Origin of the sequence: Nitrosomonas sp. Nm51, assembly GCF_900111165.1 — a bacterium.
Taxonomy (GTDB): domain Bacteria; phylum Pseudomonadota; class Gammaproteobacteria; order Burkholderiales; family Nitrosomonadaceae; genus Nitrosomonas.
Window position 1 is genome coordinate 1 of the sequence record NZ_FOGH01000014.1, and the last position, 57,671, is coordinate 57,671.

Annotated in this window: 43 protein-coding genes and 2 pseudogenes (1 of these 45 running past the window's edge); 24 read left to right on the top strand and 21 right to left on the bottom strand. The window is 46.9% G+C overall.

Annotated features, from left to right (window positions below):
- Window positions 1–322: pseudogene (locus BMY60_RS16205) on the top strand (transposase); the annotation flags it as partial.
- Between the two features lie 216 nt (window positions 323–538).
- On the opposite strand, the gene glnA reads toward BMY60_RS16205, so the two are convergent.
- A complete protein-coding gene (gene glnA, locus BMY60_RS06825; RefSeq protein ID WP_090332400.1) occupies window positions 539–1,948 on the bottom strand; it encodes a type I glutamate--ammonia ligase in 1,410 nt (469 codons plus the stop codon).
- Window positions 1,949–2,159: 211 nt separating this feature from the next.
- Here glnA and BMY60_RS06830 point away from each other — a divergent pair, with 211 nt between their 5' ends.
- The 7 genes from BMY60_RS06830 to argB all read left to right on the top strand — a co-directional run bounded on the left by BMY60_RS06830 (window position 2,160) and on the right by argB (window position 10,270).
- Entirely contained in the window at window positions 2,160–3,620 is a 1,461-nt protein-coding gene (locus BMY60_RS06830; RefSeq protein ID WP_090332402.1) for an SLC13 family permease, read from the top strand.
- A gap of 70 nt (window positions 3,621–3,690) precedes the next feature.
- The gene (gene recQ / locus BMY60_RS06835; protein WP_090332403.1) at window positions 3,691–5,490 is read left to right on the top strand and encodes a DNA helicase RecQ; all 1,800 of its coding nucleotides are present in this window, start codon (window positions 3,691–3,693) and stop codon (window positions 5,488–5,490) included.
- 354 nt (window positions 5,491–5,844) lie between these two features.
- The gene (locus tag BMY60_RS06840; protein ID WP_090332405.1) at window positions 5,845–7,074 is read left to right on the top strand and encodes a porin; all 1,230 of its coding nucleotides are present in this window, start codon (window positions 5,845–5,847) and stop codon (window positions 7,072–7,074) included.
- A gap of 181 nt (window positions 7,075–7,255) precedes the next feature.
- Window positions 7,256–8,368 (top strand): acetyltransferase domain-containing protein, encoded by a 1,113-nt coding sequence (locus BMY60_RS06845; protein ID WP_090332407.1) that lies wholly within the window; start codon window positions 7,256–7,258, stop codon window positions 8,366–8,368.
- A gap of 50 nt (window positions 8,369–8,418) precedes the next feature.
- Window positions 8,419–8,784 (top strand): response regulator, encoded by a 366-nt coding sequence (locus BMY60_RS06850; protein ID WP_090332408.1) that lies wholly within the window; start codon window positions 8,419–8,421, stop codon window positions 8,782–8,784.
- A gap of 8 nt (window positions 8,785–8,792) precedes the next feature.
- The gene (locus tag BMY60_RS06855) at window positions 8,793–9,293 is read left to right on the top strand and encodes a chemotaxis protein CheW (protein ID WP_090332410.1); all 501 of its coding nucleotides are present in this window, start codon (window positions 8,793–8,795) and stop codon (window positions 9,291–9,293) included.
- An 86-nt stretch (window positions 9,294–9,379) separates the two neighbouring features.
- On the top strand, window positions 9,380–10,270 hold the full coding sequence (gene argB, locus BMY60_RS06860) for an acetylglutamate kinase (RefSeq protein ID WP_090332412.1): 891 nt from the start codon (window positions 9,380–9,382) through the stop codon (window positions 10,268–10,270).
- 45 nt (window positions 10,271–10,315) lie between these two features.
- Here the strand turns inward: argB and BMY60_RS06865 are convergent, their stop codons facing one another.
- Complete coding sequence (locus tag BMY60_RS06865; RefSeq protein ID WP_090332414.1) at window positions 10,316–11,050, bottom strand: RNA methyltransferase; 735 nt, start codon at window positions 11,048–11,050, stop codon at window positions 10,316–10,318.
- Window positions 11,051–11,326: 276 nt separating this feature from the next.
- Between BMY60_RS06865 and BMY60_RS06870 the strand changes: the two genes are divergently transcribed.
- Window positions 11,327–13,540, top strand: coding sequence for a RelA/SpoT family protein (locus BMY60_RS06870; protein WP_090332415.1), 2,214 nt, complete (start codon window positions 11,327–11,329; stop codon window positions 13,538–13,540).
- A 405-nt stretch (window positions 13,541–13,945) separates the two neighbouring features.
- Here BMY60_RS06870 and BMY60_RS06875 read toward each other — a convergent pair whose 3' ends face one another.
- The 4 genes from BMY60_RS06875 to BMY60_RS06890 all read right to left on the bottom strand — a co-directional run bounded on the left by BMY60_RS06875 (window position 13,946) and on the right by BMY60_RS06890 (window position 17,280).
- Window positions 13,946–14,950, bottom strand: a complete 1,005-nt coding sequence (locus tag BMY60_RS06875; protein WP_090332417.1) for a BPSS1780 family membrane protein — start codon at window positions 14,948–14,950, stop codon at window positions 13,946–13,948.
- Between the two features lie 80 nt (window positions 14,951–15,030).
- Window positions 15,031–15,981 carry a homoserine kinase gene (locus BMY60_RS06880; RefSeq protein ID WP_090332419.1) on the bottom strand — a complete coding sequence of 317 codons (951 nt, stop codon included), beginning with the start codon at window positions 15,979–15,981 and terminating at the stop codon, window positions 15,031–15,033.
- Window positions 15,982–16,076: 95 nt separating this feature from the next.
- A complete protein-coding gene (locus BMY60_RS06885; RefSeq protein WP_090332420.1) occupies window positions 16,077–16,466 on the bottom strand; it encodes a DUF2782 domain-containing protein in 390 nt (129 codons plus the stop codon).
- A 94-nt stretch (window positions 16,467–16,560) separates the two neighbouring features.
- Window positions 16,561–17,280, bottom strand: coding sequence for an LOG family protein (locus BMY60_RS06890; RefSeq protein ID WP_090332422.1), 720 nt, complete (start codon window positions 17,278–17,280; stop codon window positions 16,561–16,563).
- 16 nt (window positions 17,281–17,296) lie between these two features.
- Between BMY60_RS06890 and polA the strand changes: the two genes are divergently transcribed.
- A complete protein-coding gene (gene polA, locus BMY60_RS06895) occupies window positions 17,297–19,987 on the top strand; it encodes a DNA polymerase I (RefSeq protein WP_090332424.1) in 2,691 nt (896 codons plus the stop codon).
- A gap of 89 nt (window positions 19,988–20,076) precedes the next feature.
- Here polA and BMY60_RS06900 read toward each other — a convergent pair whose 3' ends face one another.
- Complete coding sequence (locus tag BMY60_RS06900; protein WP_090332425.1) at window positions 20,077–22,677, bottom strand: Rne/Rng family ribonuclease; 2,601 nt, start codon at window positions 22,675–22,677, stop codon at window positions 20,077–20,079.
- Window positions 22,678–23,204: 527 nt separating this feature from the next.
- Here BMY60_RS06900 and BMY60_RS06905 point away from each other — a divergent pair.
- Window positions 23,205–24,194 carry an RluA family pseudouridine synthase gene (locus BMY60_RS06905; RefSeq protein WP_090332426.1) on the top strand — a complete coding sequence of 330 codons (990 nt, stop codon included), beginning with the start codon at window positions 23,205–23,207 and terminating at the stop codon, window positions 24,192–24,194.
- Window positions 24,195–24,270: 76 nt separating this feature from the next.
- Here BMY60_RS06905 and BMY60_RS06910 read toward each other — a convergent pair whose 3' ends face one another.
- Window positions 24,271–24,915: an arylesterase gene (locus BMY60_RS06910; RefSeq protein ID WP_090332428.1), complete on the bottom strand. Its 645-nt coding sequence runs from the start codon at window positions 24,913–24,915 to the stop codon at window positions 24,271–24,273.
- On the opposite strand from BMY60_RS06910, the gene BMY60_RS06915 reads away from it, so the two are divergent.
- Entirely contained in the window at window positions 24,914–25,600 is a 687-nt protein-coding gene (locus tag BMY60_RS06915) for an ABC transporter ATP-binding protein (protein ID WP_090332430.1), read from the top strand. The two genes, BMY60_RS06910 and BMY60_RS06915, sit on opposite strands and share 2 nt — an antisense overlap.
- Before the next feature lie 37 nt (window positions 25,601–25,637).
- Here BMY60_RS06915 and BMY60_RS06920 read toward each other — a convergent pair whose 3' ends face one another.
- The 9 genes from BMY60_RS06920 to BMY60_RS16495 form a co-directional block, all read right to left on the bottom strand.
- Window positions 25,638–32,699: a DUF4347 domain-containing protein gene (locus BMY60_RS06920; protein WP_256250739.1), complete on the bottom strand. Its 7,062-nt coding sequence runs from the start codon at window positions 32,697–32,699 to the stop codon at window positions 25,638–25,640.
- A gap of 116 nt (window positions 32,700–32,815) precedes the next feature.
- Entirely contained in the window at window positions 32,816–33,595 is a 780-nt protein-coding gene (locus BMY60_RS06925; RefSeq protein ID WP_090332432.1) for a flagellar brake protein, read from the bottom strand.
- Window positions 33,596–33,655: 60 nt separating this feature from the next.
- Complete coding sequence (locus tag BMY60_RS06930; protein ID WP_090332433.1) at window positions 33,656–33,919, bottom strand: EscU/YscU/HrcU family type III secretion system export apparatus switch protein; 264 nt, start codon at window positions 33,917–33,919, stop codon at window positions 33,656–33,658.
- Entirely contained in the window at window positions 33,906–34,979 is a 1,074-nt protein-coding gene (locus BMY60_RS06935) for a flagellar hook-length control protein FliK (protein ID WP_090332435.1), read from the bottom strand. The genes BMY60_RS06930 and BMY60_RS06935 overlap by 14 nt, the downstream gene beginning before the upstream one ends.
- A gap of 6 nt (window positions 34,980–34,985) precedes the next feature.
- Complete coding sequence (locus tag BMY60_RS06940) at window positions 34,986–35,321, bottom strand: flagellar protein FliT (RefSeq protein WP_090332436.1); 336 nt, start codon at window positions 35,319–35,321, stop codon at window positions 34,986–34,988.
- Window positions 35,322–35,367: 46 nt separating this feature from the next.
- A complete protein-coding gene (gene fliS / locus BMY60_RS06945) occupies window positions 35,368–35,772 on the bottom strand; it encodes a flagellar export chaperone FliS (RefSeq protein ID WP_090332438.1) in 405 nt (134 codons plus the stop codon).
- Between the two features lie 58 nt (window positions 35,773–35,830).
- On the bottom strand, window positions 35,831–37,807 hold the full coding sequence (fliD, locus tag BMY60_RS06950) for a flagellar filament capping protein FliD (RefSeq protein WP_090332441.1): 1,977 nt from the start codon (window positions 37,805–37,807) through the stop codon (window positions 35,831–35,833).
- Window positions 37,808–37,844: 37 nt separating this feature from the next.
- Window positions 37,845–38,213 carry a flagellar protein FlaG gene (locus tag BMY60_RS06955; RefSeq protein ID WP_090332442.1) on the bottom strand — a complete coding sequence of 123 codons (369 nt, stop codon included), beginning with the start codon at window positions 38,211–38,213 and terminating at the stop codon, window positions 37,845–37,847.
- 85 nt (window positions 38,214–38,298) lie between these two features.
- Entirely contained in the window at window positions 38,299–39,762 is a 1,464-nt protein-coding gene (locus BMY60_RS16495; RefSeq protein ID WP_090332444.1) for a flagellin, read from the bottom strand.
- A gap of 322 nt (window positions 39,763–40,084) precedes the next feature.
- On the opposite strand from BMY60_RS16495, the gene BMY60_RS06965 reads away from it, so the two are divergent.
- From BMY60_RS06965 to BMY60_RS07000, 8 genes and pseudogenes are all read left to right on the top strand, one after another.
- Window positions 40,085–41,635, top strand: a complete 1,551-nt coding sequence (locus BMY60_RS06965; protein ID WP_256250740.1) for a hybrid sensor histidine kinase/response regulator — start codon at window positions 40,085–40,087, stop codon at window positions 41,633–41,635.
- Entirely contained in the window at window positions 41,632–42,264 is a 633-nt protein-coding gene (locus BMY60_RS06970; RefSeq protein WP_090332447.1) for a response regulator, read from the top strand. Before BMY60_RS06965 ends, BMY60_RS06970 begins: the two co-directional genes overlap by 4 nt.
- Before the next feature lie 127 nt (window positions 42,265–42,391).
- On the top strand, window positions 42,392–42,625 hold the full coding sequence (locus BMY60_RS06975; protein WP_090332449.1) for a sulfurtransferase TusA family protein: 234 nt from the start codon (window positions 42,392–42,394) through the stop codon (window positions 42,623–42,625).
- A gap of 232 nt (window positions 42,626–42,857) precedes the next feature.
- A complete protein-coding gene (locus tag BMY60_RS06980; protein WP_090332451.1) occupies window positions 42,858–43,163 on the top strand; it encodes a bacterioferritin-associated ferredoxin in 306 nt (101 codons plus the stop codon).
- Entirely contained in the window at window positions 43,111–43,575 is a 465-nt protein-coding gene (bfr, locus tag BMY60_RS06985) for a bacterioferritin (RefSeq protein WP_090332453.1), read from the top strand. Before BMY60_RS06980 ends, bfr begins: the two co-directional genes overlap by 53 nt.
- Before the next feature lie 674 nt (window positions 43,576–44,249).
- Complete coding sequence (locus tag BMY60_RS06990) at window positions 44,250–46,640, top strand: TonB-dependent receptor (protein WP_090332455.1); 2,391 nt, start codon at window positions 44,250–44,252, stop codon at window positions 46,638–46,640.
- A 117-nt stretch (window positions 46,641–46,757) separates the two neighbouring features.
- On the top strand, window positions 46,758–49,025 hold the full coding sequence (locus BMY60_RS06995; RefSeq protein ID WP_090332457.1) for a hypothetical protein: 2,268 nt from the start codon (window positions 46,758–46,760) through the stop codon (window positions 49,023–49,025).
- 210 nt (window positions 49,026–49,235) lie between these two features.
- Window positions 49,236–50,129: pseudogene (locus tag BMY60_RS07000) on the top strand (IS1595 family transposase).
- Between the two features lie 72 nt (window positions 50,130–50,201).
- Here the strand turns inward: BMY60_RS07000 and BMY60_RS15685 are convergent.
- Window positions 50,202–50,357, bottom strand: coding sequence for a hypothetical protein (locus tag BMY60_RS15685; RefSeq protein ID WP_177166608.1), 156 nt, complete (start codon window positions 50,355–50,357; stop codon window positions 50,202–50,204).
- A gap of 685 nt (window positions 50,358–51,042) precedes the next feature.
- On the opposite strand from BMY60_RS15685, the gene BMY60_RS07005 reads away from it, so the two are divergent.
- The 3 genes from BMY60_RS07005 (at window position 51,043) to BMY60_RS15690 (ending at window position 53,970) form a co-directional block, all read left to right on the top strand.
- Window positions 51,043–51,465 carry a Fur family transcriptional regulator gene (locus tag BMY60_RS07005; protein WP_256250741.1) on the top strand — a complete coding sequence of 141 codons (423 nt, stop codon included), beginning with the start codon at window positions 51,043–51,045 and terminating at the stop codon, window positions 51,463–51,465.
- 268 nt (window positions 51,466–51,733) lie between these two features.
- On the top strand, window positions 51,734–53,794 hold the full coding sequence (locus tag BMY60_RS07010) for a TonB-dependent receptor (RefSeq protein WP_090332458.1): 2,061 nt from the start codon (window positions 51,734–51,736) through the stop codon (window positions 53,792–53,794).
- Window positions 53,794–53,970, top strand: a complete 177-nt coding sequence (locus tag BMY60_RS15690) for a hypothetical protein (RefSeq protein ID WP_177166609.1) — start codon at window positions 53,794–53,796, stop codon at window positions 53,968–53,970. The genes BMY60_RS07010 and BMY60_RS15690 overlap by 1 nt, the downstream gene beginning before the upstream one ends.
- 358 nt (window positions 53,971–54,328) lie before the next feature.
- Here the strand turns inward: BMY60_RS15690 and BMY60_RS07015 are convergent, their stop codons facing one another.
- Window positions 54,329–55,135, bottom strand: a complete 807-nt coding sequence (locus BMY60_RS07015; protein WP_090332460.1) for a PEP-CTERM sorting domain-containing protein — start codon at window positions 55,133–55,135, stop codon at window positions 54,329–54,331.
- Window positions 55,136–56,148: 1,013 nt separating this feature from the next.
- Here BMY60_RS07015 and BMY60_RS15695 point away from each other — a divergent pair.
- Window positions 56,149–56,286 carry a hypothetical protein gene (locus tag BMY60_RS15695; protein ID WP_177166610.1) on the top strand — a complete coding sequence of 46 codons (138 nt, stop codon included), beginning with the start codon at window positions 56,149–56,151 and terminating at the stop codon, window positions 56,284–56,286.
- A 437-nt stretch (window positions 56,287–56,723) separates the two neighbouring features.
- Here the strand turns inward: BMY60_RS15695 and BMY60_RS07020 are convergent, their stop codons facing one another.
- Window positions 56,724–57,038 carry a chaperone modulator CbpM gene (locus BMY60_RS07020; RefSeq protein WP_090332462.1) on the bottom strand — a complete coding sequence of 105 codons (315 nt, stop codon included), beginning with the start codon at window positions 57,036–57,038 and terminating at the stop codon, window positions 56,724–56,726.
- A 6-nt stretch (window positions 57,039–57,044) separates the two neighbouring features.
- Window positions 57,045–57,671 carry the 3' portion of a DnaJ C-terminal domain-containing protein gene (locus tag BMY60_RS07025; protein ID WP_090332464.1) on the bottom strand. The gene runs 327 nt beyond the window's last position, so 627 of the gene's 954 nt are visible here — the last part of the coding sequence; its start codon lies off the right edge, out of view; its stop codon occupies window positions 57,045–57,047.

Here is a 57,671-nt window from a genome sequence, read left to right on the forward strand (position 1 = left end):
TTCGTTTGGTAATGGATAATCTGAATACCCATACGGGGGCATCGTTATATAAAACCTTTGAACCTTCTGAGGCGCGTCGTATTTTAGACAAGCTGAAGTTTCACTATACGCCGAACATGGCAGCTGGTTGAATATGGCAGAGATTGAATTTAGTTTATTGTCCAGGCAGTGCATGAGTGATCGTATGGCGGACAGGCAATATTTGACTCAGGAAGTAGACGCATGGGTAAAGCAAAGAAACATGAAAAACAGTGAAATGAACTGGCGCTTTACGACGGAAGATGCCCGCATTAAATTAAAATATCTTTATCCGTCATTTTAAGGTGGACGATGTACTAGGGGGCTGGCACCTATTTTGGTCCTTTGCAGCGTTATCATTCGCTTATGTAGAGCGACTGCTCCACGCTCGCTTCGCCTTGCCGAGGCCCTAAATGGGTGCCAGCTTATAGAGGTTCGCTAGTTGAGTACAGCCCTTAAGCCAAGGCAAATTTTAATCGACTATTTTTGATGAATTGTGCCGACACGGCATGACCACCGGCTACAGGCTGTAGTACATATCGAATTCTACAGGATGGGTTGTTGTACGCAGCAACCTGACTTCTTCCATTTTAAGCTGAATATACGCATCAATCATATCGTGGGTAAATACACCGCCGCGAATAAGAAAATCACGATCCTGATCAAGATATGCCAGTGCTTCATCCAGTGCAGCACAGGTACTGGGTACTTTAGCCGCTTCCTCCGGTGGTAAATCATAGAGATTTTTGTCCATTGGATCGCCCGGATGAATTTTATTTTGAATACCATCCAGTCCAGCCATCATCAACGCAGTAAATGCCAGATACGGATTGGCAGTGGGGTCGGGAAAACGCACTTCAATTCGGCGGCCTTTGGGGCTGTTCGAGTGCGGTATGCGGATCGCCGCAGAGCGATTGCTGGCCGAATAGGCCATGTTGACGGGCGCCTCAAATCCGGCAATCAACCGCTTGTAGGAATTTGTTCCGGGGTTGGTAATAGCGTTAAGTGCTTTGGCATGCTTCAGAATTCCGCCGATATAAAATAATGCGGTTTCCGACAAGCCCGCGTAGCCGTTACCGGAAAACAGATTCTCGCCATCTTTCCAGATCGATTGATGTACATGCATACCGGAACCATTATCGCCCACGATCGGCTTGGGCATGAATGTTGCTGTCTTGCCATACGAATGCGCAACATTATGCACAACGTATTTGAGTATCTGATTCCAGTCCGCGCGTTTTACCAGACTGTTAAAGCGCGTGCCAATTTCGCACTGGCCTGCAGTTGCAACCTCATGATGGTGTACTTCTACCGGGATGCCGAGCTGCTCCAGTGTCATGCACATCGTCGAACGTATATTCTGCAGTGAGTCCACCGGAGGAACCGGAAAATATCCGCCCTTGATCGCGGGCCGGTGACCGATGTTGCCGCTATCGTATTTGATTACAGAACTCCATGCCGCTTCCTCGGATTCGATTTTAACCGAACAACCGGACATATCGGTATGCCAGTACACGGAATCAAAAATAAAAAATTCCGGTTCGGGCCCAAAAAAGGCAATATCACCAATACCGGTTGACTTGAGATAAATTTCGCCACGTTTTGCCAGCGAGCGGGGATCACGGCTGTAACCTTTGCCGTCGGCCGGTTCAACCACATCGCACGTCATTATCAGCGTGGTATCGTCCATAAACGGATCCATATTGGCTGTTTCGGGGTCCGGAACCAGAAGCATATCGGAGGCTTGTATGCTTTTCCATCCTGCAATCGATGAACCATCAAATGGATGACCATCTTCAAATTTATCTGCATCAAAACTATGGGATGGAATAGTGACATGTTGCTCTTTTCCATTGGTATCGGTAAAGCGCAAATCAACAAATTTAACTTTACTGTCTTGAATCAATTTCAAAACATCAGATACAGCCATTTTTCTCTCCAGACACGCGTGGTTATAAAATCAAATAATAAAATCATTGAACGGCATTATATCAAACCGGCTAATCAGTCCTTTGAAGCTGTTTAACGTACGGCAAGGATGTGCGGTATATTGAATGATATGTGTGAATATATTCTGAGATAATGCCATTATCTCATATTCATCCATAGCTTCGTTAATTCGATATTACACTGGAAAAAGAATGGTGCCTTTCACACAGCCAAAAAAAATCGGTCTGATCACGGGTGTTGGATTTTTAGTTTTTACCATCGTATCGCCGGCACCGGCAGCAATGTCGGAAGCGGCATGGCGCACTACTGGCGTGACCTTGTTACTGGCCATTTGGTGGGCCACCGAAGTTTTGCCAATACCGATAACTTCATTGTTGCCGATTCTTCTGTTCCCTGCACTGGGGATCATGTCTATTGAAGACAGTACCGCACCCTATGCAGCGCCGGCAATTTTTCTGTTGATGGGCGGTTTTATTATTGCAACAGGTCTGGCCAAGTGGAATTTGCATCGCCGCATCGCTTTGAATATTCTAATTCGTGTTGGTGACAGTCCGGCAGCGCTTATTGCCGGTTTTATGGGCGCCACTGCGCTATTGTCGATGTGGGTCAGCAATACAGCCAGTACATTAATGATGATACCGATCGCTTTATCGCTTGCCGGAGAAATGGTCAGGGACAAAATCGGGCAACATCATAAATTTATTCTTTGTCTGATTTTAGGTATAGCCTATTCCGCCAGTATCGGTGGATTGGGCACCATCATTGGCACCCCGCCCAATTTGTTTGTGGTCAGCTTTATGAAGCAGAATTACGCCATCGATATCAGTTTTGTTGACTGGATGTTATTCGGCATACCCGTTGTTATTATCATGACAACCGCGGCCTGGTGGGTATTGACTAAATGGGCCTTTGTTTTCGATCTGCAGGGTGAGCGCATTCCAGTGTCCGCTGTCAGTAACGCGCTAGAAAAGCTCGGCAAGCTGAGCCGGCCAGAGAAGCGTCTTACTTATGTTTTTGTGCTTGTCGCTTCAGCATGGATACTGCGTGTGCCGGTACAGGAACACTTTGAAATTATGCTGTGGCTGAACGATGCCATGATAGCGGTCGGTGGCGCGGTACTTTTATTCATTATTCCTTCCGGCCAGACAACTTTGTCGGCTCGAGAAAAACCAACAGCGCTTATGGACTGGGAAAATGCCAGTCAAATACCCTGGGGCGTGCTGCTATTATTTGGCGGTGGTTTAAGCCTCGCCGCAGCCATCAAGAATACCGGTCTTGCCGTCTGGATCGGCGATGGCTTGTCCGGGTTGCCGCATCTGGATCTGATACTAATGATGCTGATACTGGTAACACTGGTAATTTTTTTAACCGAACTGACCAGCAATACCGCTACAACCGCTACTTTGTTACCGATACTGGGGGTGTTGGCCGTATCCAGCGGTATCGATCCCATGCTGTTGTTTGCACCTACAGCGATGGCCGCGAGTTGCGCTTTTATGTTGCCGGTCGCGACTGCACCGAACGCAGTCGTGTATTCAACAGGTCAGGTTACAATTTCGCAAATGGCCCGGGCAGGTTTTAAACTCAACCTTACCGCAATTCTTGTAGTAACAGGATTGTCCTATGCATTGATTCCGTGGGTATTTGGATAACTTCCTTAAAACCATATAAGAATGGCGCGTTTGGAATCCAGAGCACACAGGTTATAAATCACACTAATTCATGTCGCATGCACTGAACATTCTGAAAGAAATTTTTGGATATCCGGCATTTCGGGGGCAGCAAGCGGATGTCATTACGCATCTTGCCAGTGGAAAAGACTGCCTGGTTTTGATGCCGACCGGCGGGGGCAAGTCGCTTTGCTATCAAATACCCGCATTAATGCGTAACGGTGTTGCAATTGTCGTTTCTCCCTTGATATCGCTGATGCAAAATCAGGTCGCAGCGCTCAACGAGGTTGGCGTCGATGCCGCCGTGCTGAATTCAGCGCTTCCGGCAGAAGAAGCACAGGCCGTCGAACAAAAGCTGCTGGCGTGTGATTACGATTTGCTTTATGTTGCGCCGGAACGCCTGCTGACCAGACGTTTTCTTGATCTGATCGCAAGAATTCCGCTGGCTTTATTCGCGATTGATGAAGCCCATTGTGTCTCGCAATGGGGGCACGATTTTCGTCCCGAATACCGCCAGCTAAACGTTCTTCACACACGTTTTCCTAACGTGCCGCGAATTGCCTTGACAGCTACGGCCGATGCCGTTACGCGTGAGGAAATTATCGAACGGTTGGTTTTGTATGATGCCAAAATTTTTCTGTCCAGCTTTGACCGGCCCAATATCCACTATCGGATAGTTGACAAAATAAACAGCAAGCAACAGCTGTTATCATTTATACAAACCGAGCATTTACATGATGCGGGCATTGTATATTGCCTGTCACGAAAAAAAACAGAGGATACCGCCGCATGGTTAAACGTACACGGTATTACTGCGCTGCCCTATCATGCAGGAATGCGCCCGCATCAACGCGCGCTGAATCAAGAGAAGTTTTTGCGTGAGGAAAACATTGTCATAGTTGCAACTGTCGCTTTTGGTATGGGTATTGATAAACCGGATGTCCGTTTTGTTGCGCACTTGGATATGCCCAGAAGCATTGAAGGCTATTACCAGGAGACGGGGCGGGCCGGCCGGGATGGGCAAAAAGCCAGCGCTTGGATGGTCTATGGCCTGAATGATGTGATACAACAACGCCGTATGATCGAAGAATCTGAAGCGCAAGCCCAGTTCAAGCAGACCGCAACCAAAAAACTGGAAGCCATGCTGGCGTTATGTGAAACAATAACCTGCCGCCGCGCTCATTTACTGGATTATTTTGGTGAATCAGCTACATTCACCAGCTGTGGTAATTGTGACATTTGTTTGAATCCCCCCGATTCCTGGGACGCCACTATTGCAGTGCAAAAAGCATTATCCTGCGTTTACCGTACCGGACAGCAGTTTGGTGCAGGTCATTTAATCGATGTTCTGCGCGGCAATCATACAATACGCGTCATGCAGCGGAAGCACGATCATATTAGTACATTTGGAATAGGGCAGGATCTACCGGCCAAAACCTGGCGTGCAATTTTTAGGCAGCTGATAGCGCTGGGCCTGTTAACAACGGACAGCGATGGTTATGGCGCTCTGTGCCTGACACGGGCTAGCCGCACCGTATTAAAGGGACAACAAAAAGTCTTTTTGCGTCGGCAATCTGAACACAAAAAACTCACACTCAAACAACAGCCTGTCAATGATTTTTCAATCCTTGATCAAGGCGCCCAACGGCTTTTGGATCAGCTACGCAACTGGCGTGCGAAAACAGCCCGGGAACATGGAGTGCCTGCCTATGTCATTTTCCATGATGCGACTTTAAAGGAATTGGTGCGTTTGAGTCCGCAAACCAAGGATGAATTGTTGCGTGTCACCGGTATCGGTACGCATAAACTGGATAAATACGGCGATCATCTAATTGAAATTTTGCGTAATTAATGTGTAATGCTTCAACATGTCTGAGGCTGGTTGTATAGGTAGTTTTTCTCCTAACGATCATAGACAAGCCGGTTTTATTTGCCAAGCTAACCGAGAACCGAGACATGCAGATATGGCTTGTATTGGTTTGTTATAGGCTAAAAAACAACAATTATGTTGCGCAAAAGCAACATTTGGTTTGTTTTCTGCAAAAAAAAGATTCGTTTTTCTTGCAGGAATGCAATGTGTTGTGCAAAATCCATCCATACCTTCCCGGATTGGGAGGTCAAAAGAAAAGCGGGGTGCATTCCACCGGAACAAAGTTGGGTTTATTGTTGACCCCCAGTCGTTTTAACATTAAAGGAGAACTTCCCTATGAAGAAGAAGCTTATTTCGTTAGCAGTTGCCGGTGCGCTTGCAACACCAATGGTTGCATCAGCACAAGGAACCAATGTAACCATGTTCGGTAGTGTCCAGGCGGAATATTCTACTATTGATTTCGATGGTATGACCAGTCAAGCCCAGATTGGCGATGAGGCAGGCCGTTCAAGATGGGGTGTGCATGTTGTTGAACAGCTCGGTGGTGGACTGAAGGCAAAAGCCCATTTGGAATTCGGTTTCAATACCGGCAATGGTGATATAGGCATTGCCCGTGAACGCTGGGTAGCATTGGCTAATGACGCTTGGGGTGAAGTTAAATTCGGCCGCGTTCAGTCTCCATTCAAGGACTTTGCTGGCGGTCAAACGATTGATCCATTCGCGTACACAACGCTCCAGGCAGCGGGTAGCGGTGGCACCATGACTGCATCAGCAAATGGTATGGGATCAGGCGCCCAGGGATTTGTAAACAGCGCCGCCCGTTATGATTCTCCAACTGTAGAAGGCTTTTCATTTGCAGCGCTGTTGATGCCGGGTGACTCCAATAACCTCGATCCTATACTGGGTGGCGGCATCTCAAATTCAAGCAACTTTACTCCCAACAGCACAAGCGGTGGCGAAGATGGCGAATGGGATTTCCAGATCGCCGGTAAATATGAAGCGAATATAGCCGATCATAACTTTGGCGTATTCGGCGGTTACTCAAGGGATAATATCAGTACAAACCAGCGCGCATTTCAGGGTATCGGCGCGGATGACGAAGAAGTCTGGCGTGGCGGTGCTACCTGGAGCTTCATGGGTTTCCGTCTGAGCGGCCAGTATGAAAACATCAATAACGCCAGCATCAACGGTGCGGCTTCTTGTACTACCGCAGCGGCATTGGGCGGTACAGCATTGAGCGGCGCGAATAGTGGCGGACGCGGACAATGTAACTCAGCCATGAACGTGAATGGTGACGGGCATCTCTGGTTTGTGGGTGGCGAGTATGAAATAGGCAATACCCGCCTGCTGGCACAAGGGGGTATGGGTGAAGCCGATGCGACAACACAGGGTGCGAAACGTGAAATCAGTACCTTTACAGTAGGTGCAATCCACAATCTGAGCAAACGTTCAAGCCTTTTCGGTGGTTACCAGCGTAACATGATCGATAATGATAGCAGTACGCTTGCGCAAAACATATTTAAAGACAGCAACGTGTATACTGTGGGTTTGCGCCACAACTTCTAAGATCAATCGGTCGCAACAAAAAAGGCACCTTAGGGTGCCTTTTTTGTTTGCTGGCAGAATAGTTCTGATCTCTGATGACAATTAGCGTTACGAAATCTTGGGAAGTCCTTATAGAGGTCCTTATAGAGGATTCTAGGTTTAATTGTAAGAAATCTCAGGCTTAGTCTGAACACAGCAAACCATGATCAAAACATTGGATAAAAGCCAGAACCGGATTGCTGCGATTGACTGGATGCGTGGTATCGTCATGATATTGATGGCGCTGGATCATGCGTCCGGTTTTTTTAACGAAGGGCGGCTGTTTACTGATTCGGTTTTGTTGTATGAAAACGGTGATAGTCTGGCAACCGGTCAGTTTTTGACCCGCTGGATCACGCATGTCTGCGCGCCGACGTTTATTTTTTTAACGGGCACCTCCATAGCCGTCAGTCATGCGCAGCGTCTGCAGCAGGGAATGACGCAAATCGAAATTGACCGGGAATTACGGATTCGTGGTGCTTTTATAGCATTGCTCGATATTTGCGTTTTTTCGCTGGCCTCGGGAAAACCTGTGCTGCAGGTTTTATATGCGATTGGCGTCAGCATGATGTTAATGGTGTGGATCAGCCGGATGCGTGTATGGATTATTTTGTTTCTGGCGCTGGTTATTCTGGCGGGTAACGAGTGGTTGTTAACAGCACTCTGGAAACCCGGCGGCGATGTTCCGCTGTGGCTGGCGCTGACATTTGCGCCGGTTTTTACCGGTGCTTATTCCGTTTTGTATCCCGTAATGCCGTGGCTGGCGATGATGATGCTGGGCTGGGTATTTGGTAAATGGCTGCTATCGGCGCCGAATGATCTATTGCTTGTCAGGCGTATGTTATTGGTCTGTGGCTGCATTGCGTTAGCGTTTTTTGTCGTGATTCGTATTCTTGACGGTTACGGCAATATGTATATGCAGCTAGAAGGTAACTCCATTGTGCAGTGGCTGCATGTCAGTAAATATCCGCCCAGCCTGGCCTATACCTTGCTGGAATTGGGGCTAATGGCTATTATACTCGCCGTTTTAATATGGCTTGAATCCATTACTGGTGTGCGACGAAACGGTCTCGTACTGGTGTTCGGGCAGACAGCGTTGTTCTTCTATCTCGCACATTTTGCCACATTGGCAATACTGAGGCTTGCGTTCGAACGCGGCGGTCTTGAAACGACTTATCTGATGACGGTCCTGGCTTTGCTGATGCTTTATCCCATTTGCCGGGTTTTTCGTCATATCAAGTGGCAAAACCCGCAAAGTATATTGCGTTTTATGTGATTCCGGGTTTAGACTGTTGATGACTGATCGCGTCTTATGAAACTAACATCATGACAATTAGAAAAATTTTGGTCGTCGACGATTCGCCCACAGAACGGCATCTGCTGTCCGGCATTTTAACCAAGCATGGTTATCAGGTAATCATAGCTGAAGATGGCGAACAAGCGATCTCCAGGGCAAGAGCGGAACAGCCTGATCTCGTGCTGATGGATGTGGTGATGCCGGGGATCAACGGTTTTCAGGTAACGCGTATGTTTATTAAGGATCAGTCGCTTGAGCATATTCCGGTTATCATCTGCAGCACAAAAGGGCAAGAAATTGACAAAATATGGGGGTTGCGTCAGGGAGCCAGGGATTATATCGCCAAACCTGTAGTCGCAGCGGAATTGTTGCAGAAAATTTCACGGTTGAATTAGATAACGTTATGACCACGGCAAAGAATCAACAAAATGAACACGGTGCGCAGAATACCGGTTCAACCGGCATGTCAGCGACGGTACTCGGCTTGTTGATAGGGGAAGCACGTTATCTGGTACCTATGAAAGAAATTGGCGAAGTGGTTCAGGTATCCGAAGTTGTGCCGGTGCCGTATACACAGCTCTGGTTTCTGGGCATTATCAATGCGCATGGCCATCTGTTCGGAATTACTGACCTAGGTGTGTATTTAAGCGGGAAGTTGGAATCGTTCGGCGCGAAATCCCGTATCCTGCTGCTAGCAAACAGCTACAAAATGAACTGCGGTTTTATGGTGCCGACTTTGCTTGGTATTCGCAGTTTGTCCGAATTTGAGCCGGAACAAATGAACAGCGGAGAACTGCGTAACGGTGTGACGCATATTTACCGGGATAAGGAAGGAAGGCAGTGGTTTGGACTTGACTTGGGTTCGCTTATCCGGGAAAAGCGGTTTCTGCAGATTGAGCGCTGAGCGTAGACTGCTGGTCGCGAATCAAACAGCGTAAGTGATTGGAATGTATATCGTTAACTATAATTGAATGTGTCGGTAGGTTTGTCATGTCTATTTCACAATCCAGTGCCCGCGATAAAGCCAAAATTCTGGCCGAGGCGCTGCCTTATATCCAGCGTTTTCACGGCAAAACCATTGTCATTAAATACGGCGGTAACGCCATGGCCGAAGAAAATCTCAAGCAAGGTTTTGCGCGCGATGTCGTGTTGCTGAAGCTGGTGGGTATGAATCCAGTGATTATTCACGGTGGCGGTCCGCAAATCGATCTGATGCTCAAGCGCGTGGGCAAGCAGGGCGAGTTTATTCAGGGCATGCGTGTTACCGATGCGGAAACCATGGATGTGGTTGAAATGGTGCTGGGCGGATCGGTCAATAAGAATATTGTCAACCTGATCAACCGCCATGGCGGCAAGGCCGTTGGCCTGACAGGTAAAGATGGTGCTTTTATCCGCGCCAAGAAATTACTTATTAAAGACCGCGAAAAAATCGGCGAGTGGATCAGTATCGGCCAGGTTGGTGAAATTGAATCTGTCGATCCATCATTAATCGCCCTTCTCGACAGCCAGCACTTTATTCCGGTGATTGCGCCGATCGGTGTCGGTGAAAACGGCGAGTCGTATAATATCAACGCCGATCTGGTTGCGGGCAAGCTGGCTGAAATCCTGCGTGCCGAGAAACTGATCCTGTTGACCAACACCCCTGGCGTAATGGATAAAGACGGGCAACTGCTGACTGGCCTGTCAGCGCAGCACGTCGACGAATTGTTTGCCGACGGCACCATTTCCGGCGGCATGCTGCCAAAAATCGGTTCTGCACTGGACGCGGTCAAGAAAGGTGTCAAGTCGTGTCATATTATCGACGGACGCGTGGAACATGCGTTGCTGCTGGAAATTCTGACCGATCAGGGCGTCGGTACTCTGATCCGCAATCAGCAGTGAGTTATCCGTGTCTGTAAATCAGATGCAAGGTCAAACACGCCAGTTTCACGGCTTACCGGATAAGCGTTTTTCGATAGCTTTCAACATTCCGCGCAGAATATTGACTTCCTCCTTCTTCAACCGCGCGCGCGCACACAGCCGGCGAAGGCGCTGTACCAGCTTTTTGGGCTGTTGCGGATTCAGAAAACCGATCCGGATCATGACCTGTTCAAGATGCCGGTAGAACAGTTCGATCTCGTCCAGTGTTGCCGGTTCGGTCTGCCACGGTTTTGCGGGCCCGGCTTGCGCCAACGCCATGTGCAGTTCATACGCCATGACCTGTACCGCGCTGGCCAGGTTCAGCGATGCGTAATCCGGATTGGTTGGAATGACAATCTTCAGTGGGCATTTGCTGGCTTCGGCGGTTGTCAGTCCAGACGCTTCCGCCCCGAACACGACCGCGACCGGATGGTGCTGCGCATGTTTCAGTAAAATCTTTGCTCCGGCGCGCGCATCGAATGTCTCATGTTCGAATTCGCGCGACCTTGACGTTAATGCTGCCGCCAGCACTGTATTTTCCAATGCCTGATCGATACTTCCGCAGACTTTCGCGTGGCCGAGCAAGTCCCGTGCGCTGACCGCACGGGTATCGGCCTCCTGGTCCGGAAAAGACTGCGGATTGACCAGATATAGCGACTTTAGTCCCATGGTTTTCATCGCGCGTGCCGTTGCGCCAATATTGCCGGCATGACTGGTATGGCTGAGTACGATGCGAATGTTGTCCAAAGGGGATGTGTTCATCTTGCAGCCGATGATAAGTTAATGGCGGGGTAATATTCAAGCGGTATCCGCTTGGCGGCGCTGTTGGTCAGGCAACTGGCCTGAGTTTGAGTGAGAAAATTGTTTTATGGTAATCTTTACATTATTAACCGAAGTAAAGGTGGGGGTCAATATGCTAATTGATCGAGTTTTTGTTTTGGTGTTATTCCTTCGATGGTTCTGTAAGCCCGCTCATGATTATAAATCCACAGCCACTTTGCTGTATATCCATCAACTTCGGTAATTTGCTCAAATTGTATGATTTCTTCGGCACATGTTTCCATTGCCAGTGAAATTGAAATCACTTCCTGGCTTGCGTCGGTAGCTGCACGGTTCTCATCCAGCGATCAGGCGCTGTTAAAAAAGGCACTGGAATACGTTTTGCAGCGCTATGGCGGACAGTGCCTGTCATCGGGCGAGACGGTCATGCGGCATACGCTTGGAACGGCATCGATACTCGCCGCATTGAAAGTGGATATAGACACGTTGGTGGCAGGGATTTTGCATGCCATACCGGATTATCCGGATGACTATGTAAACCAACTGCAAAGCGATTTTAATCTAACGGTCGGGCATTTGGTGAAAGGTATGGCGCGCGTAGGGCGCATAGGGCATATTAAGGCTCTGGGCTTCAGAAATGACGCTTCCAGACATGTAACACAAGTTGAAGCGTTGCGTAAAATGCTGCTGGCAATGGCGGAGGATATCCGTGTGGTTATTATAACGCTTGCAAGCCGTGTACAGACCATGCGCTATGTTGTTTCAATTGACATCTCTGAACGTTTGGATATTGCATTGGAAACAATGGATATCTTTGCGCCATTGGCCAACCGGTTAGGTTTATGGCAAGTTAAATGGGAGCTGGAGGATTTGTCTTTTCGCATTATCGATCTGGCGCAATATAAAAAAATCGCCCGCTTGCTGGAGGAAACGCGCGTCAGCCGGGAACAGTATATAGACTCAATCGTTGCGAAATTGCAAAGCGTGCTGCTGCAGGCCGGTATCCGTGCAACAGTAAACGGCCGCCCCAAGCATATTTACAGTATCCATAAGAAGATGCAGCGCAAGAATCTGGATTTTGGCCAGATTTATGATGCGCGTGCGGTACGGATCCTGGTGGGCGATGTGCCAGATTGTTATGCAGCGTTGGGGGTCGTACACAGTTTGTGGACGCCCGTTCCGAAAGAATTTGATGATTACATCGCCAGACCTAAAAGCAATGGTTACCGCTCATTGCATACCGCCGTTGCCGGTCTGGAAGACAAGGTAGTGGAAATTCAGATCCGCACGCATGAAATGCATCGTTTTTCCGAACTGGGTGTTGCCGCGCACTGGCGCTACAAGGAAGGATCAACGCGCGATGCGCGCTACGAAGAGAAAATCGCCTGGTTACGACAGATTCTGGAATGGAAAGATGATGTTTCGGACGGCGGCGAACTGGCTGACCATTTTAAAACCGCGTTATTTGAGGATTCAGTGTATGTACTGACCCCGCAGGGTAATGTGATCGCTTTACCGAAGGGCGCCACGCCGCTGGATTTTGCTTATCATGTGCATACCGACCTGGGGCACCGCTGCCGTGGCGCCAAAGTCGATGGAATTATGGTTGCGCTGAATTACCAATTGCAAAACGCGCAGAAAGTGGAAATCCTGCCGGCCAAATCGGGCGGTCCGAGCCGTGACTGGTTGAATGATGCACCGGGCTATCTGAAAAGCGCACGTGCGCGAACCAAGGTCCGGCAGTGGTTTAATCATCAGGCATTCAAAACAACACTGGCGCAAGGCCGGGCAATGGTGGAGAAACTGTTACAACGCCATGGTGTAACGGCAATAAGCCTGGACAAGCTTGCTGCGAAATTTGATTTTTTACGCCCGAATGGTTTTTTCATGGCTGTCGCCAAGGGCGAGATCAGTCAGCGTCAGCTGGAGACGGAACTAACCGGTCGAGAACCGTCCGCAATAACACAACCGGATACATTGATAGACAAAAAAGCGTTGATACGTCCGGTTTCACAGCAGTCAAGTGGTGATATTCTGATCAACGGTGTCAGCGGAATGCTGTCTGTATTGGCCAAGTGCTGTAAACCCGTTCCGCCCGATCCAATCATCGGCTTTGTAACCCGGCACGGACGCGGCATTTCTATTCATCGTCATGATTGCCTGAATATGCCACAATTATTGCGTAAAAATGCTGACCGAAAGGTTGCGGCGGAATGGGGGGCAACATATGACAAGGTTTTTCCGGTAGATGTGGAAATCAGGGCGCAAGATAGGCAATGGTTGCTGCGTGATATTTCGGAAATTTTGTCGCGCGAGACTGTGAATGCAATCGCGATGAATACCCAAACCCGCCGCGGTATGACAAATATACAGTTAACGCTTGAAGTCAAAGAAATGAAACAACTGAGCCGGGTGTTGTCGTCGCTGAAGAAACTCTCCGGTGTGACGGTGACAAGGCGGAAAAACCAGTGAATCAAGAAATCAACACGTGTATCTGGCTATGACGGTATTGAAAACATATCAATCATGATAGAGCTGATATTGCAGAGCCGGAGCTGCAATCACTAAGGAGCCGCGAATAAATAAGTGTGCCAATTGGGCGCGTCTGGCGGGATGCAATGCAATGCAAGGCGGGAGGATGAGTCATAGCCAAAAGGCTATGGCGACGGCGAACAACGCCGCAGTGTGCCCGCCGGATGCGATCCAGGTGTTGCAGTTATTTATGAACGACTCCTAAAGATTGCAGTATTCAATATGCGGCCTGGTTTCTCCTGCGGCGCGGTGAAGTAGTAACGAGAAACGCCGGACTGATTGCATAATAAACGGGTTACCTAACGCTCCCACCGGGGCTTTAAATTAGTCACAATCAGCCATGTTTTATTGCTTTGTATCGGTATCCATACTGTCTTGATATTGTTGGAAATGTTCGTCACTGCAAAAAAAACGTCCATGGAATCGGATGGCTTCTTCTTTAGGAATCAATATCTTGCATTGATGACATTCGACTATATCGCCTTCCGTCGCCAGCGGGCCGATTTCGACAGGAGAGTCATTTTGATTGCGTTTCGCCATATTTTCCTCTTTTTGAGGTGGCTCGGCGTCACGTGGTTCGTTTGACCAATTTGCTTGCTGATAGTCCGTTTTCGGAGAATATTCTTCTTCAATTTTGACATCCTCGCCCAGGAATATATTTTTATAACTGACATAAATCGAGGCAAAAATGGTTGGAATCAGTATTACCAGACCGACGCCATAGGGCATCAGTGCAATGATGGAGAAAATAATCAACAATACGCCGTACAATTGAAACGGGATGATGTTTTTTAAACAGGCGAAAAAGCTTTTTTTCATTGCCGGAATGGGCTGAAAATTATGAAAAACGACCAGCAACGGTGAAAACCAGGCCGCCATCATCAAAGGTATTGATAGCAATAAGGCAACCAGTGACGCTGTCAGCATATTGTCCATGACGGTGATCAGTTCGTTTTCATCGACTCTTTTTCCGTACAACAGCATATCTGTCATCTGGCTGCCGCCAATCATCATGACTAGACCGAGAATCAGGACCTGGCCGATCAGATAAATTCCACCGACAGTCACCAGCGAGGCAACATTGGTTTTAAAAGCAATAAACAGATGAACAATTTCGAGCTGTTTGCCTTGCTCTTGTTCTCGGCATCCAATCATAATCCCGGCCAGGAAGACCGGTGAAACCAGAGTAAAAACAAATTGTCCGAGTATGGGTATCAGCGCCAGCGTCATGGCAATTAATAGCAACGTGAAGCATACCAGCACCCAGATCATTGGCGCTTTACGGAACATATGAAAGCCATTGGCGATCCAATGCCATCCGTATCTGGCGCTAAGTTGATGAATTTCCATTGTGTGTCTCCAGTATTAAGTTCGATAGATGTCGGTTTTAAGCACGAATACTATGGGAAAATCCCCGGATAGCCGGTTTTTTAAATCCAGAGTTGCTCGAGCCGCGTCTGATAGGTTACATGATTCTGCAGCAGCATTTTAAAGTCGTCAGGGTCTTTTGCATGTGTCAGCTCCCCGGGACGGGGCAGATGAAAATCATACAATCTTGATATCCAGAAACGCAGTGCGCCCGCACGCAGCATCGCGGGCCATAATTGATGTTCTAGCGCCGATAATGGCCGTATGCTGTGATAGGCCTCAAGCAGTGCCAGGGTATGCGTCTCATCCAGTATTCTGTTTTCAGTATTGCACCAATCATTCACGGCGATGGCCAGATCGTATAATAAACTATCGTTACAGGCGAAGTAAAAATCGATAACGCCACCAATATGGTGATTGGTAAATAAAATATTGTCACGAAAAAGATCCGCATGAATGACGCCGCTTGGCAAGTGCTGAAACTGATGAGCTAACTGAAAATTCAGCTCATTATCGAGCAATATCCGATCATCCGGACTTAGGTAGGGTTTGATTTCTGACGCTTTCGCCCGGCACCATTTCAGTCCGCGCGGGTTTTCCATGTGCGCAGGGTAGGTCTGGCCACACAAGTGCATTTTTGCCAGCATTTTGCCAACTTGAATGCAGTGCACTCTTGCAGGGTTCTCCAGCGATGCGCCGGGCAAACAGGTAACGATAGTAGCCGGTTTTCCGCTCAGCTCACCAAACAGCCTGCCGTCCAGCATAGGTTCGGGGTCTGGACACGGGATCTGACGGTTGGACAGGTGTGCCATCAGATTCAGATAGTAGGGCAATTCAGCCACTGTTAATTTTTCGAACAGAGTGAGTACAAACCGCGCCTTGGTTGTAGTAACGAAAAAATTCGTATTTTCGATACCAGAAGAAATGCCCTGCAGGCTGATCAGGTCTCCCAGCGCATAGTTGTTCAGCCACTCAGCGAGTTGATTTTCTGTGACAGGTGTAAAAACAGACATGCGTTTGCAACTGGGATATCAATGAGTTGGAGTTTTAGGTCGCTTGCTTAAGTGCAAATAGGTGAATCACAGCTAGCCGTTATATTTCACAGGTTTTAGAATTCCAAAATACGCCACATGGGTACGCTGACATTGCTGCCAGGCTCGCCAGGATGTGCATTCAGACGGCCGCGGTTGCGTACCAGATAATAGGGAAATCCCACACGGGGAATGACCTTGATCATATGCAGTTCGCCATTGATACGGTATTCTTCAATGGTGTCTTCTCCGCGTTTGATAATAGTAACCTGCGGTTCGAGGTCCGGGTCGATTTCCATGTCGGGCGGCAATGGTGGAGGCGGAGCCAGCTCAGGTAGATCTGAGTCTGACAATTCTGGCAATTCAGGCAGCGGAACCAGGTTGTCTGGTATATCGGATTGCGCTATCAGCGGCATGGCGCAGGATAGCGAAAAACAAAACAGTAAAATTGAAAATACTCGGTACATGGCGGTTCCGCTGATGTTTCAGGCTGTTCAGTTGTGTCGGTTTTTTTCTTTCGGACGCAAGTTGTATTCTACCTAAATTAGTATCTATTAGTTACTACAGATTCAACTGAATTTCACGTTCTTTGGCGTTCGGTTCGAAACCGCGTGATTCATAATGCTTAAAAATCGCATGCACGACGTTATCAGGTTCGTCAATTACTTGTATAAGGCCCATATCTTCAGGGGAGATAAATCCCTCACTAATTAATGTATGATGAAACCAATCGATCAGGCCTTGCCAGTAGGCCGAGCTGACCAGAATAATTGGCATTTTACGGGTTTTCCCGGTTTGTACCAGCGTCAAAGCTTCCATAAGTTCGTCAAGTGTACCAAATCCACCCGGCATAACAACGTAGGCTGTGGCAAGTTTGACAAACATATACTTGCGCGCAAAAAAGTGGCGGAATGACTGATTGATATCCTGATAGGCGTTGCGGCACTGCTCATTCGGTAATTGGATATTCAGACCGATACTCGGTGCCTGTCCAAAAAATGCACCTTTGTTGGCGGCTTCCATAATACCGGGTCCGCCGCCAGAGATAACTGAAAAACCGGCGTCTGAAAGGAGGCGGGTTATCCGTTCTGTCAGTTTGTAGTAAGGATGATCCTGTTTTGTACGGGCGCTGCCAAAAATACTTACCGCAGGCTGAATCGCATCAAGACGTTCCGTTGCTTCGACAAATTCTGCCATAATACCGAATAGGCGCCATGACTCTTTTGCAGACCAGGCTTTTTCAACAGATTGTGACATGGCAGGTTTATTTTGCAGGCTCATAGAATTTTCTAACTCAATGAAAACGTTATTGCTGGTTGATGCTTCATCGTATCTTTACCGGGCTTATCATGCACTGCCGGATTTGCGCAGTCATCACAATATGCCGACAGGTGCGATTCATGGTGTTCTCAATATGTTACGCCGTTTACATAAGGACTATCGTGCTGATTATAGCGCGTGTGTGTTTGATGCAAAAGGCAAAACTTTCCGCGACGATATTTATCCGCAATATAAAGCGCACCGCCCGTCAATGCCGGCAGATTTGGTAATGCAGATTGAGCCGCTGCATGCCTGTATTGAAGCAATGGGGTGGCCGATTCTGACTGTCGGCGGAGTTGAGGCTGACGATGTGATCGGGACGCTGGCAAAACAGGCGGAAGCCGCGGATATGCGCTGCATTATTTCTACCGGTGATAAAGACATTGCACAACTGGTGAACGCACACATTACACTGGTCAATACAATGAATAATGATGTACTCGACGAACAGCGGGTTTGTGAAAAATTCGGCGTTAGGCCTGCACAAATGCTGGATTATTTAATGCTTGTCGGTGACAGTACCGATAATATTCCCGGTGTGGAAAAAGTGGGACCAAAAACCGCCGTAAAGTGGCTGTCCAAGTATGGTTCTCTGGAGAATATTATTGCGCATGCGGATGACATCAAAGGCGTTGTGGGAGAAAATCTGCGTAAGGCCCTAGACTGGTTCGGCATTGCGCGAAAACTGGTTGAAATCAAGTGTGATGTCGATTTGCCGGTAGCCATTGCTGAGCTTTCACCAAAGCCGCAGGATACCAAACGGCTGGCTGCACTTTATGAAGAACTGAGTATGAAAACCGCATTGCAGGAACTGCAGCGGCAGGATGGTATGGATAATACGACTGAGCAGCAACAATCCGCTGCGGTTGCGTATCAAACCGTATTGACTGAAGCGGAACTAAAGGAATGGGTAAACAGACTGAATAACGCTGCGCTGGTATCCATCGATACAGAGACGACCAGCCTGAATCCGATGGAAGCGAAACTGGTTGGCATTTCATTGTCTGTGGAGAGCCTGCACGCTGCGTATCTTCCGCTCATGCATGATTATCTCGACGCGCCACAACAGCTGGAGATGACCTATGTTTTCGATCAGCTTAAGCCCTGGCTTGAGAATGGAAGTAAACCAAAGCTGGGTCAAAATCTGAAATACGATAAACATGTGTTTGCCAATCATGGCATTCGGTTAGCCGGTATTGAACATGACACGTTGCTGCAGTCGTATGTGCTGGAGTCGCATACACCCCACAATATGGACAGTATGGCGCAACGGCATCTGAACGTTAAAACAGTCAGCTATGATGAAGTGACCGGGAAAGGTGCGCAGCGTATTGCTTTTAATCAGGTATCGGTTGAGACGGCAACCGTCTACGCCGCTGAAGATGCGGATGTGACGTTGCGTCTTCATCAGTGCCTGTATCCCAAGATTCAGACTGATACCCGGCAGGATTATATTTACCGATATGTTGAAATCCCAGTGATGGAGATATTATTTGAAATGGAGCGCCGGGGCGTGTTGCTGGATCAGCAGCTTTTGCGGCAGCAAAGCGATGAATTGAATGAAAAACTGAACCGGCTGGAGCAGCAGGCATTTACGATAACCGGTCAACCGTTTAACCTTAATTCACCCAGACAGATTCAGGAAATTCTATTCGAGCAACTTAAATTGCCGGTAATAAAAAAAACGCCGAAAGGCGTTCCCTCTACAAATGAGGATGTGCTTCAGAAACTGGCCCTGGATTATCCGCTGCCCAAAATACTGCTTGATTACCGCACGCTCGCCAAGTTGAAATCGACGTATGCCGATAAATTGCCGCAGATGATTAATCCGAAAACAGGACGCGTGCATACCAATTATGCGCAGGCGGTAGCCGTTACCGGGCGTCTGGCAAGCTCGGATCCCAATTTACAGAATATTCCGGTACGCACTGCAGAAGGCCGCCGTATCCGTGAGGCGTTTATCGCGCCGCCCGGCAATCAGATTATTTCAGCGGATTATTCACAGATCGAATTGCGTATCATGGCGCATATTTCCCAGGATCAGACATTGCTTAATGCATTTGCAGCTGGTGAAGACATTCATCGCGCCACAGCATCTGAAATTTTTGCGCTACCACCCGATGAAATTGACCCGGAACAACGCCGTTATGCCAAGGTGATTAACTTTGGCCTCATTTACGGCATGTCGGAATATGGTCTCGCCACGCAGCTGGGAATCGATCGCAGTGCGGCACGCATGTATATGGATCGGTATTTTTCACGATATCCGGGCGTCGCTGACTACATGCAGCGCACACGTGAACAAGCTAATGTCAATGGTTTTGTTGAAACGGTGCTTGGCCGCAGATTATGGCTGCCCGACATTCATAGCACACATGGGAATCGGCGGCAGGGTGCAGAGCGCGCGGCCATCAACGCGCCCATGCAGGGCACGGCCGCCGATATTATCAAACTGGCAATGATTGCTGTGCGCCAATGGTTGTCACAGACAAAATTGCAAAGTCAGTTGATAATGCAGGTGCATGACGAACTGGTTTTGGAGGTGCCTGATCATGAGGTTGAGACAGTCAAATCAGAGTTGCCGGGTTATATGTGCCATGTCATTGATCTTGATGTGCCGTTGCTGGTGGAGGTGGGTGCCGGAAAAAACTGGGAACAGGCGCATTAACAACTGCTGATTGATTTTTGGGATTACCCGGTTCTCTGATCTGAGTCTGTGCGCAGCACAAATTGGTTTATAACGCTCCGGTGCGGATATTATTTGCGTGTTTCTACCTGCATTAATTCTTCATTATCCGCCACTATTACATTTTGCGTTTTACGCCGCTGTTTTTTGTTTGGTGCAGGCTGTTCATCGGTCAAATCGATTTTTTCTGGCGGCGTTTCAATCATAACCAGACCGCTTTCTTCCAGATTCGGACTTTTTGTGGCCATCTGCTCAGCGTGTGGCGATGTTTCGGAAATAACGGTGTCCCGGCTCGCCTTTTCAGTCTGGCCAGGCGTATTATCTGTAGATTGTTTTATTTGAGTTGTATCTGTTTCCGATGTGTTATGTGGTTGAACGGGTTCCGGCTCCGTTTTTTCCCTTGCAGTGCGAGAAGAAGATATCGCATCGGCGGCTATTTCCTTGGCAGGATGATCTGATTTCGATGGTGGTGGAATTGCCACGTCATTGCCGGTAGCAATCTGTTCATCGGTTTCCTGTTTTGCGGTTGTCTCTGTTTGGGCACGTGTTGAGCGATCACGTTGCTTGGCGTTGCGGCGCCTGCGTGGACGTTTTTTTTCGTCCGGTTTTGTTGCTAAGTTTTCTGCATCGCTGGTATCAGGAGACGCAGGCATGTCAGCCGAGAGTAATTGTGGCTTTGACTGATCCTGACTCTGTTCCAGTGAGGAAGGATGCTGTTTGATCCGCGTTTTTTGGGTATCATCGCTGGCTGAGTCAATCGTAACGGGTGATTCGTCGGGTAACGTACTGGTGTTGCTGTTCGCTGAGCTCGTGTCACTGTTATTGCTGTGCGATTGTTTTGTTTGTACGTTTGTTTTGCGTTCACCGCGATTGCGCGATCGCCCACGCCCGCGACTGGATCGTTTTGGTTTTTCCGTTTTCTCCTGTGGCGGTGAAACGGTTTGTTCATGAGCGATTGTTTGCTTTTGGTTTTTACTGCTTTCTTCGGCATGAGCTGGTTTAAACCAACTGAAGAATTTGTCCAGCAGTGAAGATTCTCTGGATTTTTCTTCACGGACTGGCGCCGGTTGTGCTGGTGTGACGCCATGAACAGCTGCTTTGGGGCGCTCCTGTTTGGGCTTTTTTTCAGACAGCTCTGGAATCAGGTCTTCAGTTATCTTTTCAACCATTTTATAACTTGCTTGTGTCTCGCTATGTTTCGCATCCTCATGGCGCATGCGGGTAATTTTGTACTTGGGGGTTTCGAGGTGAATATTGGGGATCAGTATGACATCAACCTTTAGGCGATCCTCAATTTCGTAGATCTCCCCGCGTTTTTCGTTCAGCAAATAGGTTGCAACATCAATGGGCAACTGCACATGTAATGCGCTGGTGCGTTCTTTCATTACCTCTTCCTGGATAATCCGCAAAACATGTAATGCTGACGAATCAGTTCCACGGATGTGACCAGTGCCATGACAGCGTGTGCAGGCAGTATAGTTACTCTCGCCCAATGACGGTCGCAATCGCTGCCGGGACAATTCCAAAAGACCAAAACGGGAGATTCTGCCAACCTGCACCCGCGCACGGTCCTGACGCAGTGCTTCATGTAGGCGCGCTTCAACTTCGTGTTGATTGCGCGAAGCATCCATATCAATGAAATCGATGACTATCAGCCCGCCCAAGTCGCGTAAACGTAATTGCCGGGCAATTTCATCTGCTGCTTCTAGATTTGTGTTTAACGCAGTATGTTCTATATCCGCGCCGCGGATTGCACGGGCGGAATTAACGTCGATTGAAACCAGAGCCTCTGTATGGTCAAGCACGATTGATCCGCCTGACGGTAAAGTAACTTGCCGTGAATATGCTGTTTCAATCTGATGCTCGATTTGAAAACGGGAGAACAGGGGCACATCATCATGGTAAAATTTCAAACGATCGACGTTGGCAGGCATTACGTGCGTCATAAACTGACACGCTTGCTCGTAAATCTCCCGGTTATCAATCAGAATTTCACCAATTTCATAATTGAAATAGTCTCGTATTGCACGAATGACAAGGCTGCTTTCCTGATATATGAGAAAAACACCACTTTGGCTATTGGCCGCTTCCTCTATAGCATGCCAGAGCTGTGTCAAATAGTTCAAGTCCCACTGCAATTCTTCTTTGCTGCGTCCGATACCCGCAGTTCGTGCAATGACACTCATGCCGTCAGGAATTTCCAGTTTTCCCAGAACTTCGCGCATTTCATTGCGTTCATCCCCGGTGATTCGCCTGGATACTCCGCCGCTATTAGGGTTGTTGGGTATCAGCACCAGATAACGACCTGCAAGTGATATATAGGTAGTTAACGCAGCGCCTTTCGAGCCACGTTCGTCTTTATCAACCTGAACAATTAATTCAAGGCCTTCATATAGAAAATCCTGAATACGGTTTGTCGCAATATCAGATTGCGCGCCGAAACAATACGGTGAAATTTCCTTTAAAGGCAAAAAGCCGTGACGCTCACAGCCATAATCGACAAACGCCGCTTCAAGACTGGGTTCCATTCGCGTGATGACGGCTTTATAGATATTGCTTTTGCGCTGCTCTTTGCTGATTGATTCAATGTCAAGATCGACAAGCTTCTGACCGTTGACTATCGCAACACGCAATTCCTCGGGTTGTGTTGCATTAAATAACATTCGTCTCATTTATATGCCTAACGTGTATTTACACAATGAAAATTTTCAAAAACATAATTGAGATGACGAGATTTGAGCCGGTTTGGTATTTGTATTTTATAATTTTTATTATGCAATTTTTTTTGTTAAAAAAAGTAATAAGTGTATTGCTAGAGTGCCTAGTCTGCCAAAATCATATTTTTTGTACCTATTATATTATTTATTACAAAAAACTATTGAATTAAATTTGTGAATATCGAAAATATATTCAATACTGTCTTTAAAAGAAGACAGTCTGATTTGGCCGTATAGTCTTTGTTAAGTAAAATATCTGAGGATGTTGGGGAAGAAATAAAAACATGAAGTTTGAAACCAAGTCCAGAAATAACTGGAAAATCCTTTCGTTTCGAATTGGTAATCCCTTCCAGATTAATCGATTTGTTTTTTTTGATCGATTTTTTATCGCTTGCTTAACTTTATTAATTTTAATAAGGTATACACTGCAGTCATTAATCGACAATTATAAGTAAAACACAGCATATAGGCAAAAAAATCTATTGAATGCATCGGTTGTTATTGAAAGCATCGTTGAAGACGGTGACAATCAGCGTATTGATAATTTTTTTTTCAAACGCTTCAAAAATGTACCAAAAAGCCATATTTACCAATTGCTGCGCAGTGGCCAGGTGCGTGTAAACGGTAAACGAGTCAATTTTCATTATCGTTTGCATGCAGGCGACTTATTGCGTATTCCACCTGTACGCACACCCTTGACAAAGCATCCGCAGCAGAGAAAAAAGTATCCGGCCATCTCCATTGCATTTGATATCCTCTTTGAGGACGATGCTTTGCTGGCAATAAATAAACCGTCTGGTATGGCAGTGCATGGCGGCAGCGGCGTCAGTTTCGGCGTTATTGAACAATTGCGTGCGCAAAGGCAGGAATATAAATTTCTTGAACTGGTGCATCGATTGGACAGGGAAACGTCAGGCGTGTTGATGCTGGCAAAAAAACGCAGCGCACTGGTTGAATTGCATCGGCAGATTCGTTCAGGTCAAACAGAAAAACATTATCAGGTTATGGTAAAAGGCAAATGGTCCAACCCAATACAAAATGTGAAATTACCGCTGATTAAATACATGACCACGGAGGGCGAGCGGCGTGTGGCGGTTGCAGCAGCAGCCGGAACCGCAATATCTCATGGTCGTGGCGCGCCTAAGGTGATGGCCGCACATACCTTATTTAAACAGGTTAAGGTATGGCAGAACTTCAGCATGCTGGATGCCGAGCTCAAAACAGGGCGCACGCATCAGATTCGTGTCCATCTGGCGCATCTGGGATATCCTATTGTCGGCGATGACAAATATGGTGATTTTGTTTTGAACAAGCAACTGGCTAGAAATCGGAGGAGTGCAGGGTTGTCGCTGGCCAGAATGTTCTTGCATGCTAGCTGTTTGAGAATAAAGCATCCACTGAGTGGACAAAAATTAGGCCTGAAAGCGCCATTGCCTGCTGATTTACAGACATTCATCACACAGCTTGAATAGACGTATGTTAAAGTAACCATAAGTTGCTATGAAAATGGAATGTGAGCAAATAGGAAAAATTTTGTCCTATGTGATCTCAAAAAATGGTTGCTATGTCATTGCGGATCATTGTGTGCAAAACAGCCCAAACATTGTCGGCAATTTTTTCTTGAGCCAAGACCGAGGGATGGATGCCGTCAGTCTGAAAGAATTCCTGTTTTTCACCAAATCCGGCTAGTAGAAATGGAACTAAGGCTGTTTGATAGCTGTGCGCGAGCTGGCGGTAAATATTCTGAAACTTTTGCGTATAGGCCATGCCATAATTGGGCGGCAGCTGCATTCCAGCTAACAAAACCGATGCATTGTTTTGCTGGCAGATCTTGATAATCGCTTCCAGGTTTTCGTAAATTGTTTTGACGGCCGTGCCGCGCAGACCATCGTTGGCGCCTAACCCTAGGATGACAATATCCGGACGATGCTGTTTGATCGCCTGTTGAATTCGATTGCGACCGCCAAGTGTTGTCTCACCGCTGATGCTGGCGTTTACCATCCGAAAAACCGGAGACAGGGTTTGCAATCGTTGTTCCAGCAGGTGAACCCATCCGGCTTCTGTCGGTATGCCATAATTTGCTGATAGACTGTCTCCGAATACCATAATGGTGGTTGTTTGTTGATCGTTCGATGCCGCTGTACCAGGCGCGACGAAAAAAAAGAATATTAAAATTGCTAGGAAATGTTTCATGGTTGTGCCTAATCTTGTTAAAAAACCTATTTTGTGGACAAATACACTGACTAAACAAGTCAATACCGGCGATGAGAAGTTGACTATTCTAAAAGACATCAATCTCGAAGTGGAAACCGGTGAGGCTGTAGCCATCGTTGGTGCGTCAGGTTCTGGCAAATCAACCCTGCTGGGTTTGCTTGCAGGATTGGATGTGCCGACATCCGGTAAAGTTCATCTGGATGATACCGACATCTTTGCGCTGGATGAAGACAGCCGGGCAGCCCTGCGAGGGAAGATACTGGGTTTTGTGTTTCAGTCGTTTCAATTGCTGCCTGCATTGACAGCAGTGGAAAATGTCATGCTGCCGCTTGAACTTTCCGGCAATCATTCTGCCGATTCGACTGCGCGAAGACTGTTGGAACGTGTCGGTTTGAAATTGCGCTTGTATCACTATCCCAAGCAACTCTCGGGCGGTGAGCAGCAGCGCGTTGCCATCGCGCGCGCTTTTGCCACCGATCCCAAGCTATTACTCGCCGACGAACCGACCGGTAATCTCGATTCTTCTACCGGTAAGCAGATCATCGAATTGATGTTTGAACTCAATCGCGAGCATGGTACAACTCTCGTGCTAGTAACACATGACGAGCAGTTGTCTCAACGCTGCTCGCGCCAAATACGATTGGTTGACGGTATGCTGGCCTAGCGCCCTTTCTATCTGACATTATCTTCAGATCGTTCAACTATATGCCATCTACTAATAAAACATTTCCGATGGTGGTAATTGCTTCGTCGCTGTCCGCAATGTCCACTGCGAGCCATTCGCGTGTGATTTCATCATTGTCGAGCCGTGACAGTTGCTGACTAAATTCGGTTTCGGTTGCAGTTCTCCCAAGTGTCTGACTGTAAAGTGCGCGAATATAATCTGCATCATCCAGGGTGCTAAGATCGGCATGATTCTGGAACCAATTCAATATCACATTGGGATTGACGCCATTTACCAATGCTTCATGTCCCAGTTGCCATTCTTCGATGGTGGCATCGCGGTCAAAAAAAGTCTGGAACAAACGGCCCAGGATGCCTTCCACCTGATTGTGTGCCAGCAAAATATTTTCACCGCTGTCAAATGCGATCATTTCAGCGTTGGTGAGACTTAGCATGGCACCGTCTTCCAGTCGCGTAATTTCAAGTGCATCATCATCAACCAGTTCGATATGCACATCATTGCGTGCGTCCTGCATTCTGAGTACATCGTATCCGCCGCTGCCGTCGGCATTTAATGCGAGCCCCAGCGGTAAATATCCCTGATTATTGCTGTCATCGCCGATGATACTGCGATCAGTATCCAGCTGAATAATATCGGGATTATTGTTTAAACCTGCCAGCAGCTCCTCGGTTGTCATATGCCTGAAGTCGGCAGCCTCCGGCAGTCTAAGAAAAGCTTCGACGATGAGGCCGGCATCAGTACCTGCCCAGTTTTGTATGGCATTGCCTTCTTCTGGCGTCAGATCGCGGCCAAGCCAGGTTTTAACCAGATGGTGCGCAACTGCTTCGTTGCTGGAGTAAGCAATTGCTACGCTGGCGCCGCTCTCAAACCGGATCAATTCAATATCGGTCAGTGTGTCTACGTTGCCATTTCTGTCAGTGAATGTAATATGATTTCCGTTAATGCGCAGTTGGTAATCCGACAATTGACCTGCTTGTGCCGCAGTGTCAAAACCCCATCCGCCATTGAGAGCATCGTTTCCAGTGCCGCCTGACAGATTGTCGTTGCCAGCGCCGCCGAAAACGGTGTCATCGCCGGCATCGCCCGTCGTTTGATCGTCTCCACCCAGGCTGCCGACCGTATCATTACCGCCGCCGCCAAATAAAATGTCGTCTTCTGTTCCCAATACAATATACTGATCTTGCATGTCACCTGCTGCGAAATTTGCGCCTGCGCCGTTGATAACTCGGGCTGCACCGATAATTGCTGCGAACGCCACATTGTCGAGCTGTATGATTGTGCCTGAAGGCATATCCGCGGTGTTAATAATCAAGGCTTGTTTGCCGCCGCCCGGTAAATTTGAGCCGTTAATAATCACGGGCAGGCCGGGATTCTGGCTGCTGCCGGCTGTCAATGTCAATGTTTGCACTGAAACTCGATCAGCTTGAGATAATGACGTAATAAAATTCTGCCCGTGAATTGTCATTTGCGATAATGCATCGTTGTCACTGAGCGTTTCCCGTTCAATGCGCTGGACCAGGTCGCCGATTGCGTTTTGCGTGCTCATGGGTGCTGATCGACCATTTGCAGTCAAACCGACGCCGGTTGGTAAACTGACCGAGAGAGTGGGGTTTCCGCTGTCATCAGTCAAGACGGGAATATCCGCATGTGCGTCGGAAAATGTGTTTGGATCTTCCGTGCGTGCATTGTCAATGACGGGGATCGTTAGAATTCTGGATCCGTCGGCTTCCGTGTGCGTGCTGGTATTGACGCCATCGATGGTTATTGTTGTTACATCGGTGTTGCCGGTGTTGCCGGTGTTGCCGCTACTGCCTCCGCTGTTGTTCCCATTGCTTCCGTTACTACCATTGCTGCTTCCACCACTTCCGCCGCCGGAAGAAGGTGTTGAAATTGTCGCGGTTATACTGTTGCCTATTGCATCGACTGTGTTAACCGCTGCATCGGTACCTGCGATCCAGTCTTCAGCGGCTGCCAGATTGTACGTGGTGACATCATTGGAAACCGTGCCGTTTTTGTTGACTAGCAAATTGATAGCCGTTTTGTCAGTCGCGCTCAGTGTCAGCGTGAAAGTTGTATCGGAGGTAATGTCGACATTGGATGTGTCGGTCAGGGTATACGTTGCGCCACCTTCGCCGGTGACGGTAAATTTATTGGCGACAATGTCGTTGGCTGCACCGGCGGCTTTCAGGAAGTTTGTGCCGGTGACTACGAGTGCGCCTGTACCAGCATTATATGTGGCCGATGTAATCGCGGGTATGGCGACGTTGCTTGCTGTAATGCCGTTTCCTGTGGCGTCGGCCACATTGACGGCTGCATCCGCGCCTGCGGCCCAGTCTTCGGTGGCTGCAAGATTGTAGATAGTGCCGCCGGTCGAAGCTGTACCATTCTTGTTGATAATCTGATTGACGGCTGCTCTGTCGGTTGTGCTCAAGGTCAGCGCAAATGCGGTAGCGGAAGTAATTTCGACATTAGCGGTATCCGTCAAGGTATACGTTTCCGCGCCTTCGCCGGTCAAAGTGAATTTATTGGCGATAATATCGTTGGCCGCGCCGCTGGCGCTTATGAAGTGCATACCGGTTGCGGCTAGAACGCCTGTGCCGGCATCATATGTGGCCGATGTAATGACGGGGACAGGAACGTTAGTGACAGTGATGCCATTGCCGGTCAGATCGGAAGTGTCTCCTGCCGTTATATTGGTATTCCAGTCATCGGCTGCGGCCAGGTTGTAAGTTGTGCCGCCGGTAGAAGAAGTGCCTGTTTTGTTGAGCAGCAGGTTGACGCCAGTCTTGTCGGTTGCACTGAGTGTTACCGTAAATTGTACGATTGAATCACGTTCAACGTCGGACGAATCTGTCAATGTATAAGTCGCGCCACCTTCGCCGTTAAAGGTTAATGTGGAAACGTCAATATCAGTTCCACCGCCATTGGCCTGAATATTGGTGCCGGTAACAACCAGTACGCCGGTTGTGGCATTGTATGTGCTTGAACTGATTTGCGGATTGATGGTGACGGTAACGCCACCTTCGGCATCGTTATCGGTAATGTCGACAGCCGGATCCGCTGCGGCTAACCAGCCGTCTGCGGCTTGAATATCGTAAGTTGTTCCGAATGAAGATGTTGTGCCGAGTTGATCGAATATATTATAAAGTGCCGCCCCATCGGTGTTGCTCGCAAGGATGGAAAACGACGTTGCCGAAGTGATTTCAACATCTGAAGTATCCGTCAAAGTATAGGTTGCATTATTACCGCCAACCAGGGTAAACAGTGAAGCATCAATATCATTGCTGGCACCGGGTTTTTTAAACAGGTTTGAACCATTGACAAACAATGTGTGTGTTGCGGCTTCATATGCAGCGGAGGTAATCGTTGGGGTTTGTACGTTACTGATCGTAATTCCGTTACCAGCGGCATCACTGATATCATTGGATGCCGGAGCACCAGTAATCCAGTTATCTGCTACAGCCAGATTATAGGTTGTTGCTCCCCCCGATGCTGTACCATTCTTATTCAGTAAACCGTGGACATTGAGCTGATCCGTTGCACTTAAGGTCAGTGTTGCCGAAGTGACTGAAGTGATGTCGACATCGTTGGTATCGGTCAGCGTATAGGTGCTTCCATCTTCACCGGTGAATGTGAGTAAAGAAGCGTCAATGTCATTTGTCGCACCGGATTGACTGACAAGATCGGTGCCGGTAATAACCAGCTGTCCTGTGCTGGCGTCATAAGTTGCCGAAGTAATTGTGGGTGCGGAATAGTTGGAGACAGTGATACCATTGCCGGTCGTGTCGGTCACATTGATGGCACTGTCTGCACCTGCCGCCCAGTCTTCCGCAGCCGCTAGATTGTAGGTTGTGCCGCTGGTTGCCGAAGTGGCGCCATTTTTGTTGAGCAGGGCTTCTACATTAGCCAGATCGGCGCCACTTAAAGTCACGGAGAATTCAGTCGCTGAAGTGATTTCCACATCGGAAGCGCTGGTCAGTGTGTAGGTTGAGCCGCCTTCGCCGGTAAAGGTCAGCCTGGAAATATCGATATCGTTGGTTGCCCCCGAATTTTTCAGGAAGCCGGTGCCGGTGACCGTCAGTGTGTTGGTGGAATAGTCGTAAGTTGCACTGGTAATCGTCGGTGCCGCTACATTGCTGACGGTGATGTTATTCCCTGTTCCATCAGCAATATCGGTATTGCCGATGACTGTGTTCCAGTCGTCGGCAGCTGCCAGATTATACGTTGTTCCACTTGTCGAACTGGTGCCATTCTTGTTGATGATCTGATTGATCGCTGCCTTGTCAGTAGCACTCAACGTGAGGGTAAACTGCGTGGCAGAAGTGACTTCGACATTGGAAGTATCCGTCAATGTATAGGTGCTGCTGCCTTCGCCGGTCAAGGTAAATTTGTTGGCGGTGATGTCGTTGGTCGCGCCCACCGCTTTAACCAGATTGGTGCCGGTGACAACCACACTGCCGGTACTGGCGTCGTACGTTGCGCTGGTGATCGTTGGCGTAGCCACGTTGCTGACGGTAATTGCATTGGTTGCATCGGCAATGGTATTGGCGCTGGGTGCGCCTGCCATCCAGTTGTCGGCAGCCGCCAGATTATAAGTAGTGCCGCTGACAGCGCTGGTCGTGCCATTGTTGTTCAGGATGCCATTAACGCTCAAGCGGTCTGTTGCGCTTAGGGTAACTGTTGCGGTTGTGGCCGAAGTGATGTCGACATCGTTGGTATCGGTCAGCGTATAGGTGCTTCCATCTTCACCGGTGAATGTGAGTAAAGAAGCGTCAATGTCATTTGTCGCACCGGATTGACTGACAAGATCGGTGCCGGTAATAACCAGCTGTCCTGTGCTGGCGTCATAAGTTGCCGAAGTAATTGTGGGTGCGGAATAGTTGGAGACAGTGATACCATTGCCGGTCGTGTCGGTCACATTGACGGCACTGTCTGCACCTGCCGCCCAGTCTTCCGCAGCCGCTAGATTGTAGGTTGTGCCGCTGGTTGCCGAAGTGGCGCCATTTTTGTTGAGCAGGGCTTCTACATTAGCCAGATCGGCGCCACTTAAAGTCACGGAGAATTCAGTCGCTGAAGTGATTTCCACATCGGAAGCGCTGGTCAGTGTGTAGGTTGAGCCGCCTTCGCCGGTAAAGGTCAGCCTGGAAATATCGATATCGTTGGTTGCCCCCGAATTTTTCAGGAAGCCGGTGCCGGTGACCGTCAGTGTGTTGGTGGAATAGTCGTAAGTTGCACTGGTAATCGTCGGTGCCGCTACATTGCTGACGGTGATGTTATTCCCTGTTCCATCAGCAATATCGGTATTGCCGATGACTGTGTTCCAGTCGTCGGCAGCTGCCAGATTATACGTTGTTCCACTTGTCGAACTGGCGCCATTCTTGTTGATGACCTGATTGATCGCTGCCTTGTCAGTAGCACTCAACGTGAGGGTAAACTGCGTGGCAGAAGTGACTTCGACATTGGAAGTATCCGTCAATGTATAGGTGCTGCTGTCTTCGCCGGTCAAGGTAAATTTGTTGGCGGTGATGTCGTTGGTCGCGCCCACCGCTTTAACCAGATTGGTGCCGGTGACAACCAGACTGCCGGTACTGGCGTCGTACGTTGCCGAGGTAATGATAGGTGTTTGTATATTGCTGGCCGTGATACTGGCGGTTGAGTCTGCATTACCTGCCTGAGACGGATTCCAGTTTGCAGCGGCAGCAATATTATAGGTTGTTGCATCGACAGATGCAGTGCCATTTTTGTTAAGTAATCCTTCAATGTTGAGTTGATCAGTCGGGTTCAGTGTTACTGTAAACTGGGCGGCTGAATCAATTTCAACATTCGACGAGGTCAGTGTGTAAGTATTGTTACCTTCTCCCGTAAGTGTCAGTTTGGATACGTCAATATCGTTTATTGCGCCGCCGGTTGCGGTCATACCGGTTCCGGTTACCACCAGCGAATTGGTGCTGGCATTGTATGTTGCCGAGGTGATTGTTGGCCCGGTTACAGGGTCCGCAATGACTATGTTATCGATTAATGTATTGACAACGTCCATGTTCGCGCCGTCGACGCCGATCAAACGTATTTCATCCGCATTGTCGAAAATGCTGTCGGTAAACGTTACTGTCTCAGTAGTGATGTCGTCGTTCGGAAAGTTGGCGCCAGCTGGGTTAATAGTCTGACTGCCCAGCAAGGTGGCGTCTCTGTAGGCATAAGCCGTCAAACTGGTATAACTCGAGCTGTTACCGCTTCCAAAATCGATGGACTGAAAGTCTACTTCCCGGCCATCGGTATAGATGACAAGGTATTCGCCATCCGAACCGCCGCCATAAAAAAAATCGTCAAATGCGTCGTCAACTTGTCCGGTTGTGGCGAGTGTCAATGATGCATTTGCCGTCCCAGTTGAATTGACGTTATTGACGATTTTTAAATTGATGGTTCCAAAGTCGGTTGTTGGATGTGTTGCGGTAACAAAGTTTGTAACCGTGTCGCTGGTGAAATCTAGCGTATTTGTGGCAAGCGTGGTGCTGAAAGACTCGAGACTTTCTTCGTGAAACGCAATCTCAGGTACATGGTCGCCGGTGATGATGCCGAGTATCCAGTTCCCGCCCATTTTGTGGCTACCTGTCAAACAGCTTGATGCAGCGATGTTGGTGCCGGTGAGCGATGCCAACTGTTGAATAAAGTATTGACCCGATGTGCCTTGCCCGACATCACAGCCATATATCAAAATATCTGCATTTTGCTTGAGTCCGGTTTGCCAGGAAAACAGGGCTTTCTGGTATGTATGCAGCGTGGCGGAGGAGAGAACACTGTTACCTAATGTTATGCACCCGATGCTGCCATGTGAAACAAGATGGATTGCATCAAGGTCGGAATATTGTTGCAGTGTTTGCGTTATCTGTAGTATGCCATCCTGGTCGCGATTCAAAAAATGTACCGCAATACCCGGTTTAATGGCGTCGATCAATAGCTGAGTTTCATGGATGTCATGATCTATGAAAACAACTTCTGTCGGTTTTGAGATACTGCCCGATTCAGAACAGAATCCGTTGAATTGAGAGTAGTCGATTGTAACATTTTTTGAATGAGCCATTTTAGTTTCTCCATAGAAATTCTTGGCTGTATTACCCATATCTGTGGATGCAAGCTATCTGTTTTTCTGGTGCTTTTTAGGGTTCTGATGATGGGGTCCGTATTGAAGTATGGTGTTCAGAACGTCAATTTTGTCTGTTCGTGCTTAGTTACATACCGCTGAATTAGAACTTCCATTTCAGTTGGTAAATCAATGAATTGACAACCGGCCCGTTTACATAGTTGACCGTTTTTAAGTGTGATTTCGTGCGTGGTTTTGACCTCGATGGCTGTATTGATCCACCCGAATCCAGGTAAATAGATTTGACAATTTTGATAGATCATGCCCGGTTCGAAATTAATAACGGGGTGATGATCAATTACGCCAATACCACCACAACTGAGATCAATCAGCGCGATTTCCGCCTTAAATAAACCTTCTTCTGAAGGTATTGGAATAATACATTTCAAGGGGTCGAGGATGGGGGTGGTAATCCGGTAATTATGCCTTCTTTGCAACCGAATCAACGATTCAGGCAAATTGACCGTAAATACATCACGATTATCCAATCGTGATGAACTGATCTGATTACATTCAAATTCAATTTGAATTCTGTTTTGTGAAGTGATAAAGGTCAAATGACTTGATTTTAGAGCAAGTGCATTAAGTTCCGGCTCAGTGCCATAATCAATCAATAATTCATTTGTTTGTTCGTTTATAGCGAGCATGGAAGTTAATATAAAGTGGTTACTTTGATCGAAATACAATGTGACCAAAGTATTTTTTTGCATGATGTCATGAAGAATACGAATGATGGTTTTTTTTGAACGAATTCTACAGATCTCGCTGTTTTCAGGAGAGCATTCGCTGTCATCGGCACTGCTTGTAGGATCTGTTTTCTGGAATGATTCGACCATTATTAGAGTCTCCGGGCGAGCATGACGCAACGATCAATTCGTATTTGATGCGGTTTTATTTTAACTTTGCTCCAACCGGTAAAGCCAGGCAAGTAATTCAGCTACGGTTACATAGAGCTGCGGTGGTATTCTATCGTCCAGATCCACCTGCATTAACAATGCAATGAGTTCAGTTGATTCGTGCACATAGACGCCGGATTCTTTCGCGCGTTTGATGATTTCCATTGCGATCATCCCACGTCCTTTTGCGACTATTTTAGGCGCATCCTGTCCTTCCCGGTAGGCAATAGCAACAGCTTTAAAATCTGCATCACTTTTGTTCATGACGATCAATTTTAAGTGATTGCATAGTAAGATCTTTTTCTAGCAAGCTTTGTTTGAGTGGCGTTTGATTAATTTTAAGCAATAAAGCCGTACTATTGTCTGCAGCGTTTACGGAAATATGTAAATCATTAAAATTAAGTGAAAGTGTTACAACAATTTTTCCCAATTTTGGCAAGGTCAGTGTGAGTTTTGTACTCCACCGGGATGTTGCCCTGTCGGTTTCATTGCTTTTCGAAGTATTATCTCCATAAATATCCCATTGAACGCGTTGTCCGTTCCATATTTCTCCATTCCAGACGATATGATTTGTTTCTAAAGCCATCAATTGTTGTTGAACAAGCGATACACTTTGTGCGTTAGTGGGCACTGCCGAAGGCATTGTGCTGGCTATTGGAGATGCCGCGTTCACTAATTTATTCTGTGGTTCCTGCTTTATTTCTTCAAGCGTATTTTTACCGTTAATCCATTTTGCTAAATGGGATTCATAGAATAAACCACTTTGTCGAATTGTTTTTTGCAATAAAAGCGGGAATTGCGGGCTATTTAAAGACGTTTGAGTAAGTATTGAATTCGTACTGACAGTTGAGTTGGAAACGTTGGTTTTGCTTGTTTCGTGGATAATGCTGTTAAGCAATCGCCCAGTTGTACTGATTACGGTACTTTCTTTTGTTGTGTTGGATGTGTTTTCGTAGCGTAGGGCAAATTTGAGTCTGGGAAGGTGCGTTAGAAATGTTAGCTCTATTTTGTCGCCTGGTTGAGTTGTATGCGGCAGATGCATTTGCAGCAATCTGCCAGAAAGCAGTACATTAAAGTTATCATTGGATAAGCGCCCATCTACAATTGCTTGGTATTTCTGACCTTGAACAAAATGATTGGCGTCAGTATTGTAATCAACCGCCGTGGCAATTTGAGAAACAGGCGCTATCGGTTTGACGGGTGTAACTGCCTTTAGAGGCGTTTCTTGTGTAATCTTATCAGTTTTTATAGTTGCTGGAATCATGATTGATAAGTTCAAATTTTTACAGCTTTTATGCACTATAAAAACAAAATGCAAATTCATTCAGAATTAATAAATATTGCTCGATACATAGGCTTGCTGTAAATTGCGTTTGCGTTCGTTCGTACAAAGAATGTCCTGTAGCTTTTTCATCCATGGTTCAGTAATTGACCTGATTTTCGCATCGTCATCAAGCACTTGATGAATAATTTCAATTTTCCTTTGTTGCAATTCGTGACTTAAGGAAATTTTTGCTTCATTGCGAATAAGTTCATCCGTTAACTGCCTGCATTTTTGCTCAAGCTGGACCAGGTTGTCCCATTCACCGTTTTGTGCTGTGATCACCATTTTATTGGTAACGGCCTTGATGTCTTCGTATAAATCAATCAGTTGTTTGCTATCCATATGTTCGGAGCCTTTGTTTTTGTGTGTATATCGATCTTTTATTTCGCTACGAATAATTTGCGGTATTTTCGATGGCTTTCCATGCGCCGTATAGTTCATTTAATAATCCATTGACTTCATCAATAATTTCAATGTCATTTTTAAGGTTTGCACTTAACAGGCGATTGGTCATATAGTCATACAGCGCTTGCAGATGTTGTGCCAATTCTCCTCCCGCATTAATATCAAGACTGGCTTTTAAACCATGATCAATAATCATGATGGCTTTAGAAAGCATTTCCCCTTTTTGGGCAATTTCATTGTGCCTGATATGTATTTTGGCTTTAGCAAGCGCTTCTTGCGCACCTTCAAACAACATCAAAATGAGTTTGTGTGGATCGGCTGACTCTACCCCCGTTTCAACACCAACCCGCTGGTATGCGGAAATGGGGCTAGTTGTGGTTGCATACATTAAGTACTCCTTTAGATAAATGGCAACAAACTAAATATTTTTACAGACAGCAGAAAAATTAATTGCTATCTATAGTTGGCAGCCTGGATAACTGCTGTTGTAAAAAGGTACTGGTTTGAGTCATGCTGGCAATCATGGTATCAAGTGCAGAGAACTGTGCACGAATACGCTTCTCAACATCGTCAAGCCTTCGAATCAGTGATTCCCGTTGATCGTTAATATCGTCAATTTTTGCATTGATCCCTTCAATCCGGTTGTCAATAAGTTTGCCGTCTAACATTTTATTGATGACTTGATCGAGTTTTGCTGCAAATCCATGGGCAAAATCAATAGCTCCGCGTGATCCTGTGCTGCCGCCTGTGATCTGGAGTGCCAGCCCCTCGCTATCACCTGTTCCGGTAAGGGTTTGTCCCGAGCCGGTGGCGCTAGCGCCATTAATCGTACCTGCCACGTCTAGACCAGCTGTTTCAACAGCGGTTCCAAATAAATCCAGTTCGCCGTTTCCGCCCGTGATTTCAATAGATGAAGATGAGCCATACTGATCAGAAGTAATTGTCAAAGTACCTGCCGATTGTGTGACATTAACGCTAATATTGTTAGTTTCAAAAACTGACTCCCCATTGATTTTTGACTGTATTTCAGCTGCAAGAGAGTCTGCATTATAAGTCCCTGCTGCAAGGATTATGCTGGCACTTGTACCATTGATTGTGAAATCGAGTGTGTCATTTACTCCGGCATTAATTGTGAGTGCCGCTGGAATGGAACCGGTTGCGGCGCCTTGTGTTGCGAGCTGGCTGATATCCAGTTGGTAGTTCCCGCCGGCTGTATCAGATGTGGCGCTTACAAAGGAAACCAGACTGTCACTGGGTTTGCCAACGGACGCAAACAAGGTCGATATATCTTTGCTCGTATCGTTAATAACATTGCTTAATTTACTGGCATCCAGTTTAAGGGAACCATCTTCCTGAAATGAAACACCAATCTCGGCCAAAATACTTAGTCCGCCTCCTGCAGTTTTTAAAGGCTCAGATAATGCGTTGCGTAGTTGATTCTGAAGCGCTCTTACAGTGAAATCGCCTGTTAGAATGGAGGCTTGCTTTGTTTCCGCATTGTATTTTGATAAATCTGTAATTGTCTGATTAAGCTCATTGAAGGAATTTACAAAGTTCGATACGGCCTTTTCGATACCGGCAGTGTTCCTGGTGATGTTCAACGTTGCAGTCGTACCGATTTCATCTTTCAGCAGATTAAATGTTACACCTTCAATGGCGTCCGTAATTGTGTTGGAAGCTTTGCTGATTGAAATTCCATCAATCACCATTTCTGCGTTACCTGCCGCAACCGTCTCTGTTAAATTGGATACGCCGCTGGCAGATGCGTCGTAAGCAAGTTGTGATAGGCCTAGATTGTCTGTGTTATTGCCGTCATCATCTGTTACAGTAATTTTAAGCGCATTGCTAAGTCCTGTATCTTTTGATGCAATTACCAGCCTGTCTCCCGAGCCGTCATTGATAATGCTTGCTGAAATTCCTGCGTCTGCTTTATTAATAGCATCACGAATGCCTGCAAGGGATGAATCGGTAGGGGAGACCGTTATGGCTTGCGCTGCTTTTTCCGGGTTTAACGTAAAGGTGCCGCCATTATAGGTACCAAACTGTATGGTCAACGTTCCACTGCCTAAAGTGGAACTTGATGAAGCAAAATTGCCGGACTTCAGTTTTTGTGATTGCGCCAAAGATTGAATCTCAACATCATAACTTCCTGTAGTGGCGGAAGAGTTTGCGCTGACACTAGCTAGTGACGTGTCGGATAAAGCCGCAGAATTAGCAGAAAATTTTTCCGGGCTGGTTAGTGAAGCTAGACTGCTTTGAAAGGATGATAGTGCGCCTTTTAGTGTACCGAACGCAGTCAGCTGTGTTTGTTGCCGGGCTTCTTTAGTATCCAGTGCTAAAAGTGGTCGACGTTCTACGGACATTAATTGACTGACAATCCCGTTGACATCTAGTCCAGAACCTATACCCGGTGTTGATAGCATTTTTTGCCTCTATTCGATGAAAAATATTTGTGCTGATTCAAGCCTCGTCATTCAGTAGCAAGCCTTGGACTTTATCCAAAGTCCGCGCAATAGATATGGCTTCCTGAGATGGAATTTGACGAATAATTTCCTGAGTTTGTGCATCCATAACTTTTATAACAGTTTTACCTGTATCGTCATCTATGGAAAATTGAAGATTTTGAGCCAGATTATTGACGGTCTCTTTAATTTTTTCAGCAGCCTGTTCTATCGGAATTTCTAATTTAATGTCTTGTTCGATCTTGGGTGCTTGTGTTGCCGAAGTCATTCTGTTGTTTGTCGCTTGGACATTTTGTGAGGGTGGCAATGTTGTTAGCAATGGCTGAGAAAGAGAGCCTATTGCCTCATTAATATGATTTATTGCCATGTCTTAACTCCTTAAAGTTAAAAGAAACACGGAATTCTCGATTCGATAATCCCGTGTTTCTTATCCAATATTCTAATCTTCGTGATTAACGTAAGAGTGAGAGAACGTTATTGGGTAGTGAGTTCGCCTGCGCCAGAATCGCAGTGCCCGCCTGCTGCAAAATTTGACCACGTGTCATGTTTGCCGTTTCTGCAGCAAAGTCAGCGTCTTGTATTCGGCTACGTGATGCTGACAAATTTTCTGCAGTTGTTTGCAAGTTAGCGATGGTAGAGGAGAAACGGTTTTGAATTGCACCTAAATCACCGCGTGAACTGTTGACCTGTGCTAATGCTGAATCCAGTGTCTCAATTGCAGTTTGCGCGCCTGAAGCTGAAGAAATATCCAATGTGGCAACTGAATTAAAGGAGCTTGTTGTAGCGCCGAATACATCGGCATTTCCGTTGCCAACGGTTATTTGCCCTGCAGAACTTGAAAGTTCAACTGTACCCGTGGCAATTGCAGAGTCAGTTGCTGCGCCACCGGTCAGCGTTCTTGTGGTAACACCAGCAGTAAAATCAGCGGTTTTTGTCGCGCCTGAATTGTTAAAGTCTTGTAACGCTATATCCCTTCCGTCTGATGTTGACAGAGTAATAGCCGATTTGTTTGCAGGGTCAGCAAATGATGCCGTTACGCCTGTCAGGGACTGCAATCCGTTAATTGCTGAAGCCAGGCCGCTTAAATCGGAAGTATCAGTTACGTTTGCTGAAATGGAGTTACCATTTAACGTCATTGTTACCGTGCCCGCAGAACCAATGTTACCAAGTGAGGCGCTGTTACTGGCGGTAGCAGTGACGCCTATATTCGAAGCGGCAGAGTTAATTGCGGCAGCGACAGTTTTGGCGTCTGATCCGACAGCATAGCTGATCGCGCCTGTGGCACCCTTGCTAGTTGTTAGTACCAGGTCGGCCTCTACAGTAACACCATTACCACCAGAAACATCAGCTGCGGCTGCAGTGGCGGTACCCATTGCGGTACCATTCGTCGTTAATATATTGCTGCCTAATGCTGTAGCACGTGAGTCACCAATTGAGTTAATATCAATTGTTTGATTTGCATTTGCACCAACTTGAAAGCTTTGATTCAAAAATGATCCATCGAGTAGGTTCGTTCCATTAAACTGCGTTTGGCTAGCAACACGTGTAATTTCCGACGTTAATTGAGAGACTTCGGCTTGCAGTGCTGCGCGATCACTCGCGCTGTTGGTAGCATTGGCAGATTGTATTGACAGTTCACGAATTCGTTGTAAGTTATTCCCGATCTCGCCTAATGCGCCTTCTGCGGTTTGTGCCAGAGAAATGCCGTCATTGGCGTTACGGACAGCCTGATTGAGACCGCGAATCTGTGAGGTCATTCTTTCAGAAATTGCCAAACCTGCTGCATCATCTTTTGCACTGTTAATTCTGAGACCAGAAGACAAACGTTCCAATGATGTATTGAGAGAGGTTTGTGACATATTCAAGTTGCGTTGCGCATTCAGTGATGCAATATTTGAGTTAATGATTTGTGGCATGTTAAATCTCCTTTTAAATGCTTTATAAATGGTTTTATTCCTCTACGTTGGCTTCATCCCCATGATCCAGGAAGGCAATTAACCATCGTTGTAGCAGTAATCGGTTAACTTTTTGCAAAATTAAGTTTTTTTGATTTTATTAAGTTCGATTTTTGCAAGTTTTTTTGGATTATAATATTGAATGGAAGCTTTAATTATTCTGGATAATGTTAATGAATCAGTCTATTACACATAACGTTATGTTATTGTAGTCGGGAGTTAAATTGGTTTAAATCAAAATTTTGATGAGATTTGAGTGATCAAAAGAAGAGTTATAAAAGTTTTGACAGTTGAAAACTCTGCTGATGATGCAGATCTAATACGCGATACGCTTGCACAAAGTGGATTGCAGCTGAGTTTTTCATGGATAAATACGACGCAAGAACTTCGCAAGGCGCTTAGATCGAGCGTATGGGATATCGTCCTGTCAAATACGAATGTGCCACAGCTGAAGGTTGACGAAATATTGCAGTTATTAATGGACTATGGCCATGACGTGCCATTAATAGTTATATCCGAGCAAGAGGATGAAGATGCGGCCATATCATTGATGGAAAAAGGCGCTTGTGATTATGTTGTAAGAAAAAATCTGAAGCGCCTTGTGCCCATCGTGCGCCGCAGTCTGCGTGAAGCGGAGAATGCGCGTCGTATTAATATCACGCAGGTTGCCTTGCAAAAAAGTGAGGCGCGCTTCCGTGCGATTACTGCAAATCTTCCCGGTGTTGTTTTTCAGTTTTTGTTGACGCCTGACCAAAACGAGAGCTTTCCCTATGTCAGTAATGCATCTGAGACCCTGTTAGGATTGTCGCCACACATGCTAATGGCTAACGCAACATTATTTTCACGATTGATATTGCCTGAAGATAAGAAGCATTATGAACGTCTGTTGCGAGTATCTGCAGACAAACTGTCAACATTGAACTGGGAAGGCCGCATTCAGGTTAAAGGGGATTCGGATATTAAATGGATTAGCCTGCGTGCAACACCAAAAATGGCCGCTGATGGTGGCATTTTGTGGGGCGGCATCATGATCAATATCACACGGAATAAGCTGGCGGAGAGAGAAATAACGCATTCTCGTGAACAGCTGGTTGAGTTATCTTCTTATTTGCAGAAAGCTAAAGAACACGAACGCGCGCGCATTGCGCGCGAGATTCATGATGATATTGGCGGTACATTGACAGCTATTAAGTGTGAATTGGTACCATGTATGGACCATTCTCCGCGCCTTAGTGATTTTTATCAAAAAAAAGCAGCTATAATTGAAAATCTTGTGGACCATGTCATTGATAGTACGCGCAGAATATCTATGGACCTTCGTCCCGGAATACTTGATTTCGGGATAGTCGCCGCCGTCCAATGGCAGGCTAAGGAATTCAGTCGGCGAACGGATATCTCATGCCATGTGTCTTGCGACGAAGAAGAAATTCTGCTGGATGCTGATTTATCGGTAGCGATTTTCCGCCTTTTTCAAGAGATATTAACCAATATTTCAAAACACGCACAGGCGACTGACGTGTGGGTCAGTCTTGTAGAGGCCGAAGAAAAAATCACCATGGAAGTGCGTGATAACGGATGTGGAATTAACCCCCAAGATATGAAAAAGCAGGATTCGTTTGGTATCAGAGGAATGCATGAGCGCTGCCAGCAGTTAAAGGGAAGTTTCCAAGTCTCCGGTGAATCGGGAAAAGGCACCAAAGTCAGTATTCTAATTCCTGTCCAGGAAATGAAACCAGCTTATGCGGATGACCCAATAGATGTGTCAGATTTTAAATCTGAGTATGAACCCGGTCAACTCAGCCTCATGACGATAAATAATCGGAGAAAGCAATGATAGATGTGATGATTGCCGATGATCATGCGATTGTCCGTCAGGGCTTAAAGCAGATATTGAACGAAACAGACGATATCAGAGTCACGGGTGAAGCCGAAACAGGATTTCAGGCAATCAAGATCGCGCGTCAGCATGATTTCGATGTTATGTTACTCGATATTTCGTTGCCGGATAGAAATGGCATCGATGTGTTGAAACAAATCAAGAAAGATAAGCCGAATTCGACAATTTTGGTATTAAGTATGCACAATGAACATGAGTTTGCCGTTCGTGCATTGAAAGCGGGCGCAGCAGGGTATCTGAATAAACAAAGCGCACCGGCTCAACTTGTTACAGCTATTCGTCAAGTGGCTTCCGGAGATAAATATATCAGCCCGGCATTGGCTCAGGAGCTTGCCAATTCCGTGAATTCGAAAAATGATCAGCCATTGTATACCATACTCTCTGATCGTGAATACCAGACATTATGCCTGATAGCTTCAGGTAAAACGCTATCGGATATTTCTACGGAAATGTTTTTAAGCCCTAAAACAGTCAGTGTTTACCGTTCGCGCATATTGGAAAAGCTTAAGTTGAATAATAATTCAGAACTCATTCGATACGCGATAAAAAACCGGTTGGTTGATTGAAGTTTTTTGCAGGATATTATGTGCAGTATGGATCTTAGATCATTGAGAAAATACTGGCCGATGATCTGCTTGGCCGAACTTATTGATTATAAATCTCCAAAAATAACAGAAAAATAATATCAACCTTATGCTGCAGGAATTTGATCAAGAGTTGGATGCACGCGGTCTAGTCTGCCCGTTACCAATTTTGCGGACGAAACAATCGCTTGCTAGTATGTCCAGTGGGCAGGTGCTGAAAGTTGTTGCTACCGATCCAGCTGCTGAGATTGATTTTCAGGTTTTCTCTGAACAGACAGGTAACAAGCTGCTGTCTACGTCAGAAATCGATATGGAATTTGTGTTTTTCCTGAAAAAAAAGTAATGCAGACCATAATCCATAGTATTTAGGCCCAGTATAGCCACTAGTTCTTTCGCCCCATGTGTGCCATAGATTCATCTCCAGATGTTTAATTTTTTCCGGTTTTGCTTGCATTCTTTTTAAAGTGGAATATAATTACGAATCATTCTCATTAATATCGTTATTATTAATTGTTTGGTTTTGTCAGGTATTTGTTAACTTGATATATAAAACGCTTAAGATTAAGTCGCTCATCATGTATATTTGTGTATGTAAAGGAGTTACAGACAGCGCGATCCGGGAGGCCGTTAATAACGGGGCTGAACGGATGCGTGATTTGAAAAGCTGTCTTGGCGTTACAGAGCAGTGCGGCGTTTGCGCATGCCATGCAAAAGAAGTATTGGAACAGGCGCGCCGGCAAAAGACTCAGACGCATGCTTCTGCGCCGGAAACGGCTTGTGAGCCGAGCCGGGTTTTATGTGTGAAACAACTGCCTGAGGAGACAAACGATGAAAGGGAATACCGAAATTATTCAATGGCTGAATCGTCAACTGCAGCATGAATTAACCGCGATCAATCAATATTTTTTACATGCCCGTATGTATAAAAACTGGGGTTTTAACAGTCTCGCCAAGCATGAATATGATGAATCCATTGAAGAAATGAAACATGCAGATTTGCTGATTGAACGTATTTTGCTGCTGGAGGGACTGCCGAATCTTCAAGAGCTGGGTAAGTTGTTGATCGGAGAAAAAGTTGAAGAATGTGTTGCGTGTGATCTGAAGCTGGAACAGATTTCACATGAAACGCTGGCGGCGGCTATAGCTGCCTGTGAGATTCAAAAAGATTACATCTCGCGTGAGATTTTTGAGCGTATTCTGGAGGACACGGAGGAGCATATAGACTGGTTGGAAACGCAGCAGGATGTGATGCAGAAGATCGGTGTGCAGAATTGGTTGCAAAGCCAGATGTAAGTGTTGTGGCGCATTGATTTCTTAGATGTTGCATCCTGAACTCGTGCTATTGAATTAGGTAATAATGTGCAGGTAATTAAAGACGGGTGCATGCTGTGATGTCTTATAAATAAGTATTCATATAGTTGAGGACTGCGATTGAGGTTGACATCGTCGTCGACAGACAAGTAGAAACATAAAATTGCAAAGCTATTATTTGAAAGACCCTGCAGTACTAGGGTAATGCGATGTGATTTATATCAAACTTTGTGCCTGCATGTTGCCGAGCAAATCTGACAATTTTCCATGAAGAGCCCTTGCGTGCATCAAGAATGGATCGTGTGGTCGAAATGACACAAAAATGCATTGAAATTAATAATAAAAATGAACCATATGCACAAAAGAAATCAAGAGAAATCCGGTTTTTGCCTGGATGTGTGCCTAGCACTCTACCCAAATGATATTGCCGGGCTCAGTTCGCTTGTCAGTGTAAGTGGCAAGGTGTGCCTTGCAGGCAATAGTCGTTCTATTGTCAAAAGACATAACGCAGTTCATGGATGCTGACACGCGCACCCACAGGGAGTTACCATGGTATCCTGCGGCTGCGTTACAGTACTTGAAAAGGGGACAATCCTTTCCTGCGTACTGTGCCTTGCTGCATAACACCGTGGTAACGCTGTACTCGGCAATATCATATGGATAGAGTACTCGGTTATTGTGCTTTACTATGGTGTTTGCTGCTTAATCATGCGGTTGCTGAAACACTCGAAAGCCGGCAAATTGCCCATCGAACTGAGCGCGTCTATGCTATTCCTGCCGGCGCATTACTTGATGCGTTAAAACAGTTCTCGCAACAAGCGGGGATCGATTTGATTTACGACCCCGTGTTGCTGGAGGATATAAAAACTCAGGGGCTTGACGGTAAGTTCGATGTTGCTTCAGGCTTGCACTTTTTGTTAATTGGCACCGGGTATCGTTTCGTCGAGCAGGCGGATGGTTTTGAGATAATTGCCGCGCAAGCTTCCGCTGGCCGTGAAATATCCGGATCGCAAACAGGCGAAAAAGTCACCGTCTTGCCTACGATACAAATTTCAGCCAGCGATACAGGCAGTTATGCTGCTACCAGCAGTGTGACCGCGACCAAGACGAATACATTGCTGCGCGATGTGCCGCAGTCGATAACCGTCGTTACCGAAGAATTGATTAAAGACCAGGCAATCCAAAGTCTCGGCGATGCTGTGCGCTACGTGCCAGGTGTGGGTGTATCACAAGGTGAAGGAAATCGAGATGCTTTAGTTTTTCGAGGCAACCGCTCAACCGGTGATTTCTTTGTGGATGGTATACGCGACGATGTCGCTTTTTTCCGGGATCTTTATAACATAGAGCGTATTGAAGTGTTGAAAGGTGCCAACGGGATGATTTTCGGTCGCGGCGGATCGGGCGGTGTCGTTAACCGTGTAACAAAGCAAGCGAACTGGAATCCGGTGCGTGAATTTTCTTTTCAGGGGGGATCATTCAACAGAAAGCGGATGACCGGAGATTTCGGCCATGCGTTCAATGACAAGGTGGCTTTCCGCGTGAACGGATTGTTTGAAGATTCCGGCAGCTTCCGCGATGGTGTTGTAATGAGACGTCGCGGCGTTTCTCCGACCGTAACAATAAAGCCCACCGATCGCACCAAAGTTGTAATGAATATGGAGCGCTTTCATGATGACAGGACGGCCGATCGTGGTATTCCGTCAGATTCTAACCTTAATCGTCCGGTTGATGTCAAACGGTCTCAGTTTTTCGGCGATCCAAAGCGCAGCCATTCCGATGCCGAAGTATTGTCCTTTAATGCGTTGATCGAGCACCGCTTTGACTCTGGAGTAACGCTGAGTAACCGGACGAATTATGCTCAGTACGATAAGTTTTATCAAAACATTTTCTCCCGCAGTCCTGCTTTAGATAACAGGGTATTTTTGGGTGCTTACAATGACGCAACGGATCGTGAAAATGTGTTTAATCAAACCAATTTGTTGTACTCGGTCGATACCGGACCAATCAGCCATACACTGCTGGCTGGTGTTGAGATAGGGCAGCAGATTACCAGCAACGTTCGTCAAACAGGTTTTTTTAATAACGATCCACGAGGTATAAGTTTTCCCGTACCACTCAGCAGTCCGGTGACTGACGTGCCGATTGCTTTTATCACAAGACCTGCGGACGCCGATAATCGCAGTGTGGTTGATATTACTTCTCTGTATATTCAGGACCAGATTGAGTTGCTACCGCAACTGCAAGCCATTGCCGGAGTGCGTTATGATTTGTTTGAAGTGGATTTTCGCAAAAGAAACGGTGATACGACGCAAATCAATACCACCGATCATTTGATTTCGCCGCGCTTTGGCCTGATTTTCAAACCGATAGAACCACTGTCAATTTATGCAAGTTATAGCCAGGCGTATGTCCCCAGGGCCGGTGATCAATTAACAGGCATTATCGTTACCCGGGCGACGCTTAAACCGGAAAAGTTCACCACTTATGAGGCAGGAATTAAATGGGATATTTATCCCGATCTGGCGCTGACTGGTGCTGTTTACAGATTGGACCGCACCAACGTGATTTCGCCTACTTCAGATTTTGGAGGTAGTTCGTTTTTAGCCGGTGAGCAACGTACCGAGGGTATTGAAATTGGCTTGAGCGGGCGTGTCACGCAGAGTTTGAGTGTGATGGGTGGTTACGCTTATCAGGATGGGGAAATTACCAGTGCTACCGAAGAAGCGGAAAAAGGAGCAACGATAGCCGAATTGCCACGTAATACGTTTTCGATGTGGAGCCGCTACGATTTCACGCCCAGGATAGGCGCGGCGGTTGGGGTGATTTATCGCAGTTCAATGTTCGCGGCGGTCGATAACACGGTGCGGATACCTGATTTTACGCGTGTTGACGCAGCGTTGTTTGCGCAATTTACCCGTCGGGTTCGCGGACAGATTAACATCGAAAATATTTTTGATACCCATTACTTTGCATCAGTGCACAACAATAACAACATAACGCCCGGTTCGCCTGTTGCGGTGCGGGCAACGTTAATCGCCAATTTCTAGTTCTATTAGGGAGAATGTTGCATCAATGTGTTAACAACTGGTTTTGTATTAATAATAACAATTATCATTAATATTTGTATTGTTATTATTGTTTTCTTTATTTAAGGAGGCTTTTTTATGGTTTCAAATGCAAAGGCGCTGATTCTTGTCGGTGCGGTAATGACTTTAATGATCGGTGCTTTTATGATCAACCAGGACAAAATGGCAGCATATGCTGCGATACTTGAAAACACTTCAAATGCTGAAGCCATCAATTCGGCTGTTTCAGCATTCCAGGAAATCGGTACGCTTAGACGGGCCAACCCGATCGATGCCGGTGCCATTCGGGACGTTTATGTAAATTCACTGCAGGCGCTGACACAAGAAGTCGATGCAAGCAATGATCTGACGCTGGACAGCGACATGCTCGCAGCGATTGATGAGATTAGTGCTGACAACGAGCCCAGGCTGGCCGCACAGGTAATCGACAAGACGCTGCAACGTGTGTTTTATCTGACCATTTTGGATCGCGTGACAACTGTCCGGGATGAATTTGATACCGCTTCGACAGAAACGCTGAATGCTACATGGGATGAAGCCATGGCTGCGTTTGAGGCGATCAAGGGGACCGCAGCCAGAGAAAACAAGGTCATTTCCGCTAACCGGCAGTCGATTGAGACTGGCGATAACCCGGCATTGGATGTTCAGATCGCCATGGCGTTTGAGCGCGGCAGAGCAGCATTGAGCAAGCTGAATCCGTCAGAGGATCTTATTGAAATCAGAATAGTGCGGCAGATTATCCGTCTGTCGCTGGTGCGTGCTTATTATATTGGCGTGCTGCGGGAAGTTGAAGGCGTTGTATCCAATCGCGACCGTGATATAGAAGAAGCCAGAGAAAAACAAAAGGAAGGCGAAATTTTCTATCGTCTGATTGAGGGTTTTATTACCCGTGAAAACGCGACCGGCAGTGAATTTATCAAAGATCAGTTTACCGGTAATATTGCAAGCGTCGATGCAAATGCAATTGTCAGTGAGCTTAGCAAAGGATTCATCGGCCGTGTGCGTGCGGAACTGGATGCAAATGAAAGCAGCATATCGGATGATCGTGGGCGCGCAATGGAAGTTGCCGAGGAAGCACTTTTGTATGCCAACACGTTTCTGGCCGATCTTGAAATACGTCTGGATTCGAACGCGCGCAGCGAAATTGAAACCGCGTTAAACAGTCTTAGAGACGCTAGTAGCGCTTCAGATGCGGCCAGTGCTGAGCAGGCGCGCCAGGAAATAGACAGCGTGCTGGTGACGTATGCGCAAACGCTGGCCGTTGCTGAATATGAGCAGACGGCAGAAACGCCATTCGTCGATGCTGCAGTAACAGCGTTTCAGACTGTCGGTTCGTTGCGGCGTCAAAATCCGGTCGATGCCCAGGCAGTTCTCGATGCATATACCGGTGAGCTGCAGCAGTTAACACAAATTGTTGACAGCATTTACCGATCGTCCATGGACAGCGATATTCTTGCTGCGATAAACGATATCAGTAACGGACAGCAGGTGCCGCTTGCCGCCCAGGTTATCGACAAGACATTGCAGCGTGTTTTTGCGTTGACAATCTATAACCGGGTCACCTATGTGCTGGAGTTATTCGACGATCTCTCCATAGGCGAACTGGAGCTGGAATGGGATAGGGCGTATTCGGCGTTTCAGGCAGTAAAAGGCACTGCGGCCAGAGAGAACAAGGTGTTGACTGCGGATCGGCAATCTATCGAGAGCGGCAGCAATCCGTTTCTGGATAGCCGGATTACGCTGGCGTTAATCGGTGGTAAAGCGGCAATCGACAACGCGGCGCCCAACAGCCAGGCGCAGCTGGCCATTGCGCGCGAGCAAGTTATACTGCCGCTGGTGCGCGGTTTTTTAATTGGCGTGCTGCGTGAAGTTGAAGGCATTGTCGAAAACAGGGACCGGGACATTGACGAAGCACTGGAAAAGCAGGTCGAAGGCATTTATTTCTATCGTATCGTTGAACCAGTAATTGCGGTAAGTAATCCGAATAGTAATGCACGGATTCAATCACAATTGACCGGTGATCTGTTTGCTGTCAATGCCGATCAGATTGTCAGTGATATAAGCCGTGGTGTCATTGGGCAAATCAATAGTCATTTGGCTGCGTATGAACAGTCGTTTGATTCGGATCGAACGCAAGCGGGATTGGCTGCAACGGTTACAGCGCTGTATACGCAAATGTTGCTTCCTGACCTCGGGTTGCGTTTGGATGCAACAAAGCGCGTCAAAATTGAGAATGCGTTGCAGGACTTGATCGAAGCCAGTGAACAGGACGACCAATCAAAAGCGCAGAATGCGCAGCTAACTATTACTGAAATAATTTCAGAATATGAAAATGAATTAATTTAGTCGTCCGCGCCCGCCAACAGGGTTTTTTGGCGGGCGCTTTTTTAGCTGCAAAACTCCGCACGTAATCGGACAGCCAATTTTGTGTTCTCGCTTGATTAGCTGGTTATGACCGCCGAGAAGCATTGGTTAAGTCATTAATTTATATGCCTATGAACTATTCTCAGCATTTTTCACCTTATTTATTAATATCAATGAGATAAAGGAACGACAATGAAAGGCCAAGAAATGACTCTGATAGATTGGCAAAAACAGTACGGTACAGAAGAAGGCTGCGTGCAGGCATTGATTGAGTGACGCTGGCCGGAAGGTTTTCGCTGTCCGTGCTGTGGTCACGATGGTGGTTACAGTATTAAGACGCGTGGCTATTGGGAATGCAGTCAATGCCACAAACAAACCTCATTAACGGCAGGCACCTTGTTTCATTCAACCAATCTGCCACTAACCAAGTGGTTTTGGGCAATTTACCTGGTTGCATCGGATAAAGGCGGTATTTCTGCTTTGCGTTTATCCAAACAGATAAACGTATCCTGGATAACCGCCAGCAGAATGCTGCGAAAGATTCGCATTGCCATGGGACACCGGGACAGCATATATCGATTACATGAATTGATTGAAATAGACGATGCGTTGATTGGAGGGCGCCATGCCGGGGGAAAGCGCGGCCGGGGTGCCGAAGGAAAAACATCGGTGCTGGTAGCTATTGAGAATCGGGAAAAGCGTGCCGGTTTTATTGCCATGCAGCAGGTTTCTGGTGTTAACCGGGAAACGGTATCACAGTTTGTAAAGCGGCACCTGTCACCAGATCAATGCGTGCGAAGTGATGCACTGTCTTCTTTAGCCGAAATCGGCAAAACACAGAATCATACCGCACGCGTGACCCCGCCTGACAAAGCTGGTGAGTGGCTGCCATGGGTGCATATCGCCATTGGCAACCTTAAGGCATTCTTGCTGGGAACATATCACGGAGTGTCATCAGGTTACTTGCAAGAATATCTCAATGAGTTTTGCTACCGTTTTAACCGGCGAGCATGGGAAGCTGAATTACCTTCCCGTCTCCTGAGTGCTTGCTTGTGGCACAATCCAATTAAACTGAAAATAGTTTAGAGGCATATTAATTTATTGAATATGTTTGATATTCTGCCTTGTAAAGAGCTATTTCGGGCGTGGCGAAAGGAATCAATACACTCTGGTATTGGCGGCGAAATCCAAAGAATATTTCTCCAGGCTCTGTTCCCGGTGATTCCACGCGATTACATTGATACGATGCGTTGCTTGATCAATATTATCTTGAACATGATAATCTTCTTCACCAAACCACCCAGCCATAAACATGATAACGATGCTTTTTTCCTAACCATCCGGCTAAGACCTGCCGCTCTGATTTGACTTGTGTGTCGTAGAACAAGCTGGCAATAATCCAGCAACAAATAAGTCTAGTGCTCTATCAATATGATATTGATAGAGCACTAGCATGAAGTTTTTCAATACATTAGCCATGTTTTTGATTTCCTCTAACTTGATTGAATAAATTTGTTGCTACAAAATTACACATATGCCTATTAGACGACACCCTCTAAAATAGAATATGCTGTGCTGTATTCGCAATACCTTGCTACTTTGCAAAAGCAAAGCCAGTATATATCTGTGAATGCGCGCAATCGCTTAATTTCAGAAATTACTTCAAATATACTTATCCAACCGTGCGCTGTTCTTCGTTTGACCGAACTCGGGTGAGATGTTTTTCCGAAACATTTCTATATGTTTTTCCACTTCGCGATTTTTCTCAAACCGGTCTATATGATAGATAACTGCACCTTCATGTGCCAGTGACAATTCGGAACGCCCGCTTATATGCCGTGCTACAGGAAAGAGACACTACAACACTAGCAGTATTTGGAACAACATTCAGACAGACATTGCGGCTTTTAGCCATATTCGAATTAGCTGTTGCCAGTTATCGGAGAAACAATTACAATTCGTGCAACTTTGTTGCGTAAACAGATATGTTCGTGGTTTCATGATGCTCAATACTTATCGAGATACAGCAGAAGAATTGATCCGTAAAGAAGGCGGCCGGGCGACTGGAATCCGGGTAAGAATTCTGGCATTGCTGCTGGCTCAGGAGCAGGCTGTTACCCACCGTGAAATTGAAGCACGCCTGACAGGGCTGCAGCCTGACCGCGTAACATTGTACCGTGTATTGCAGTGGCTGGCGGATAAAGGCCTGATTCACAAGATTACCAGCGATGACCGGGTGTGGCGGTTTCATGTCAATCATGATGCCTATATGCACCAGCACGCACATTTTAAGTGCACACGTTGCGCCAAGGTCGTGTGCCTGGATGAATTGCCATCCAGGCGTCATTTGACCCTGCCGGCGGGTTATCAATTCCAGTCGATGGAATTGACTGTCAAGGGTTTGTGCGCGCAATGTGTTTAACACGATCAATCTGTGTTGTTAACTGACTGTTGCAATAGTCGTTACCTGTCCGGCCGAAATAACGCGTGTATTTGTCGGTTGTAGTTGCTGTTATGACTGAGTTGCGTTGCTGTTTTCCTCGGAATTGATGTGCTGGCAGTTTTTGGGGCGAAGCGAAGTAGAATTTAATTCATGCGTAAATCAAGTTTTGTTCGATGAAATTTTCAATAAAAATGCAACAAAGTTGCGTTAAAGCTGATAATCAGTCTATTTATAATTAAATTAGCCGATGCGTTCAGCCATTGCTATAAAAGTAACTGAGATAAATTGCAGTTTGGGTCTGTTCGTGCCGGCTGTGTTGGCGATAGCGCTGATCCTGTCTCAAGCTTCTGTTGTATTTGCTCAGGCGCTTACTGACGTGGCGGAATTGCCGGGGATGGTTGTTACTGCCCCTGCAGATCAGCGATCCGATCCTGACTGGGTCAGGCCAGAAAAAGTATTGCGGGAGGATGCGTTGCGGCGCAAGCGTGAAGCCGGTCTGGGCGATATGTTGTCGCGGGAACCGGGCGTTTCCTCGAGCAGTTTCGGGCCAGGCGCCAGCCGTCCGATTATTCGTGGACAGGACAGTTCACGTACCCGTGTTTTGGAAAGCGGTGTTGGTATGGGCGATCTCTCCGTAATCAGTCCGGATCACGCCGTTGCATCGGATACGCTCAATATTTCGAGAATCGAAATTCTTCGCGGACCGGCAACGCTGTTATACGGAAGCGGTACTTCCGGCGGTGTGGTCAATGTGATCAGCGCAAGAATTCCTGATCGTATGTATAAGTCGGCGCAAGGGCATTTTGAAGGCCGCTTTAACTCGGCGCTGGAGGAGCGCTCGGGTGTATTCAGTGCTTCAGGCGGCCATGGGCAGTTTGCGTGGCATGTCGACGGCGCAAAAAGGAAAACCAGTGATGTAAAAATCCCCGGACGTGCAGATCCTGATAATCCTGACAGTGAAAATGGAGTGATCAGAAACAGCGCTATCGATTCCAGCAATGTATCTGCCGGTGGTTCGTATATCGGAGAGCGCGGGTATGTTGGTGTGTCCGTATCACGGCTCGACAATTTCTACGGTATACCGGGGCCTGAATCGGCAAAAATCGACATGGATCAGACGCGTTACGGACTGTCCGGTGAACTGGACAGTCCTGCCCGGGGTTTTCAGAAGTTGAAAATGCGTATCAACTACAATGACTACCAGCATGATGAGCTCGAAGATAGCGGCGAGATTGGTACAAAACTGAACAACGACGAAGTGGATGGCCGCTTTGAACTTATGCATCTGCCGGTTGCAAACTGGCAGGGCGTGCTTGGGGTGCAGTTTCAGTATCAGGATTTTGCAGCCCGCGGCGAGGAAGCATTTATCCCCTCCACGCTGTCGCATTCAGTAGGAATTTTTATGCTGGAACAGTATCAATGGCGACGCTGGTTGTTTGAAATCGGCGGCCGGCTGGAACATGTCAATCGAGATCCGGCCGATACCGTTCTTTCCTCGAGAAATTTTAATTTGTATAGCATATCGGCTGGCAGCGCGTGGATGTTCGCAGAGGGCTATCAAATTGATCTGACAGCGACGCGCGGTCAGCGCGCACCGATTATTAATGCCCTGTATGCCAACGGCATTCATGTTGCAACCAATACCTTTGATGTCGGTGATCCGGATCTGACTAAAGAAACTTCCAATAATTTCGATCTTTCACTGCAAAAAACGGATGGTGCCGTCACCGGGCGTGTCAATCTGTTTTATAACCATATCAACAATTATATTTTTCAGCGTGCCCGTGATGGCAACGCAGATAGACTGGCTGATCGTGTCAACGATGAAGGCGAGCTCGATAATAACGGTGCATTCCTGGTTCAGGATTTTATGCAAACACGCGCGCATTTTTATGGTCTGGAAGCAGAAACCCGTGTGGCAGTGTTGCCTGAAAGGCTGACTATGCGCCTGTTTACTGATATTGTTTATGGCAGGTTGAAGAACAATGGAAATGTTCCCCGGTTAACGCCGCTGCGCTTCGGTCTGGAACTTGATTACTTTCAGGGTAACTGGTTGGGTAATTTCAATGTCACCCGGGTGACAAGGCAAGAGCGAACCGCTGCGCTTGAGTCAGAGACGCCGGGTTATATACTGATGAATGCGGAGCTTGGTTATCGTTTCAAACGTGGTGAGTCGTCCTATCACACGCTGTTTTTGCAAGGACGCAATCTGCTCAACGAAGATATGCGTGTGCATACATCGTTCCTAAAAGATGTCGCGCCATTGCCGGGCAGAGCGATTGTCGTCGGTATTAGAGGTACATTCTGATGCTGAAATTCTGTGCCTCACTTACATTAAGGAGTGTCGTCATGCGCCATGCGCATTTATGCGCATGCAGATTTTTGATGAATGCTTGTGAAAAGCGTGCAGAGCTGGGGGGTACGATTTGTCCGATTTCGCCACTGATGGGGCAAGCTGTGGCCGAAGTGATGGCCAGGGTATAACCTGTTTGGAAAAATCAACACAGAAAAGGATGTTCATACTTTGGATATCCTTGAGTTCAAGTTGTCTATGAAATATTCACAGACCAGTCGACGGCTTGATACGCTTTATAGGCAATCACGATTACACGGTATTTGTGTGGTTCAGGGTTATATTCGGCGGTATGATTTTAATGACGGCGTATACCGGTGTTGCCGGGCGGTCTGAGTTCGGATGAATTTTAGGAATATGTTGATGTGATATTTGCTGCCTTCATGACATATGTCCCTGTCATGAAGGCAGTATAACTGGCTTGGAAGATCGCAGACTGCCTTCCGATTACACTGATGAACAATCCAGCGCTTTATCGGAAGCGACAGCCTAACGATTATTGAAATTTTTACGTTTGGTGAAACCAAACCCGATAAGTCCGATCCCTAGCAGGGCAAGCGTGGTTGGCAATGGAACTGCTGTTGACTGCTGTATTGCCAAACCTTCAACGTCTGTGCCGTCTGTGGTAATTACCGTTGCGGCACCGGTAGCGGGGTTAATACGAAAATAATCGCCATCGTCGTCCCCTGCATATAGCCATGTGCCGTCTGTCGCCAGAGCTGATTGGGTACTCAGTCCGGTCAGCGTACCCCCGGCGCCAACCAGTGAGGCTGCACCCGTTACTGTGTCCACGGTATACAAAGAATCGTTACCAGCATCGACTCCGTATAGCGTGTTGCCAAGAAAAGTGAGTCCGTCCAGATCCGCTCCGATTGAACCATTCAGAAGTGTTGCGGCACCGGTGCCAAGATTAACGGTCCAGAGGTCGCCACCAAATTGATCTGCCATAAAAGCAGAGCCTGACGCAGAGATGGCCAACCCAGGGCCGGTAACTGAAACACCAAGCGCCCCTACCGCCGTTCCGGCACCTGTTGTGGTATCTATTGTAATCAATTGATTGGATGAATCATCAATCGCGTAAAGTGTGTTACCAAAAAACGACAGCGCTTCAACATCACTAAATCCAACACCACCAACGCCACCGATCGTGGTACCCGTTCCAGTAGCGAAATCTATGCTGTAAAACGTTGAATCTGTAGTATCACCATCTACGCCAAAACCTAGTGGTGCTGCACCTGTGTTGCTAACGATACCCGCAAAAAATAATGCGGCGATTAATAGTTGTGTTTGTTTCATATTATTATATTTTTCCTTAATTAAATTGTTGCTGAAGATAAATCTTAGCCTTCCCGCATCATCAATTCTGATGCGGCCAATTGTTAAGATTTATACAATAAATTTTAAGCAATAACCATGCCATAAATATTTATTGTATTAAAACAGATTGTTATATGTTTTTCATGCAAAGTCTGTAAGATTTATCGACTCTGACAAAATGGAAAGTGGTGTGGAATATATTACACCCCTAAGCCGGACAAGCCGGAACCAAGAAAGTTAAAATTCGGGGTCAGGTCGCACGCCGTTACCGGCAATTTATCTGGCGGGTTAAAGTCCCGTCCGGGGAATTGCTCATTCACCCTGGTAGTACTGTGGAGCAGTATTTGAGTAATTGAATGCTGTAAGTTCCGCGAAGGCAAAGCTGCAGGCCGCAACGCAAGTGAATCTTTATTAGCCCCATTAACTAACTGAAGATGTTGACTCTCTGACCTGAAGGGGAAAACTGATACTATCTGCCTGACAATGAGTGTTTCAGGTAGATCCTCCGGGGTTGTAGGAGTGGCATGTAGCGGAAGATAGATTGTGCAGGACGGAAGGTCCAAAACGGTGGTATGCATAACCAACTGATTTATATAAGCGGAGAGCGAAATTAAATCGGGCCGTATTGGAAGTCTGAGGGGTTAATAGTATCGTTTGAGGATGAATGAATCATAACGCCATCCGAGGAAGGTGACCCTGCTTTGTTCAAGTTTTACTTTGGAATACAGGGCATGATGATTGCAGAAAAGCTAACAACATCACGAAACCCGCAAGAGCGCGTCAGAGTATTCCAAAGGAAGCTATACTTTAAATGTATGAATACATTTCTGTTTCAGCCTTCTGCTCTAACATAATCAAGCAGCTCTTGTTTCTTGCCGCAGCATACTTAATGGATTCCATTAGTGAAAAATAGTAATTATCCCGATACACATCAGATATTGATTTATTTAAACTTCCTCGGATATTAAATATCAATTTAAGGAACGACTATTATGAATCTAACTAAAAACTTTTTAATTCTATCAATTGGCACTTTTTTGGTGGTTTTTTTCCTTGGAGTCATTGCTTCAACGGTAGTCTCTAAGGCAGGCGAACAAGACGTTACACAAAATTTGAGCAAAGCAGCTTAATATAAGAAATAACTGTAGAGCAGGCCGGCCGTAAACCATACACTAGTCATGCAGAAAGAGGTTCAGCTAGTTTACTTTGCGACGCTTCACTACAGACAAATATAATTGTAATAATCATTTCATAACCCAGTAACGAGATCGCTGTTGGGTTATGAAATACAAAACCTGCATTTAGACTTAAAAAAGTCCAGATCTATCAACAACCCATCAATTTTTGCCACCGCAAAACTAAGGTCCTGCATTCACACATATCGGTGTCTTAGGAATAAATTCATAATCCCGCTATCTGCATTTGATTTTCGTATGTTGACGCCTGATGATACACTGGTGCTCTATTAATATGGTATTGCCGGGTTCAGTGAGTTTGGCGGTGACCATGGCGGGACCATGGCAACGCTGTACCTGGCAATATCATATTGATAGGGTACTGGATTATACTAATTCTCGAAACGTCGCACCCGTTGGCGCAGCTGCTCCAGTTCTTCCACTAAATCCAGAACCAGCGCGGCACCCGCCAGATTGACGCCAAGATCACGTTCCAGGCGCTGAGCCCGCCGGATACGCCGTACATTAATACCGTGAAAGCGCCAGTGCGCAGGCAGGCGTCCTTGCGGTTCGATCACGCCATGCTCTACCAGTTCGAATATCTGTTCAGTGGTCAGGTGACACGATCTGCAGAGTTCGGACAGCGTCATATATACATCCTCTTCCAGAATGTCTCCTGACAATAGCTTCATCAATTTATCAGTCATTTCGAATCATGCTCCCAGTCCGGCGCGGGGATTGAACTTAAGCGCTTCTCCAAAAGTATTATATGCCTTCTTGGCCGCTGCGGTATCTGCTTTTGGCAAAGCGATCTGCAGCACTGCGTAAAAATCCCCCGGTTCCCTGGCAGGGATGCCGCGTCCCTTCAAGCGCAGTTTGCGGCCGCCCGAAGAATTGGGCGGAATCTTGAGATCGACCGCGCCTGCCGGGGTGGGTACCTTGATTGTTGCGCCCAGTGCAGCCTCCCAAGGAGCCAGCGGGAGATCCAGATAAACATCCTTGCCCTCTACCTTATAGAAAGGATGTGGCTGGAACGCCACTTCCAGATAGAGATCACCGGCGTCGCCCTTGCCGATGCCGACGCCCCCTTGCTTGGCAAGGCGAATATGCTGACCCTGATACATGCCTCTGGGAATGCGTATGTTGAGAGTACGTTCCTTAAGATGCGGCCGTCCGTCCGTTCCCAGTTCGGAATGTTTCAGCGTCAGTGCGCGGGTGGCGCCCTGATAGGCATCTTCCAGGTCAATCAGAACCTTGGCATGGGTGTCCTCGCCGCGTGCATGAAACTCGCGGTGTGTTCGTCCGCCAGATCCGTGCGTAAAGCCGCTGCGCCCAAACAG

Coding starts and splice junctions, on each gene's coding strand:
- BMY60_RS16495 (WP_090332444.1), bottom strand. CDS start 39,762: ATGCCACAAATCATTAACTCAAATATTGCATCACTGAATGCGCAACGC.
- fliS (WP_090332438.1), bottom strand. CDS start 35,772: ATGTATGCAACCACAACTAGCCCCATTTCCGCATACCAGCGGGTTGGT.
- BMY60_RS06865 (WP_090332414.1), bottom strand. CDS start 11,050: ATGAACACATCCCCTTTGGACAACATTCGCATCGTACTCAGCCATACC.
- BMY60_RS15690 (WP_177166609.1), top strand. CDS start 53,794: ATGCTGAAATTCTGTGCCTCACTTACATTAAGGAGTGTCGTCATGCGC.
- BMY60_RS06850 (WP_090332408.1), top strand. CDS start 8,419: ATGACAATTAGAAAAATTTTGGTCGTCGACGATTCGCCCACAGAACGG.
- BMY60_RS06885 (WP_090332420.1), bottom strand. CDS start 16,466: ATGTACCGAGTATTTTCAATTTTACTGTTTTGTTTTTCGCTATCCTGC.
- BMY60_RS06930 (WP_090332433.1), bottom strand. CDS start 33,919: ATGAACAAAAGTGATGCAGATTTTAAAGCTGTTGCTATTGCCTACCGG.
- BMY60_RS06970 (WP_090332447.1), top strand. CDS start 41,632: ATGATAGATGTGATGATTGCCGATGATCATGCGATTGTCCGTCAGGGC.
- BMY60_RS06980 (WP_090332451.1), top strand. CDS start 42,858: ATGTATATTTGTGTATGTAAAGGAGTTACAGACAGCGCGATCCGGGAG.
- BMY60_RS06935 (WP_090332435.1), bottom strand. CDS start 34,979: ATGAATTTGCATTTTGTTTTTATAGTGCATAAAAGCTGTAAAAATTTG.
- BMY60_RS07015 (WP_090332460.1), bottom strand. CDS start 55,135: ATGAAACAAACACAACTATTAATCGCCGCATTATTTTTTGCGGGTATC.
- BMY60_RS06955 (WP_090332442.1), bottom strand. CDS start 38,213: ATGGCAATAAATCATATTAATGAGGCAATAGGCTCTCTTTCTCAGCCA.
- BMY60_RS06880 (WP_090332419.1), bottom strand. CDS start 15,981: ATGTCTGTTTTTACACCTGTCACAGAAAATCAACTCGCTGAGTGGCTG.
- BMY60_RS06915 (WP_090332430.1), top strand. CDS start 24,914: ATGGTTGTGCCTAATCTTGTTAAAAAACCTATTTTGTGGACAAATACA.
- fliD (WP_090332441.1), bottom strand. CDS start 37,807: ATGCTATCAACACCGGGTATAGGTTCTGGACTAGATGTCAACGGGATT.
- BMY60_RS06995 (WP_090332457.1), top strand. CDS start 46,758: ATGGTTTCAAATGCAAAGGCGCTGATTCTTGTCGGTGCGGTAATGACT.
- BMY60_RS06990 (WP_090332455.1), top strand. CDS start 44,250: ATGGATAGAGTACTCGGTTATTGTGCTTTACTATGGTGTTTGCTGCTT.
- BMY60_RS06890 (WP_090332422.1), bottom strand. CDS start 17,280: ATGAGCCTGCAAAATAAACCTGCCATGTCACAATCTGTTGAAAAAGCC.
- BMY60_RS06975 (WP_090332449.1), top strand. CDS start 42,392: ATGCTGCAGGAATTTGATCAAGAGTTGGATGCACGCGGTCTAGTCTGC.
- BMY60_RS06900 (WP_090332425.1), bottom strand. CDS start 22,677: ATGAGACGAATGTTATTTAATGCAACACAACCCGAGGAATTGCGTGTT.
- BMY60_RS06830 (WP_090332402.1), top strand. CDS start 2,160: ATGGTGCCTTTCACACAGCCAAAAAAAATCGGTCTGATCACGGGTGTT.
- BMY60_RS06855 (WP_090332410.1), top strand. CDS start 8,793: ATGACCACGGCAAAGAATCAACAAAATGAACACGGTGCGCAGAATACC.
- BMY60_RS06875 (WP_090332417.1), bottom strand. CDS start 14,950: ATGGAAATTCATCAACTTAGCGCCAGATACGGATGGCATTGGATCGCC.
- BMY60_RS06870 (WP_090332415.1), top strand. CDS start 11,327: ATGATTTCTTCGGCACATGTTTCCATTGCCAGTGAAATTGAAATCACT.
- recQ (WP_090332403.1), top strand. CDS start 3,691: ATGTCGCATGCACTGAACATTCTGAAAGAAATTTTTGGATATCCGGCA.
- BMY60_RS06840 (WP_090332405.1), top strand. CDS start 5,845: ATGAAGAAGAAGCTTATTTCGTTAGCAGTTGCCGGTGCGCTTGCAACA.
- BMY60_RS07005 (WP_256250741.1), top strand. CDS start 51,043: ATGATGCTCAATACTTATCGAGATACAGCAGAAGAATTGATCCGTAAA.
- bfr (WP_090332453.1), top strand. CDS start 43,111: ATGAAAGGGAATACCGAAATTATTCAATGGCTGAATCGTCAACTGCAG.
- polA (WP_090332424.1), top strand. CDS start 17,297: ATGAAAACGTTATTGCTGGTTGATGCTTCATCGTATCTTTACCGGGCT.
- glnA (WP_090332400.1), bottom strand. CDS start 1,948: ATGGCTGTATCTGATGTTTTGAAATTGATTCAAGACAGTAAAGTTAAA.
- BMY60_RS06910 (WP_090332428.1), bottom strand. CDS start 24,915: ATGAAACATTTCCTAGCAATTTTAATATTCTTTTTTTTCGTCGCGCCT.
- argB (WP_090332412.1), top strand. CDS start 9,380: ATGTCTATTTCACAATCCAGTGCCCGCGATAAAGCCAAAATTCTGGCC.
- BMY60_RS06940 (WP_090332436.1), bottom strand. CDS start 35,321: ATGGATAGCAAACAACTGATTGATTTATACGAAGACATCAAGGCCGTT.
- BMY60_RS15695 (WP_177166610.1), top strand. CDS start 56,149: ATGAATCTAACTAAAAACTTTTTAATTCTATCAATTGGCACTTTTTTG.
- BMY60_RS15685 (WP_177166608.1), bottom strand. CDS start 50,357: ATGTTTATGGCTGGGTGGTTTGGTGAAGAAGATTATCATGTTCAAGAT.
- BMY60_RS06925 (WP_090332432.1), bottom strand. CDS start 33,595: ATGGTCGAATCATTCCAGAAAACAGATCCTACAAGCAGTGCCGATGAC.
- BMY60_RS07020 (WP_090332462.1), bottom strand. CDS start 57,038: ATGACTGATAAATTGATGAAGCTATTGTCAGGAGACATTCTGGAAGAG.
- BMY60_RS06845 (WP_090332407.1), top strand. CDS start 7,256: ATGATCAAAACATTGGATAAAAGCCAGAACCGGATTGCTGCGATTGAC.
- BMY60_RS07010 (WP_090332458.1), top strand. CDS start 51,734: ATGCGTTCAGCCATTGCTATAAAAGTAACTGAGATAAATTGCAGTTTG.
- BMY60_RS06920 (WP_256250739.1), bottom strand. CDS start 32,699: ATGGCTCATTCAAAAAATGTTACAATCGACTACTCTCAATTCAACGGA.